We start from the raw sequence: 55,831 nt of genomic DNA, 5'->3' as shown, positions 1-55,831 counted from the left end.
AAGCGGCCTCTTTAACCGCAAAACGCTTGGCCAAGTAACGCCCTTTGAGTTTCAAACCGTGGAAAATTTCCAGCTCAGACAGCGATAGCACCCGCTCGGCAAAGGCATCACCGGAGCGAGCATAGACCTTCTCTACTCGCTCAATATCAGCAATGTCGGTGCCCAGGCCAAGGATCGCCATTAGCGGCGCGCATCCAGCATTTCAGCCTTCATATCGGCCACAGCTTTTTGCAGGCCATCGAAGGCTGCGCGGCCGATGATTGAATGGCCAATGTTCAGTTCATACAACTCAGGCAGAGCAGCAATCGGCTTCACGTTATGGTAAGTCAAGCCATGACCGGCGTTCACTTTGATACCCTGATCATCCGCGTAGCTGGCCGCAGCAGCAATTTTCTTCAGCTCGGCCTGCTGCTCTTCCTCAGTTTCGGCATCCGCATAATGGCCGGTGTGTAACTCGATATACGGCGCGCCACAGGCAACAGCTGCGTCAATCTGCTCACGGTCGGCATCAATGAACAGCGAAACTTTAATACCCGCCTTGCTCAATTCCGCGGTAGCAGCCTTGATTTTTTCCAGCTGGCCGGCAACATCCAGACCACCTTCGGTAGTCAGCTCTTCACGCTTTTCCGGAACAAGGCAGACAAATTCAGGCTGGGTTTCCAGTGCAATCTTGACCATCTCATCGGTAACGGCCATTTCCAGATTCATACGGGTCTGGATCGTTTCACGCAGAATGCGAACATCACGGTCGTTAATATGGCGACGGTCTTCACGCAGATGAACGGTGATACCGTTAGCACCTGCACGCTCGGCCACTTCGGCCGCGTGAACCGGGTCTGGGTAACGAGTACCTCGGGCGTTGCGCAGTGTTGCAATATGATCGATATTAACGCCGAGTAAGATGTTGTTCATTTTCCGGTACTCCTTCCTCTAGGGATAAACAATTCCCTGCTTTTTAGTGGTTTTCCGCCAAGATACGGTTTTAAGGCTATACGTGTAAAGCGTTTTGCAGCCCGGAGTTGATCCGGGGTTTCAAAATGCCTGGTCGCGATGGCTTTTAGCTGGCTACCAGTGAACGACAACTGCCCGGTGACCATCGACGCGATAAAGCCCCTTTGTTCACGGTAGTTGTAGGTCATGCTGTCTTCAACAGGTAAGCCGCTACCGGCACAATGGAGAAAATCAATGCCGTAGCCAAGGTGATGCAATAATGCCAGTTCAAAGCGCCGCAATGCCGGCTCTGGATTATCTGCTTGTGCCAGCTCACGCAGCACATTCAGATAATCCAGAAACAGCACTGGATAAGGTGTATTGGTTTCCAGTACCCGCGCCAGAACTTCATTAACATACATCGCGGAATACAGGATATAGCTGCGCATCGGCAGGCCAATGCTAATAGGCTCGGCGTAGGTCAATACAGGCATTGAACCACGGCCGGACCATTTCATAAACAGCGGGGTAAAAGGCTGAAGAGCACCTTTTAGGTTGGAGCGCTTGCGGCGCGCTCCTTTTGACAGGATAGTGACACGGCCTGAATCTTCACTGAATACATCAAGGATCAGGCTCGTCTCACTATAGGGACGAGTATGAAGGACAAAACAGCGCTGTAGCCCTTCCATGGTGTCCCTTACAGGTCGTCGATATAACCTAGGCTACGCAGCGCACGTTCGTCATCTGCCCAACCCGATTTCACTTTAACCCAAAGTTCCAGGTACACTTTTCGTTCGAACAGTTCTTCCATATCGATACGGGCTTCACGGCCAATGACTTTCATTTTTTCGCCATTTTTACCGATCACCATTTTCTTCTGGCCTTTACGCTCAACCAGAATCAATCCGTTGATATCAAAACCGTTGGTACGCGGGTTGAAATCAAAACGCTCGATTTCGACTGTCACCGAATAGGGTAGCTCATCACCCAGGAAGCGCATCAGCTTCTCACGGATAATCTCAGACGCCATAAAGCGCTGAGAGCGGTCCGTCACATACTCTTCTGGGAAGTAGTATTCGCCTTCAGGTAGGTGCTCACGAACGATCTTCTCTACCGCATCAACGTTGGTACCGTGCTTCGCCGATACCGGAACCACATCAACGAAGTCCATCTTCTTAGACAGCTCTTCAAGGTGCGGGAACAGCTCGTGCTTGTCTTTCACGTTGTCGACTTTGTTTAGCAACAGTACCGTCGGCAGCTCACTTTTAATTAGCTTGTTCAGTACCATTTCATCGTCGTCGGTCCACATCGTGCCGTCAACCAGGAACAGGACCAATTCAACATCGGTCAGCGAGCTGCTGGCAGCACGGTTCATCAGACGGTTGATAGTCCGCTTTTCTTCGATATGCAGACCCGGGGTGTCCACGTAGACGGCCTGGTAACCGTCACGGGTATCAACCCCCATAATACGGTGGCGCGTTGTCTGTGGCTTACGCGATGTGATTGACAGCTTCTGGCCAACCAGACGGTTCAATAGGGTCGACTTGCCAACGTTCGGTCGGCCGACAATGGCAATAAAGCCGCAATGTTGTTTATCTGTCATGATTCCAACTGCTTAAGCGCAATTTCTGCTGCTGCCTGCTCTGCCTTGCGCCGACTGCCGCCTTTACCGATGACGGGCTTATCCAGGCCTGTCACTTCACACTGTACCGTGAACTCTTGATTGTGAGCTTCACCGTGCACCTTAGTTACAGTATATGCAGGAAGCGGCAAACGACGCCCCTGCAGACACTCTTGAAGACGCGTTTTCGGATCTTTCTGGTTGATACCCGGCTTGATCGTGTCAAGACGAGACTGGTACCAGTCCAGTACGATCTTGCGTACGACCTCGATATCACTATCTAAGTAGATAGCGCCGATAATCGCTTCAACGCAGTCAGCCAGAATCGAGTCACGACGGAATCCGCCGCTTTTCAGTTCACCCGGACCAAGCAGCAAATGATCACCCAGATCAAACTCGCGGCCCAGCTCGGCCAGTGTCTTACCACGTACCAAGGTGGCACGCATACGGCTCATATCACCTTCATCCACACTCGGGAAGCGATGGTACAAGTCATCCGCAATAACGAAGCTCAGAATCGAATCGCCCAGAAACTCCAGGCGCTCGTTATGGGTTCCATTGGCACTACGGTGTGTCAGTGCCAAGGTCATTAAATCAATATTTGTAAATTGGTAGCCCAGCTTACGCTGAAGCCTATTTGCAGGAGATGTCATTTTATCCCGATCAGTTTATGCCACCGATGCGACTGAATCGCACACCGGTAGGAATCCAAGATGGAAGTGCACTATCAGCACCTCGTTCAAACTCAAAGCTGATCCAGATCCCGACCGCCTTACCAACGAGGTTGGCTTCAGGCACAAAGCCCCAGTAACGGCTATCTGCACTGTTATCGCGGTTATCACCCATTACGAAATACTGGTTCTCAGGCACAACCCACTCACTCACGCCCGGACGCGGCTGGTAAGCCAGTGTACGGTCACGCTTGAGCGGGTGAACAAGGATTTGGTGCTCTTGCTCGCCCAGCTTTTCGTTAAATTGAACTAGACGCGTCATGCCTTGGCTAAACTCGCTGTCAGTCATATCTTCCAGCGGTACCGGCTTGCACTCGGCAGAGCCCTTCGGTGCAACACAAAGTTGCTTGTGGGCACTGTAACGAACAGTATCGCCCGGCATACCTACTACGCGTTTGATGTAGTCAATTTGGGGTTGAGGCGGGAATTTAAATACCACGATGTCACCACGCTCTGGCTCCCCCGTTTCAATCATCTTGTGACGGAAAACAGGATCACGCAGGCCGTAGGCATATTTCTCAACCAGGATGAAATCCCCCACGAGTAACGTCGGCATCATCGAGCCGGATGGGATCTGGAACGGCTCATAAATAAATGAGCGAAATACCATAATTAGCGCGATCACCGGAAACATTGAACTGGCTGATTCCACCCAGCTCGGTTGCGGTGCAACGGCTTGTAGGGTTTTAGCATCGACTTGATCGCCCGCATTTGCAGCAGCCGCTTCAATTTTCAATTGACGTTTCGGCGCCCAGACAAACCGGTCCAGAGCCCAAATGATCCCGGTAACCAGCGTCGCCAGTACCAGAATTAGCGAAAAAGTATTTGCCATTTTAATCCCTAATAAATGTAACAGTGCAGCAAGTTACCCTTGCTGCACTGCTCATTGAAACTGCTTCAAAGTGCCGGCGCTATATCCAGCTATCATTGTGATTCATGAAACAATAACAATGAGTAAAGTTGTTACTTACTTGTCTTTGCCGACGTGAAGAATAGCCAAGAATGCTTCCTGAGGCAGCTCGACGTTACCGATCTGCTTCATACGCTTCTTACCTTCTTTCTGCTTCTGTAGCAGTTTCTTCTTACGGCTGATATCGCCACCGTAACACTTAGCAATAACGTTTTTACGTAACTGCTTCACGGTTGCACGAGCAATGATCATACCGCCAATCGCCGCTTGAATCGCGATATCAAACATCTGACGAGGAATGAATTCCTTCATCTTGTCGACTAAATCACGACCACGACTATTTGCATTGTCTTTATGGGTAATGATTGCCAACGCATCAACACGTTCGCCGTTGATCATTACATCAACACGTACCATGTTTGATGGCTCGTAACGCTGGAAGTTGTAATCTAGCGATGCATAACCACGCGATGTTGATTTCAAACGGTCAAAGAAGTCCAATACCACTTCAGACATCGGAATATCGTATGTCAGGGCAACTTGATTACCGTGATACACCATATCAACCTGCACACCACGTTTTTCGATACATAGCGTGATCACGTTACCTAAGTACTCAGATGGTACCAAGATATTACAACGTGCAATTGGCTCACCAATCACGTCGATATCGTTAACCGCCGGTAACTTCGATGGACTATCAACAAACACGGTTTCACCGCGCGTTGTTTCTACCTGGTAAACAACCGTTGGCGCCGTAGTAATCAGTGCAAGGTTATATTCACGCTCTAGACGCTCTTGGATAATTTCCATGTGCAGCATGCCAAGGAAACCACAACGGAAGCCAAAGCCCAGTGCAGCAGAACTTTCTGGTTCATAGAATAGCGACGCATCGTTCAGGCTAAGTTTACCCAGCGCATCACGGAAGTTCTCATAATCATCAGACGATACCGGGAACAGGCCCGCGTATACCTGTGGTTTCACTTTCTGGAAACCAGGAAGAGCTTCTTCACTACCGTGTTTGGCATGGGTCAGGGTATCACCAACCGGCGCACCAAGGATGTCCTTAATACCACACACAACCCAGCCAACTTCGCCGGTATTCAGTTCAGTGGTATCAATTTGTTTCGGCGTAAAGATACCCAAGCGATCAACACCCCATACTTGGTCGGTGCTCATCACTTTGATCTTGTCGTTTTTCTTCAACTTACCATTTTTGATACGTACAAGAGAAACAACACCTAGGTAGTTATCAAACCATGAGTCAATGATCAGTGCCTGTAGCGGCGCTTCAGGATCACCTTCAGGAGCCGGAATCGCAGTTACGATGTTCTCAAGAACATCCTCTACACCCAAACCGGTTTTCGCTGAACAACGCGTTGCTTCCAACGCATCGATACCCACAATTTCTTCAATTTCTTCGGCTACACGCTCAGGATCGGCAGCTGGCAGGTCGATTTTGTTCAAAATCGGCACTACCTCTAGGTCCATTTCCATCGCTGTATAACAGTTAGCTAGAGTCTGGGCTTCTACGCCCTGACCAGCATCGACAACCAGCAAGGCACCTTCACAGGCCGCCAGTGAACGTGATACTTCATAAGAGAAGTCAACGTGTCCTGGAGTGTCAATAAAGTTAAGCTGATAGGTTTCACCATCTTTGGCCTTATAATCGAGCGTCACGCTCTGGGCTTTGATGGTGATACCGCGTTCGCGTTCAAGATCCATGGAGTCTAGAACCTGCGCGGCCATTTCACGATCGGAAAGGCCGCCGCAGACTTGGATTAGACGGTCAGATAAGGTCGACTTACCATGGTCGATATGTGCAATAATCGAAAAGTTACGAATGTGCTTCATGAATTGGCGTGACTAACTCGTGATTAAAATGAATGGGATCTACAGATCAAGTTGACAGATTCTACCGAATTTCGCGGCTAGTCGCTATCTTTCGATGCGGCATTTATTGCCATATCATTCGATATAGGGCTGCCTAACACCCGAATCAGGGTCGGTTTATAGGCAGAGTTACCTTCCAATCGACGTGCAAGACGCCGTGCCAACACTAACCCAGCCGCCGCGCTGACGACAGCCGTTAGGATAACACCCAACTCACCGCCGCCTGCCAAATCGACAAACCACCATTGCCCCACTACTGCTCCCAGAATTAAGAATAGCAAAGGAAGCACATAAACCAGCACCGCTGAATGCAACATACTTCGTTCTGACAGGCCAATTTCAACCACATCACCAACAGCAGCATGGGTACGGGTCGCGATTTTCACCAGGTGGCTACGCCCCGGTACGGCCTTACTAACAATACCGGTTCCGCAACTGTCACGAGATGCACAGTGGCCACAACTGGTTTTCTGCTGGCAGGAAACCGAGAGAACTCCCGGCTCTACCGCGACAACCGTTGCCAATGAACGCATCATGGCTGGGTATCTCCAGCTGTATCAGGACTATCGACGGCAAACGCTACAGACTCTGCCACCCGACGAGCCGTGGCAGGCGGAATATCGCCCACAACCGTGACTTCTTTATTTTTCAGCACATGACTATGCAAAGTGCGACGCCCTTGGCGAACCAACTGCTCTCTTACGGTGAAGCTATCCACCGCCGCAACATAAATAGAAAAGCTGAACAAGCCGTCACTATACATTTTGCTTTCAACCTGGCGCTCCGTCAGCATCAGGCGGTGACGGTTACGGGAGACCGATTCAAAGCCCTGCGGCAACCAGTTGACCTGCCAGCTAAGCTCGGCCTGGGGCTGCGGCGGCAACTGTACCACGGCAGGCAACTCAACGGTTTTTAGACTTTTCAGCACATCGCCCACTTTAGGGTTGACGACATAGGACACCGCACGGTATTGCTCTAACGGCTCACCATCGCGATCCAGCAAATCTGCACGCATAACCAGGCTGCTACGGGTATCTATCCACAACAGATAGGAGTAGCGGGCGCCGTCTTTCGGCGCAATCCTAACGACATCACAAGCAACACCGGCTTCCCGGGCTCGCCCCATGGAGATAAAGTCATAGTATTTCGCCAGCTCATTGATATCAGATCGCATGATCGGCGGCAAAGGGGCTACCATCTTGTTACTGTCTATCGTGAACGGGTCAAGCCCAGGCTCAAAGTAACTCACTTCACTGCCCCGCTGAATCACTTCGCGCGGAGGGCCACTCAGATACATAAGGTGTGCATACGTTTCGCCTTCCTCGACGGCATGGCGATAACGCAGCGGTTCAATACTGTTTTTCTTAATAAGTATGTACGACAGCTCGTAGCTGAGCTCCCGGCTAGCCTCATCCATTTGATGCAACAAAGCCTCGGCCGAAGATACCGGATCTTCAGCAGAGGCTTGCAATGGCATCATCAGGCTGACCAGTGTCACTACACCGACCAGAATTTTTCTCATTTATCCGCCAGATCAGTTTGTTTCAAGCAACGTTTTATCGAGACTGCCGTCTTCGGCATTTAAACGTAGCTGCAATTCATAGTCCTGAAGCATCGCGTTAATACGGCGGCGTTGCTCCATAACTTGTGCTTCACTCGGTGCACCATGGTTATTACTGCGCACTGAATCCCGGGTCAGACTAACAGGTTCGGCAGTGCCGGCAAAAGGAATTGTCTGAAGTACCGGCATCTGTGATTCTGCAGATGTAGCAACGAGGCCCTCGTCGCCACCATTGTACTGCTGAACCCCCACAATCACAGCCAGTGACACACTGGCAGCAACCGCTACCTGGCCAAATTGAGTCAGCCAAGCTGGCATCGTACGCTTCGCTTCTCGTGGGGTAGGCTGTGACTCAACGGTCTCACGAACAGTAGCCAGTTTCACAACTGGAGCTGGCTCTACGACGGTGTCAGAGGCTCCGGTATGCGCTGGCTCATCTTCGAGTGCCAGTGCAACACTTGCAGCAATATCCCAATCCTTGTTTTGTGGAGCATCCCCTCGCATCACATCACCAATCAGGTTAAAGTTCTGCCAAGTCTGCTGGCTGTCATCATCTACAGCCAACGCATTGATAATGCTCTGATCCAGCTCTTCGCCATCTAATAGTGCCGAAATTTTTTGTTTATCAGCCATTTTTTTTCACCGTTTGGCTTAATACTTATCGCTGCATTAGAGGGCGGATACGTTTCTCGACCGCCTCTCGTGCACGGAAAATACGTGATCTTACCGTACCAACCGGACATCCCATCACTTCCGCAATCTCCTCATAGCTCAAACCTTCCAGTTCGCGCAGGGTGATTGCGGTCTTGAGATCGTCTGGTAACGCTTCAATGGTACTGAAGACTACCCGCTTCAATTCATCAGACAACATTTGGTTCTCAGGGTTCGATATTTCTTTCAAGGCATTTCCACTTTCATAGTACTCAGCCTCTTCAGCATCAACATCAGACGCCGGCGGGCGGCGTCCCTGAGCTACCAGATAATTTTTTGCCGTATTAACGGCAATTCGGTACAGCCATGTATAAAACGCACTTTCACCACGAAATGTCGGTAAAGCACGGTACGCTTTAATGAACGCTTCCTGAGCGACATCCGGCACGTCGCCGGAATTACTGACATAACGGGCGACCAAGCTACATACCTTATTCTGGTATTTGACTACCAGTAGGTTGAAAGCCTGCTTGTCACCACGCTGTACTCGCTCTATTAATACCTGATCAGTTTGCTGCTCGCTCATTCGAGCGTGTACTCCTATATCCGTCTTGCACTCGTGATTTCATACTAACCTGTCAACGGTTCGCAGCAGGGCGTCACTCCTTCATGATATATAGAGGACCACCCAGCGTTAGAACAGTTTTAAAGCTCAATCAAAACAGCGTTATATGAAAAGTATGAGCATGAGCACTATTTATGACTAGAGAATAAAGACGAAGTTCCCTGTTCAAAAGAAATAATTTCTCATTAATAGTGCGCGATTTTTTTTCCGTAATGACGCAGTATAACCATTACATTGACTAAGCATTATACCGCGTCAAAGCAATAAGTGGTTAACCCACAGTCAAAAATGAAAAATTGAGATGGAATTTGGTAACATAGAGCGATTGCCACAGGGATATGAAATCGATATGAACGAAAACCGTGAACATCTTTGCGATGTACTAGTCATCGGTAGCGGTGCTGCCGGATTATCGCTGGCATTGCGCCTGGCGCCGTTAGGGAAAGTGATGGTCTTGAGCAAAGGCCCGAGCAGCGAAGGGGCGACATATTATGCTCAAGGCGGGATTGCCGCTGTTTTTGATGAGTCAGACAGTGTTGATTCCCATGTCCAGGATACCCAGATTGCCGGGGCGCATTTATGCGATGAAGACGTGGTTCGCTTTATTGCCGAAAATGCCAAACACTGCGTACAGTGGCTGATTGACGGCGGTGTGCCGTTTGACCGCGAGGAGAGTGACAGTGATGACGCCCCTCGTTACCATCTGACCCGCGAAGGCGGCCACAGCCATCGCAGGATCCTGCATGCTGCAGACGCTACCGGTATGGCCGTACAAAACTCGCTCCAAGATAATGTTCACAACCACCCGAATATCGAAGTACTTGAGCGCCACAACGCGCTGGATCTGATCACCAATCAGAAACTCGGTATCAGCGATGAGCCGAACCGAGTTCTGGGAGCTTATATCTGGAACCGTAACCGTGAAGTGGTAGAAACCGTTCGCGCCAAGTTCGTAGTACTGGCCACCGGCGGTGCATCCAAAGTCTACCAGTACACTTCCAACCCTGATGTCTCTTCCGGTGACGGTATCGCCATGGCATGGCGTGCCGGTTGTCGGGTCGCTAACCTGGAGTTCAACCAGTTCCATCCGACCTGCCTATTTCACCCTGAAGCCCGCAACTTCCTGCTAACCGAGGCACTACGCGGCGAAGGGGCTTACCTGCGCCGCCCGGACGGCACGCGCTTTATGAAAGACTTCGACGAGCGAGCCGAACTGGCGCCGCGTGATGTGGTGGCCCGTGCCATCGACTTCGAGATGAAGCGCCTGGGTGCAGACTGTATGTTCCTGGATATCAGCCACAAACCGGCTGACTTTGTGCAGAAGCACTTCCCGACAATTTACGAGAAACTGCTGGGCTTTGGCATTGATATCACCAAGGAGCCAATCCCTATTGTCCCAGCCGCCCACTATACCTGTGGTGGTGTCATCGTCGACAAGGAAGGCCGTACCGATCTGGATGGTCTGTACGCTATCGGTGAAGTGAGCTATACCGGCCTGCACGGGGCTAACCGTATGGCATCGAACTCACTGCTGGAGTGTGTGGTTTACGCCTGGGCCGCCGCAGAAAGTATCCAGCAGAAACTGAACCTGGTCAGCCTGCCTGATAGCCTGCCATGCTGGGATGAAAGCCAAGTCAGCTGTTCGGACGAAGAAGTGGTGATCCAGCATAACTGGCATGAACTCCGCCTGTTTATGTGGGACTATGTCGGCATTGTCCGCACCACCAAGCGCCTTGAACGAGCGATGCGTCGTATTCAGCTACTCAAAGAAGAGACTAACGAGTACTACAGCAACTTCAAGGTCTCGAATAACCTGCTGGAACTGCGTAATTTGCTACAGGTTGCCGAGCTGATGGTTCGCTGTGCGCTGGAGCGCAAAGAGAGCCTCGGCCTGCATTACAACCTTGATTATCCAAAACAACTGGAAGAATCGAAACCAACGATTCTGACACCGGATCAGCCGTGTTGAGGCAGAAACTAGAAACTAGAAACTAGAAACTAGAAACTAGAAAAGATTATCGAAAACCACGTAAGCGTTTCGAGATATAGAAAAGCGAGAGGTGCAAGCCTCTCGCTTTTTTAGTTCCTGGTTCCTGCAGGCTTCAAAAGCCTCATGACTACTCAGTCAAGCTCTTGCTCTTCCTGCTTTCTCAAGAAACTAGGATCTAGGAACCCGCCCCAGCTCCTAAACCTTATACTCCGCAATCGCTTCGTCCAGAGAAATAGCCTGTGCTGCAACCGCATTGGCTGCCTGGGCATTCTCATGGGCTGCTGCCGAATTGGTCTCGGTAATATCACGAATCGAAGTGACATTCTGACCGATTTCCTCTGAAACCAGGCTTTGCTGCTCAACCGCAGCGGCGATCTGAGTACTGGTATCCATAATCAACTGCATGTCAGCCATGATCTGATTAATCTTCACTTCCGCACTATCCGCTTGCGTCACGCTCAACTCTCCCTGCTCTCGGCAGCGGCCGATATGGACGACAACCTGATCAGTTTGCTCTTGCAGCGAAGCGATAATCGTAGTGATCTCTTCCGTTGATTGGCGGGTACGCAATGCCAGCGAGCGTACCTCGTCGGCGACAACGGCAAACCCTCTGCCCTGCTCTCCTGCGCGCGCGGCTTCAATCGCGGCATTCAGCGCCAGCAAATTGGTCTGCTCGGCAATCGCCTTGATCACGTCCAGCACTGAACCAATGTTTTCCGACAGCGTCGACAGGCTCGCCACTTCGTCACTGGTTTGTGCCAGATCGTCAGACAAAGTACGGATACGCTCTTTGGTTGCACTCACTTCGCCCAACCCTTCCTGCGCACCATGATAGCTGCGGTCAGCATTTTCTGCCGCGCTTTCAGTATTCGAGGCAATTTCGCGGATGGTTACCCCCATCTCGGTGATCGCCGTGGCAACCGACTCCGTTTCACCTTGCTGCCTATCCATTGCCTGCTCAGATTCACGGCTTCGGCTTTGCAACTGCTCAGAGGCCGCCCCCAGTTCGGTGATTGCCCCTTGCACGTTCCCGACCAGCTGGCGAAGACTCAATAGCAATCCGTTGAAATTACGGGCCATATCGGCCAGCTCATCATTGCCATCTTCATCGGCAACCTGGGACAGGTCGTTACTGCCAGCAATGCTGGCCATCAAACGGCTCAGGCCTTCGATACGACGTTGAATGGACTGGCTGATCAGCCATGACATCCCCACCAACAGCGCCATCACGACCAACACGCCCACAACGGTCAGCTTGCTAATCAAGCTTTGCTCCGCCTCGACTTTAGCCTCCAGCTGCTCGACAACCTCCGCAAAGACTTTCTCGACCAGGTGTGACTGTTTGCGGATATCACCGCGCAGTCCCAAATTATGGCTCAGACCAATATTCTGTTGTTGTTGGATAACCTGGTTAACATTCTGCTCAAACCGTTCAAATACCGGCCCTAGGTCATGCAGCAATTGCTGTCGGTGTTGTTCCGAGGCAAGCTGATAATCTTTCAGGTGTTCCTCGTCGCCGGTCACCAGCAGCATCTTGGCGGTCAGCACCAAACTATATGCTTCCAGGATATCGAGATTCTGCTCACTGGCCGCAAGAATCAAGGCCTCCGAGCTGTCGAAAAACGCCAAGTGCATCCCTTCATCGGTTTTCAGACCAAGCAGCTGGTAGCCTTGGATCAAACTCATCATCCCGCTATGGTAGCTATGCATGGCTTCAGGGAGTGTTTCCAGGCTCGGGATCAAAATCGACAATGAATCAAGCTCCGTCTCCAGAGTTGTCAGCTGAGACTGAAAACGCTCATAGTTAGCTTGGAACTTACCCTGATACTTCATATCCATCCGCATCAAAAAGTCTTTCTCGTTGCGGCGTAGGTTAAGCAAGGTAACTTCCAGCTGACTGACAGCCGCCGAAGCGTCATTTATCTTCATCACCCGCTCATTTGCCACCCCGGTCATGCCGAGTCCGACCAGCAAAGCCGATACTGCCAGGGCAGTAAGTCCCAATAATTTATGTTTAATTTTCATTCCAAATATAATCCAGCCTGATTTAATACCCTAGGCGTGGGTATACCGCCGCATTTCGGTGGTGTTATTCCTACTCTTACCTATCGACTAATTGATAAATCCCTTTATATGCAAAAAGCAGCACTAGATAAGAAAAACGGAGGGTGAATTAAGATAAAAACCTTTAATTACAGCAGCTTATGACAACTCTGACTCATCTAATTAATTTCAACTTTATCCGTCGTCGGAGCAGTAGATAACCGAGCTGTAACAAAATAAGGACAAACTTCGATATGCTGCTTCATCACATGCATCACGGCACACCAGTAACCAGCGGTGCTGTTCGGGGCGGCGGAGGCGCAATAGCAGCAAGAACCGGGTGCGTATTTTCACCCTATCCACCTGCCACTTCTGCCGCTGCCAGCACACTTCACCCGATATGCTGATAATCAACCGCCCTTGTTGCGACTGACAATAGAGACGCAACTGCAGCCATTCGTGCCACAGCATATCCAGGCACACAACAATTAGCGGTAGGGGAAGAACGGTACGTAACCAGGCGAGAAGTAACAGGCATGCCGCACTGAAATAGAGAATGGTCAGCGCGGCAGCAGACAATTTGGAAGGTTTTACATCAAACTCAACGAAGTTTGCTGTTGTTGTGGGCAACAATTTTGTCCACCATTGCTGCATGAGCCGGGTTTTCACTGCGACCATGCTGCATCATCCAAGTGAACAGATCGGGATCATCACAAGTCAGCAAAGAGATAAAATCCCGCTGCTCTTGCTCTGATAGCTGCTCAAAACACTCCTCAAAGAACGGCATGATGATCACATCCAACTCCAGCATACCACGACGGCATGCCCACTTAACGCGTGCCTTTTCTTCTGCACTCAACATATACAACCTCAACCTTTACTTGGTCGTTTATACAATTCGCTCAATATTAGCAGCACGAGATCATACCGACCATGCGCAAGAACAAGCAAAACGTGAAGATGAGACCTATGATCAAAAAAGGAGTTTAGGTATATAAGCTGACAAATGCCAGCTAGCGTTTTAACATAGCAAGAACAATGATATTCACTCTATAAGCAGTAGCTTGCCGGTTCCGTTTTGCTATTAATCCCAATAGGGATAAGCAAAGCCCCCGCGAGCTACCCGACAATCATGGAACGCGCTATGAGCACCTGGTCAAACGCCCTGAATTTCAAGAAAATCCCTTTAACGTCCCAAGATGCGCTGCCAGAGCTGGCGCTGATCAACCTTACCGACTGGGGACTGGCTACCCTAATTGGTGAAGATAAAAAATCTTTCCTACAGGGCCAGGTGACCTGTGATGTCGTCACCTTAAATGCAGATCAGTCAACCCTCGGTGCCCATTGTGATGCCAAGGGAAAGATGCGCACGGTTTTCCGCCTGTTTCACCATAATGAAGGCTATGGCTTCCTGCAACGCCAGAGCATTATGGCGACCCAGCTACCGGAGCTGAAAAAATATGCCGTTTTCTCTAAAGTCGATATCGAGCAAAGCAATGATGTCTTACTCGGCCTGACCGGAAGCCAGGCAACGACCGTGATTGAGCGTGAATTCGGTGGCGAAGGTGATGTCCGCGCAATCACTGGCGGGACTGCCGTCAAGATCGACGAGCAACGCTGGCTGATTGCCATTGCAGCCGATCAGGCGGAAACCATCGCCAACAAGCTGGCCAATGAGGCCGTACTTTCAGACAGCTCGTTGTGGGATATGTACGATATCCAAAATGCTATTCCGCGCGTCGATGCCGAGACCGAACTGGAGTTTATTCCCCAGGCGATGAATCTGCAGGCTGTAGGGGCAATCAGCTTCAAAAAAGGCTGCTACACCGGCCAGGAAACGGTGGCGCGCGCCAAGTATCGCGGTATTAATAAGCGTGCCATGTATATTGTAACCGGCCCGGCAGAACACTGCCCGCAGGCTGGTGATGCGCTGGAGCGCAGTGTCGGAGAAAACTGGCGTAAAGGCGGCACCATCATCGCTGCGTACCAGTTTGCTGACAATCAGTGTATCGCCTTGGTCGGCCTGCCAAACGATCTGGATGAAGAGAGCCAGTTCCGCCTCACCGATCAGGACGCTATTTGGCAGAAGCTGCCACTGCCTTACTCGCTAGAAGAGAACGAGTAAACAATGCAAACCTCTGTAACATGTTATTTAGAAAATGAAGGGGTCGAGTATCGGCTCCTTCCTCACACCAAACCAGCAAAGACGGTTGAGGAAGCGGCGCAAGAGCGTGGTGTCAATCCAGAACAGATGGTTAAATCAATCCTGCTTCGCGACATGGGGGGATTTCATGTTCTCGCCTGTGTGCCGGGACCGGCACAAGTCGACCCGAAAAAAGTGCGCGAGATGTTTGGTTGTCGCCGTATGACCTGTGCCGATGCCAGCGATGTAGAGAAGGTTACCGGGCTGATGATCGGCACCGTTGCCCCCATTGGCCTAAAACGCCCTCTTCCGGTTATTTTTGATCACGCCATCAAAAAACATCACCTCGTGAATATCAGCAGCGGGGATCGCATGGCAGGGGTCGAGCTTGAAACCGAAGATCTCCTTTTACTCTGTGATCCGATGTTTGCCGACATCTGCCGCTAACTCAGGGAAAGGGCTCAATCAATGAAGGACATCAACTGGCGTGGTGTAGACCTCAACCTGCTCATCGCTTTTTCAGCCTTGATGGAAACTCGCAGCGTCACGAAGGCGGCGCAGAAACTCTCCCTTGGCCAGTCGGCGATGAGCCATAACCTGTCGCGGCTGCGTGCCCTCATCAATGATCCATTGTTCGAGCGCCAGGGCCATCAAATGATCGCGACGGATAAAGCCATTGAACTTGCACCGGTGATCGAGCATATTCTCCAGCTTGTCACAACCGAAATCCTCCAGCCTGGCGACTTTACACCACATGATTACCGCGGTAACTTGCGCATCGGACTGACCGATTATGCCGAGCTACTTTTTGCTCCGGCCTTGTTTGATGCCATTACGGCCCTGGCTCCCCACTGCCAACTCAGCTTTTGTAATGTCGATCGCAACAACTATCAGTCCGCGATTGAAGAGCAAAAAATTGATTTGGTCATTGGCTCGATGAAAAATCTGCCAAGAGAGCTGGATAGCCAGTACCTGTATACCGAGGATCATGTTTGTCTTTTTGACAGGCAGGCTACCGGGCTGAGTATACCTGTTGATCTTGCGCGCTATATCGCAACCCCACAAGCACTGGTGACTCCCGACGGTAAACTGGCCAGCGCGGTAGATAGCCAACTACAGCGACAAGGTTTCAGCCGTCATGTCGCAGTAGGCTCGAGCAACTTCCTGACGATCCGCCACCTGCTGACCGGACGGAATCTACTGTGCGTGGTCTCCACGCTGATGGCCAAAGTTGAAATCTTTCATGATGACCTGACTCAATGCAAGCCGCCGGTCGATATTCCAGATTTTGATATCAATATGCTTTGGCTACGCAGAAATGGCAGCCACCCTCGAATTGAGTGGCTGAAGCACATCGTCAGCCAAACCATTACCGAGCGGGTTACCGCCCTGCGCCAACGTCCCGACAGCAGGGCATAAAAAAAGCAGGGCCACCCTGCTTTTTATCAATCTTGCTTTGGATGCGGCTCCTGGATCTGATACAGCCTGTGCGTTTCACACGTCTCTTCGCAATCACATTCTTTCTCGATACCGACGTTTGCCAACCCACCACAGCTGCCCGCGATTGTTTTTTTCTTTATAATCCAACCGATGGCCATGGCGACAATCACCAGTAAGAAAATCATCACCGTGAGTAAAAATGTCATAACTTCAGTCCTCCTATCTTAGTCAGACCAGACAGCACCGGTTTTGTATTCACTACGGTACCAATTTTAGCCGGCGCCGCTTTTGTCTTACTTCCACAACCGCAGCCACAGTCGCCTTTTTCACGCTTACAGGGACGGCCTTGCTCGGCAGATAGCAGAACTTCTCTAGTAACCTCACCAGCAAGTACGGCAGATAACTCACTGCGTGCCGGTACCCTGCTCACCGTAAAACCCGCGCCAAGTAGCCTGGCCAGCGATCGTTGACCGACATTTCCCAAGATAATTTCAGTGACCCCAAGCTCACTCAGCTGGCGCTGAATACGCTTCTTATGCTTACAGCCGATCTCACGGCTTCCGCTATTTTCCAGCAGGGTAATAAACGTCCCCTGCGCATCAAATATTTGGAAGGCTGAAGCCTTACCAAAATGACCTGCAACCTGATTCCGAGGCGTAACTGCAATTGCTAGCGACATATTAATTATCCTTTTCTTCTAACAACTTATCCCGATTGGTATCTGTCATCACGTCAGAGCCCACAGGCTGTCCGGTTGACGAACGTGGCGAGGCAGAGCCAAAATCAAGGGCCATCCCTTTGACCAGTGCCTGCGCGACCTTATGCCTTGCTCGGGCAATAGTATTACCAAGTGTCTGCCGTGAAACACCAAGCTGCAACGCAGCGGCCTGATGGTTAAGGCCATCAAGATCAACCAACCGAATTGCTTCCAGTTCATCAGGTGCCAGCAAAATACTGTCTAACTGTGCCATTGGCACACCATTTGGTTTAAAGCAACTGTATGCGGGGCGGCAACCAATTCGCCGTTCTATTTTAGGTCTGGGCATCACACTCTCTTTTCTGGCATATGCCAATAATGGTCATATTATTGGCATATGCCAGAAACCAAGTATTGATCCAGGACAGAAAAGAGGAAAAAGAACGAAAAAGACACAGCTCAGACCAGCGGTGTTTTTTAGCACAAAACACCAGAAGAGCTGCAGAAGGGCAGTATCGAAGCCTAGCGATCCGTTTGAGAGAGCAAAACAATGTGTATTTATAACGCTATCAGTGGAGATGGAGAATTACATAACACCATAATAAACAAGCATAAAATTTAATGGCCAGTGGAATTACAAATCGTTTTCAATACGGCCCTGTTAATTATCCTTAAGAAAAAACAGGATATTCATCTAGTGAATAGGTAGTAGCACAAAAAAATAAACCACTCAGTTAAATTTAACATTATTATTATGCTGTAAATGTCACAATTTTTTCATGCATGTTGTTTTATAATTTCTACCGTTTGGAACCCATACAAGGTTGACTTTATATGCGCATGTTCAAACGCTACGTGCCAAAACTGATAGCAAAGCACGTAAGTCGTTTATTTAGTGGAAGGATCTATATTGATGGCCGAGGAGGCTATGAATTCAACAACGGAATGTTGCTTGTGCCCGTGAAAGCTCAGCAACGGCATTTCCAGACCGTTAATGAGGTAAACCAGGAGATAAAGCGCTTAAAAGAGTTCTCATGCTAACCCTATCTTGATGAAAGCCCACCTTGTGGGCTTTTTTGTACCAAAGAATTACCATAACGTCAGTGCTATTCAGATTCGTCTATCAAATCCTGGTAATTATCCGCATCCAGCAGATCGGCGAACTCGCTTTCATCCTCAACCTTGATCTGAAATAACCAGCCGTCACCATAAGGGTCACTATTAACCAGCTCCGGCGAATTCTCGAGCTCTTCATTAATTGCGGCCACAAAACCGGTCAGGGGAGCATAGATATCAGAGGCCGCTTTGACTGATTCTGCTACCGCGCAATCTTCACCAGCATCTGTCGCGGCATCCAGCTCGGGCAAATCCACAAAAACCATATCACCCAGCATAGACTGGGCATGATCAGTAATACCGACGGTATACACACCATCACCTTCCGGACGCACCCACTCATGGGTATTGGTAAACTTCATTTCAGAGGGAATATAGCTCATGGTGAAACTTCCTTATGAAAGCCTGCCTATCGCCCATCAAGGAATGCGATCAAAGCAGATGAGTTAAAACACAGGTACAGCTCCTCAAACTGACATTACTGTCAACAACATCCAGTACGCGTACTCAATTTCCTGTTATTTACTGTAGGAGAAAAATCAAAAAAGTGAACAAATTATCCCTAGTAATTAACCGCAAAGAAAAAACCGCCTCAAATGAGGCGGTTTATAATGTGTGATGGATACTGGAACAACGGCTAATGCTTGGCTAAATCCGGTAGCTCTCCAGACAGTCCCAATGCCCGACGCATAAATTCGTCTTTCACTCCCGGGGCTTTATTGGCAATAAACATGCCGATATCTCGCACCAGCTTTTTCGCCGGATGGCTACCATCAAACAGGTCGCGGAAAGCCTGCATCGCGGTGATCATCTTAGCCGCTTCGGCCTTGCGCCACCGTTCGTACTGACGCAGATTCACTTTCTTACCGATGTCCTGTTCTTGCAACCATAATGACTTAAGCTCCTGTGCCAAGCTGGCAGCATCCAGCAATCCCAAATTGACCCCCTGCCCTGCCAGAGGGTGAATGGTATGGGCGGCATCACCGACCAAAGCAACGCGTTCACGAACGAAATCACGGGCATAACGCATTTTTAATGGAAATGCCTGCCGTTCACCTTCAACTTTACATAAGCCCAACCGGTGATCAAAGGCGGCGGTCAGTGACTTATTGAACTCTTCATCCGACAGCGCGCAGAGCTGCTCGGCTTCCAGCGGAGAAACCGACCATACAATCGAACATAGATCACTGTCAGGCAAAGGCAAAAAGGCTAATGGCCCCTGCGGGCGAAAGATCTGACGGGCGGTGTTGTCATGCGCCTCGCTACATCGGATGTTGGCAACAATCGCACTATGACCATAGTCCCAGTGGGTTAGCGGAATATCGAGTTGGTGACGTAACCAAGAATTAGCGCCGTCGGCCCCCACAACCAATTTAGCTGTCAGGCTCTTGCCCGACTCGAGGCTAAGCCAGGCTTCGCTTTCACCAAAGGCGATATTCTGGCAACGCTCTGGAGCCAGTAAGGTGACATTCGGCAATTGTTGTACCCGCTCCAACAATGCCAGCTGGATCACCCGGTTTTCAACAATGTGGCCCAGGTTTGGCTGCGCCAAGCGCCCAGCATCAAACTCGATGTCGGCAAAACTGTCCTGCTCCCACACCTGCATCTTGCAGTACGGGCTCAGTCGACGAGCCTCTATCCCTGGCCAGGCTCCTACCCGGCGTAAAATACGCTCACTGGCTCGGCTCAGGGCTGAAACACGTAAGTCCGGTAATGGTGCCAGCTCCTGCTCCGGTAACTGACCTTCAATCACCGCCACGCGAAGCTCGGTATCAGCAAGCGCTGCCGCCAACGTCAAACCAACCATTCCACCGCCAACAATGGCAACATCAACACTTTGCATCATTATTATCTTTCTACCTGTCCCATTGCCCGCCGTACCAGCGGTGCTTTTAATGTATCAAATAGGCTCATCGTCATAAGGCCGCAGTTCCGGCCAACAACTAGCGGGAAGCTGCTGTTGGCAAACAAGCCCACCAGCCCAGCTGTCATACCGATAGTTGCTTCGCGATCCGGCGTGCGCCGCTGGCGATAATGGCTCAAGATCGTAATGCTACCAGGGTCTTCACCCTTGGCTACACCACGTACTACTTCTTCTGCCAGGGTCATGACATCACGCAAACCGAGGTTAAATCCCTGTCCGGCAATCGGGTGCAGCGTTTGTGCCGCATTACCGACCACCGCCACACGGTGGGAGGTTATTCGCTGGGCCTGCCGTAACAATAGCGGGTAGGCACAGCGTGCCCCTGTTTTAATCAGTTGCCCCAAACGCCAGCCAAAAGCCTTCTGGAGTTCAGCCAGAAACTGCTTGTCACTCCAGTCCATAACCTTGTGCTGATCTTCTGGACGAATACACCACACCAGCGAGCTCCGCCCTTCAGACATCGGTAGCAGGGCTACGGGTCCATACGGTGTAAAACGCTCGAAGGCTCGGCCTTGGTGAGGTTCGGCAGTCGTGATGTTAGCTATCACAGCAACCTGTTCAAAATCATATTCCGAGCGACCTATACCTAGCATGTCACAACAGCCCGACAATGCCCCGTCTGCCGTGACCAGTAACTTACCCGATATCGTACTACCTTGATCCAATGTCAAAGTGACGGTTTCCTGGCTTCGCGAGATCTCGGTGATCGCCGCCGGACATAGCAGATCGACCTGTTCGATTTCGCGGAGTTGCTGATGAAACAAAGTGCCAGCATCAGCCAGCTCAATCACATAGCCCAGCGCATCGACAGCCTGCTCGTCGGCATCGACATGCACAATACCGGCATGGCCTTGATCCGACACGTGAATATGGGAGATCGGTGTAGCAACTTCCGCCAATGGCGTCCAAATACCAATATCTCTCAGGATATTGGCCGATCCGAGCGATAAAGCGATACTACGGGCATCATAGCCCGGGTGCAGATCCAGCTGAGGAGCGACGGCTTCAACAACCGCAATTTTCAGCTGCCCGTTACCGAGTTTATTGAGGGCAATTGCCAATGTCGCACCCGCCATTGCGCCACCAGCAATAACAACATCATACTGCTTCACATCCAGTCCCTTCGCATTAATGATTAGTGCAGAGTCGGTTTTTCATCCTGGCCGATACCCGGAATATTCGGCTCTTCAACAGCACCGGGGCGCTGGCTCAGCTCAACCAGGCAGGTCAATACACATTCAGGTACATAGGCAACCACATTATCGAACAGCTGAGCTTGTTCAGCCATGTCCTCATCTTCATCGATGCCTAACTGGGAAATTTCTTCCAGTACCGAAACGGCTTCAGTGACTTCCGGTGATAGCTTGGCTTTTTCCAGCCCCATCAGGCCCAGACCTGAAATGAAGTTTGTCGTCCACTCGCTCAAGGCCTCGGCACGAAGCATAAGCTCAACCTCATCGGCAGGCAGCAGCAGCGAAACATTAAACTCATAATCAGCCAGTTCCGCCGCCGTCGAGGTAAATAGCGTCTTCGCCAATTCACCCAACTCGGCAGAGGCAGCATCAAATACCAGGCGTACGGCGGTTTTCGCACCATCAGTCAAAGGCGCGCCCTCGTTAGCGTAGTCGCTGACCGGGCCGACCCAGCTTTCGTCGTCAACGGCCATACCACCGCAGATCATCCCGCTCAGCAGACCGTGAAGCTCTGACGGAGTCACCGCTAAGCCGTGATCTTTTAATGCTGCGTCAACTGCGTCATATGCGGGTAATTTAACTTCGCTCATGGGCTTTTCACCTTAATCTCATTGGTGCCAATCTTAATTGTGTTATGCTACCACTTAGGCTTAGAACAGGCTAATAACCTGATAACAATTCAACGTATTCGCCGCTCCGTTATGGCAGCGCTAACTTTGATCTGTGTTACTAAGCCTTTGTTTGTACCAAGCTGACTCCAGAACGGGTTCCAGAATGGTTCCAAACTGGTTAAGATCTGATTAGTCAGTAACCATTCGCCGCAAAGCGTGATAAGCAAGCTTGCATGTTGAAAGGGCTTTTTCTATATTTAGCCACCTATCGCGTATCGCAAGCGGAATGCCATATTAACAATCTGGCACGGAGCAGATTAGAAATTATGAGTACTCAGGCAGTTGAAATTCAAGTATTAGGCCGCAACTTACGGGTAAACTGCCCTGCAGGTCAGGAAGACGCACTGCGCGAGGCGGCAAAAGATTTTGATCAGCGCCTACAGGACTTGTCCGAACGTACTAACATCAGCAATGCAGAGCAGTTGTTAATATTTACAGGTCTGAATATCTGTAATGAGCTGCATAGCGAACGTAAAGAACAATACGGCAATGACGCAAATTTATCCAATCGAATCAACGATCTAGCAGAAAGTTTGGATAAGGCATTGCAAAATCAACCAAAGCGTTGATAATGAATTGACCCTGGGGTGTACGTCAGTGAATTAACGTCCCCGAGCCGATAAGTAAAAAACCAGGATTGGCTTTTATTAGCTATTGAGCATGCTCAGCCCGTACTGAGAAGCCTACGGTTAATGTTGCTGATCCACCTTGAACTCTGGTTCAAGGGCCACTATTCGCAACGGCACCTTGGGGCATACCTTCTGCAAGTTACGAGAATCGAAACACCAAGATTCAAGGAACTCGCCTACTAGATACTCGCTTCTATAATTACCCGAACAACCTCTGTCATTGGATGACCTATGAGTTCACCTGTTCAGCCATCGTCTTCACGCCAACATATACGTCAACATATACGTGTACGCCGCCGCGCCCTGAGTCCGGAGCAGCAACGCAATGACGCACAGGAACTTCTTGTTCGCTTCCAGCAGGTGCAAAGTGTGATCGATGCCCAGCATATTGCCCTGTACTTATCCAATGACGGTGAAATCGATACCCAGCCCCTTATTGACTGGCTGTGGCAGTACGGCAAAGCAGTCTACCTACCCGTGCTACATCCGTTCAGCAAAGGCCACCTGCTATTTCTGCACTACACGCCAGAAACCCGCATGACGCTGAACAAATATCAAATTCAAGAACCTATTCTTGATATTCGCTTGGTCAAGCCAGTCAACGAGTTGGATTTAATTTGCACCCCACTGGTTGCCTTTGACGACACAGGCCAGCGCCTGGGGATGGGGGGCGGCTATTATGATCGCACACTCAACCGCTGGCACCACGAAAGACAAGGCCCTCGTCCGCTGGGACTGGCCCATGATTGCCAGCAAGTCGCCAACCTTCCGTTTGAAGCCTGGGATGTCCCACTTCCAGAAATTATTACCCCTTCCTGCCACTTTTCCTGGTAAAAAACGAATACTGGTGCCTTTTCCAGCATATATTTGCCCGACGACGCAAACGATTGGTTTTTACGTGCTACAGTCATAGCATCTAACCCTATGTTATTAATAGAGTTATGATTTCTGATTCTGAGAACAGAGATCTCAGTCAAAGAATTGGCCTGACGCATGAAGTCCAGTTAGCTATAATCAGCGCTCCGCGCAACGTCATCACTAGGAGAAAGGCATGACACAAGATGAAATGAAGAAAGCTGCTGGCTGGGCTGCTCTGGACTACGTAAAAAAAGGCAGCATTGTAGGTGTTGGCACAGGCTCAACCGTTAATCACTTCATCGATGCTCTAGAAACCCGTAAAGAAGAAATCAAAGGGGCTGTTTCAAGCTCCGTTGCTTCAACTGAACGCCTGGAAAAAATCGGCATTCCTGTTCTGGATGCAAACGAAGTTTCTAGCCTAGACATTTATGTTGATGGTGCCGACGAGATCAACGGCGAGTTTGATATGATCAAAGGCGGCGGTGCCGCACTGACCCGCGAAAAAATCGTTGCCGCTATTGCTAAACAGTTTATCTGTATTGTTGACGATACCAAGCAAGTAGAGGTACTGGGTCAATTCCCGCTGCCGGTTGAAGTGATCCCGATGGCTCGCTCATTCATCGGTCGCGAACTGGTGAAGCTAGGTGGTGATCCGGTTTACCGCGAAGGCTGTGTGACAGATAACGGCAACATCATCCTAGATGTGCACAACATGGAAATCACCAACCCCAAAGAGCTGGAAGACCAAATCAATGCTCTGCCTGGCGTAGTGACTGTTGGTCTGTTTGCCCACCGCTGCGCAGACGTATTGCTGATGGGCTCCCCGGAAGGCGTGAAAAAATTCGAGAAATAAACTGGTTAGCCTTCAAGTTGGGCTGATTTCTGTTATTTGATTACAAAACGGCATAATTTATGCCGTTTTTTCTTATCTATATTGTAATATTCTTACCCATAGTGGTTGTTTTTTGATACTTTAATATCAGCATGTAGCAATCGTTTGAGTTAACGCCTCAGGCGGCCAGCATGCAGGAAAATAACCATGCTTAGTCTTTCCTGTCAGTAATACTGGTTACCCCTGCCTGAACGCCTTGACTCATGTTTTTAAGGATGAGAACCCAATGGCTAAAGTTTCACTGGATAAAGAAAAAATTAAAATTCTATTGTTAGAGGGGGTTCATCCTTCTTCAATTGAAGTTTTACAGCAAGCCGGTTACACCAATATCGAGTACCACAAAGGCTCGCTCGCAGGCGAAGAACTGCTCGAAGCAATCCAAGATGCGCATTTTGTTGGTATCCGATCCCGTACCCAGCTGACTGAAGAGGTCTTTAATGCCGCGAACAAGCTGATTGCTGTTGGTTGTTTCTGCATCGGAACGAACCAGGTGGATCTAGACGCAGCGACCCGACGTGGTATCCCAGTCTTTAATGCCCCGTTCTCAAATACTCGAAGTGTCGCCGAGTTGGTTTTAGGTGAAATCCTATTATTACTCCGCGGAATCCCCGAGAAAAATGCCAAGGCCCACCGCGGTGAGTGGCTGAAGTCGGCAGAGCACTCTTTCGAAGCCCGTGGAAAACGCCTAGGGATCATTGGCTACGGCCATATTGGTACCCAGTTAGGAATTCTGGCTGAAAACCTTGGGATGAAAGTCTATTTCTACGATATCGAGAACAAACTCTCTCTCGGTAACGCCACCCAGGTTCGCTCAATGACCGAGCTGCTTAACAAATGTGACGTGATCAGCTTGCACGTACCGGAAACCCCGGAGACCCAGGATATGATGGGGGCAGACGAGTTTGCCCGCATGAAACCGGGGGCGATCTTCATCAACGCCGCCCGTGGAACCGTAGTTGAAATTGACTCACTCTGCAGCGCCCTGGAAAGCAAGCATATTGCCGGTGCCGCCATCGACGTATTCCCGGTTGAGCCCAAAACCAACAACGACCCATTCGAGTCGCCACTGACAAAGTTCGACAATGTCTTGCTGACACCGCATATCGGTGGCTCAACCCAGGAAGCACAAGAAAATATCGGTGTCGAAGTGGCGGGCAAACTAGCAAAATACTCAGACAACGGCTCAACTCTGTCTGCTGTCGGTTTCCCAGAAGTATCGCTGCCTGAGCACCGTGACTGTTCTCGCCTACTGCATATTCACGAAAACCGTCCGGGGATTCTAAACCAGATCACCACGATTTTTGCCTCGGAAGGGATCAACATCGCCGCCCAGTACCTGCAAACGGGCGCCGAAATTGGCTATGTGGTTATCGATGTAGAAACCGAGCGTGCAGAAGAGGCTCTCAGTAAGCTAAAAGCCATCGAAGGCACCATTCGTGCCCGTATTTTACATTAATCACACATAATTAAATCGAAATCCTAGTTTCGGATACGAAAAAGGAGAGCATCGGCTCTCCTTTTCGTTTGGGCTCCTAGTTCCTAGTTCCTACAAGAAGATTTCAACAACCTCACGATTCTGTCAAGATCTTGCTCTACCTCTAGGAACTCGGTTCCAGATTCTAGGATCTAGCTACTCCTCAAGCTTAAACACTACCTCAACCCGATCGCGGATCGTGATCTGCGTATCTTGGTAGGTCGCTGACGTTTCTGGTGCGGCATCCATCGCCATACGCATCATCATCGGACGTGGGCTAGCGGCCTGGTAGGTAATGCGCCATACCCCGTCGATCTTCTCGCCAAAGCCTTTTGCCAATGATTCGGCTTTCACCATTGCATCTTTGATCGCGGCCTGTCGTGCCTGCTCGATATACTCATCTTCATTGCTAACTTTGAGCTCGATATTGTTGATCCGGTTGATTCCGTCACCCAGTGCACTATCCAGGTAGGAGTTCAACTGCTCCAGATCCTTCACCGTCACTGTGATATGACGGTTGGCGCGATAGCCTACCAGCTCAGGCTTCTTATCTTTAGGGTAATGGTATTGCGGCTGCAGACTGATATTGGCGCTCTGGATATTAGTACGCTCGATCCCTTTTGCCTGCAAACGCTCAACAAAGGCCGTAACGGCTTTATCTACCGCCTTCTTAGCCTCTTTCGCCGTCGGACGTGTCTCTTCGACGGCCACCGAGAAGACCGCCATATCAGGCTGAGCAGTCACCTCACCACTACCGGTGGTTTCAAGATGAGGCACGGTCACATTGGCTACTGCCGCTCCGGCAAAACTCAGTGTACTGAATCCTAATACCGCTGCTAATAGTTGCTTTTTCATATGGCTATCCTAATTGGTTGTACCGTCTCGTTTATCGGTTGGTCTCTCTTCGACAACAAGGTTTCGCAAATTATCCCTAAATTAAAAAATATTTTGCACATTGTTTTATTGAGCGGGGTATCAACATCAATCGAAGCATGGGCTAGGTGATACTCAATTATTGCGGCAAGACCTTGCGGGCATGCTGAGTAAGCCGTTGCGACAACTCCGTCAGCACTCCGCTTTCCAGTGCCCAATGATGCCAGTACATCCTGCGGGTCAGGAAAATCTCCGGGGTTACATTTATCAGCTCGCCGCTGGCCAACTCATCTTGGATCTGTACCCGTGGGATCAGACAGTAAGCAATCCCTTCCATGGCAATTCGGACAAATGCCTCAGACGATCTGACCGTATGTTTCATCACGCTCCCCAGTGGCAAGTTGAAGTGCTGCTGCACAAATAGCTCGTGCATATCATCATGTTGATCGAATGCCACCCCGGGCGCCGCCAGCAGACTGTCACGTGTCACCCCGCCGGCAAAATATTTTTCGGCAAAGTCCGGGCTTGCTACACAAAGAAAATCGACCCGCCCCAAATAATCCGCCACACATCCCGGCATCGGTGTGGCATCCATACTGATAGCCCCTACCACTTCACCGCTGCGTAACTTATCTAACGTGCGGGCTTCGTCCTCTACGAGCAAGTTAAGTTCGATCCGGCGCGATTTGAGCAGCGGGCTTAATGCCGGTAATAACCAAGTGGCCAAACTATCTGCGTTGGTTGCCAATGATACCGACAACGGCTGGCTGCTGTCATCCGGGGTAATTTCCGGCAACAGCTCTTGTTCCAGCAGGCGAACCCGACGGTAGAGGCCAAGCAGCTTTTGCCCGGCTGATGTCGGCCTTGGCGGTTGCTCCCGTACCAGCATAGGCTGCGCCATCAATTTTTCCAGCTGTTTGATCCGCTGTGAAACCGCCGACTGGGTAATGCATAAATGCTCTGCGGCTCGCTCAAAACCGCGTTGTGATATCACCGCATCCAACGCTTCAATCCAACGATAATCCAACCCTCGCATACCTACTCCTGCACACAACCCAACATCATTAGAGAAACTAATAATAGATAAATTTTATTAGTTGTACTTAATCCTACCCTCGAGAGTAAGCTTGCGCCATCAGTTAAATCCATAAATTTCAAAATGATAAAGGAAAGCAGTAGCGATGAGTATTTGGGCACTCTTACAAGGGTTTGGCTTAGGGGCCAGTATGATCATTCCGATCGGTGCGCAGAATGCCTATGTATTAAATCAAGGTATTAAACGTAACCACCACCTAACCACGGCAACCATCTGTAGTATGCTCGATACCCTGTTTATCAGCCTGGGGATCTTCGGTGGCGGAGCCCTGTTATCCAGCAATGAAACCTTGCTGCTCAGTGTCACTGTCGGCGGTGTACTGTTCCTGCTTTTCTACGGCTCACTGTCACTGAGCAGCGCCCTGCGTCCGGTGCAGGAAGAAGAACAGCGAAAGCAGGTGCTCGCCCGCGGCCGTCGAGCCGTGATCCTTGGTGCCCTGGCCGTTACCGTGCTAAACCCGCATATGTATTTAGATACTGTGGTTATCCTTGGCTCTATTGGCGGCCAGTTTGAAGGGCATGACCGTGTCGCTTTTGCAATCGGTACTATTATGGCCTCCTTCGTCTGGTTCTATACCCTGTCCATCGGGGCCGCCAAGCTAGGACCGACATTGTCAAAACCGAAGGTAAAGCGTGGTATCGACCTTGCCGTTGCCGCTATGATGTTTTTCATTGCCAGCCATTTAGCAAAAGGACTATGGACTCAATATGCAGCCTGATCAGTTAGAAGCGATTTATCTTAAGAACCTTGCCCTATTTAGCCAAACAGGGGTCGAATATCAGAAGTGGCAGCACGAGCCGATCCTTGATTTCGAGACGGATGCCAGAATTGCCGAAGAGCTCGGCTGGAGCGCGGCTCCGACCAAAAGCCTGTTTATGAAAATCAAAGGCGGGGGCCACTGTCTGCTCCTGACCCACCGTGACAGCCGCTTGGACAGCAAGCTGGTCAAACAGGTATTGGGCAAACGGGTATCGGTATGCAGCCACGAAGAGATGATCACAGCCATCGGCTGTGCGCCGGGTGCTGTGTGCCCATTCGGGTTACCGGAGAACATAACCTTGCTGGTTGACCCTATCCTCTATGAACATGCCGAGCTAATGTTCACCCCCGGCAAGCCTGAGTTCACCTTTGCCTTTGCCACCAATCAGCTCGATAGCTTATTGGCAGCACTGCCCAACAAAGTGATCCCGCTGCCGACTAATACCAAACTGAACAATTATCTGAGCCAATCAGAGCGATGCCAGCCGATTGAAAGCAATCCAAATTGATGAAGATATAGTGGCTCTACATCAAAGCAATTTGGGGCAGATCTCGAGCGGCTGGCACGCTCCCAAAGGGCGAATTGCAAAGGCTCAGCTACGGTGTTGCTCGATTTTGGAGGATATGAATATACCTACAATCAAGCGCCTTGTATCTGAACCTTTTCAAGCTCGCTGATAGGCCAGATAATTATTCAGTTTGATATAAAGCCGCTGTTCAGGAATAGAGCTGGCATAAAAAATGGAGCCGATTGGCTCCATTTTGATAATTCCATATACTCAGCAGAAATCAGCTTTCCAGCTTATTCAGATGAACATCCATTTGCGGGTACGGAATCCCAATATTTTCTTTGTCCAGCTCTTCTTTGATCGCCTGCAGCAAATCAAAGTAAACGCCCCAGTAATCTTCCGTTTTCACCCATGGACGAACCACAAAATTCACCGAAGAGTCAGCCAGTGCCACAACACCAATCGTTGGCTCAGGATCTTTAAGCACACGTGACTCGGCATTGACCACACGGGTGAGTACTTCTTTGGTTTTCTTTAGATCCGCATCGTAAGACACACCGATCACGTAATCGATACGACGGGTAGCATGGCGGGAATAGTTGGTAATTGCTCCACCAATCACCGAGCCATTTGGCACCACCACCATTTTATTATCTGGTGTTTTTAGTACTGTTGAGAAAATCTGGATTGATTCTACAGAACCCGCAACACCACCAATTTCCACATAATCACCAGACTTAAATGGACGGAAGCTAACAATCAATACACCCGCAGCAAAGTTCGACAGCGAGCCCTGAAGCGCCAAACCGACAGCAAGACCAGCGGCACCGATCACTGCAACCACAGAAGCCGTCTGTACACCAAGGCGGCCCAAAGCGGCAATCAGTACGATGACAAATAGCAGGTAACGAACGAGCGAGTGAAGGAACTCGACAACCGCCTCATCCATATCTTTCTTGCGCAGCACCTTCGCGACGCCATTGGCAATGCCTTTTACGATCATGTTACCAATGAATAGGATCAATAGTGCTGAAACAAGGTTAACAGCATATTGAATTAGTAGATCTTGGTTATCTGCCACCCAAGTACTGGCATTCAATACGCCAGTGGTTAACTCATTGTCAGTAATAGTATCGACTACCTTGTCGGCTACACTCTCACTCATCTTTACTCTCTCTTTATTTATGCTAACTAGCCTAATTATTAAAATTTGTACGCCACCAGTCGGTTACTATAACAGCGATTTTATGATTTGCTGTGCATTATCAGTTAATTCGCTTCCACTTCTTCATGACGTCTCTTTCCTACAAATATAAAAAAGCCCGCTAGAAGCGGGCTTTTAATATGCTTAGCGCCTACGCGCAAGACAAACTGTCTAAATTACAGTACGTCTACTGCGTTAAGGTCAGCGAATGCTTTCTCAAGACGAGCAACCATAGAAGCTTGACCTGCACGTAGCCATACGCGTGGATCGTAGTACTTCTTGTTTGGCGCATCTTCGCCAGTTGGGTTACCGATCTGGCCCTGTAGGTAGTCGCGGTTTTCAGCTTCGTACGCACGGATACCATCCCAAGTCGCCCACTGTGTATCAGTATCGATGTTCATTTTGATAACACCGTAACCGATAGACTCTTGGATTTCAGCTTCAGTAGAACCTGAACCACCGTGGAATACGAAGTTTAGAGCGTTAGGTGCAATACCGAACTTCTCTGCACAGTATGCCTGAGAGTCACGTAGGATAGTTGGAGTCAGAACAACGTTACCTGGCTTGTAAACACCGTGTACGTTACCGAAAGAAGCAGCGATAGTGAAACGTGGGCTAACAGCGCTTAGTTTCTCGTATGCATACGCAACGTCTTCTGGAGAAGTGTAAAGCTCAGAAGCGTCCATATCAGAGTTATCAACGCCGTCTTCTTCACCACCAGTACAACCAAGTTCGATCTCGATTGTCATGTTCATTTTAGCCATGCGCTCTAGGTACTTAGCACATGTTTCGATGTTCTCTTCTAGAGACTCTTCAGAAAGGTCTAGCATGTGAGAAGAGAATAGAGGCTTACCAGTTTGCGCGAAGAACTCTTCACCAGCGTCTAGTAGACCGTCGATCCAAGGAAGAAGTTTCTTAGCAGCGTGGTCAGTATGAAGAATAACTGGAACACCGTAAGCTTCAGCAACAGCGTGTACGTATTTCGCACCCGCTACAGCACCAAGGATTTGTGCACCTTGACCTTCAAGTTTAACGCCTTTACCAGCGAAGAAAGCAGCACCACCGTTAGAGAACTGAACAACAACTGGAGATTTAACTTTAGCTGCTGCTTCAAGTACTGCGTTTACAGAGTCAGTACCTACAACGTTTACTGCAGGAAGAGCAAATTTGTTCTCTTTTGCTACTTCAAATACTTTCTGTACGTCGTCGCCAGAAATAACACCAGGTTTTACGAAATCGAAGATCTTAGACATAACAATAGTCCTATTTACCTTGTTGTCTGTATTAAATATAAATCTTTGCAAACGTTTGCTACTGGACCAGTATTCTATAAAAACTTGATCTAATTCACAATCGTTTATAGGCGGGAGCGACGCTCCCGCCCAAAATTAATTACGCTTTTGCACGCTCTTCTAGCATAGCAACGGCTGGTAGTACCTTACCTTCAACGAACTCAAGGAATGCACCGCCACCAGTAGAGATGTAAGAAACGTCAGCTTTGATACCGAACTTGTCGATAGCCGCTAGCGTGTCACCACCGCCAGCTACAGAGAAGCCTGCAGATTCAGCGATTGCTTTAGAGATGCCTGCAGTACCCGCTTCGAAGTTTTTGAATTCGAATACGCCTACTGGACCATTCCAAAGAATAGTTTTCGCGTTGCCAATGATTTCGGCAAGAGCTGCAGTTGAATCTGGACCTAGGTCGAAGATCATGTCGTCGTCTTGAACGTCAGCAACGTTCTTGATTTCAGCTTCTGCGTTTTCGTCGAATGCTTTAGCACATGCAACATCAGTTGCTACTGGGATAGAACACTCTTTCATTAGTTTTTGAGCAGTTTCAACTAGGTCTGCTTCGTACAGAGATTTACCAACATTGTGGCCTTCTGCAGCAATGAATGTGTTTGCGATACCACCACCAACAACCAGCTGGTCAGCGACTTTAGATAGCGACTCAAGTACAGTCAGTTTAGTTGAAACTTTTGAACCACCAACGATTGCAACAAGTGGACGCTCTGGGTTGTCCATTGCTTTGCCTAGTGCTTCTAGCTCAGCCGCTAGTAGAGGACCAGCACATGCGATTGGTGCGTTCATGCCAACACCGTGAGTCGATGCCTGTGCACGGTGAGCTGTACCGAATGCGTCCATCACAAAGATGTCACATAGTGCAGCGTATTTCTTAGATAGCTCTTCTTCGTTCTTCTTCTCGCCTTTGTTGAAGCGAACATTTTCAAGAACAACAAGCTCACCAGCGTTTAGCTCTAGGCCATCTAGGTAATCTTTAGCTAGCTTAACTTCGCAGTCTAGTGCGTCGTTTAGGTAGTTAACAACAGGAGCTAGAGAGAACTCTTCTGCATATTCGCCTTCAGTAGGACGACCTAGGTGAGAAGTAACCATTACTTTCGCGCCAGCTTCTAGGCAGTGCTTGATAGTTGGCAGAGATGCAAGAATACGTGCATCTGATGTTACTTTACCGTCTTTTACTGGTACGTTTAGGTCAGCACGAATGAATACGCGTTTACCTGCTAGTTCCAGGTCAGTCATCTTGATTACAGACATGGTTTGTCCTCTCAACAATAATTAATTTAAAATCAAAGTTTTGTCAGCCCAGCGTCACTGCCAAGCTCTATAATTCCTACTTTTTTTCTGCACTGGTTGCGTGCATGGCCAACGCGGTATCTAGCATCCGGTTAGCAAATCCCCATTCGTTATCACACCACACCAACAGCTTGATTAAGTGTTGGTTACTGACACGGGTCTGAGTGCCATCGACAATCGCGCTATGGGGATCGTGATTGAAGTCAATCGATACAAGTGGTGCTTCGGTGTAATCAACTATGTTAGTTAATGTACAACGAGAAGCCTCTGCCAGTGATTGATTTACGTCATTAACTTTCACATTTGTTTTAACTGTGACACTTAAATCCATCGCTGTGACGTTAATTGTCGGCACGCGCACAGATATAGCTTCAAACTTGTCAGAAAATTTCGGAAAAATACGACCGATACCTAGATGGAGTTTAGTATCTACCGGAATAATTGACTGGCTGGCTGCGCGGGTACGACGTAAATCAGGGTGGTAGGCGTCAATGACCTGCTGGTCATTCATCGCCGAGTGTATGGTGGTAATGGTGCCGGATTCGATACCAAAGGTGTCATCCAATACCTTGATCACTGGGACAATACAGTTGGTAGTACAGGAACCACTAGAGACAATGCAGTGCTCAGGTTGGAGCGAGTCGTGGTTCACACCGTAAATAATGGTATTGTCGATGTCATTGGCAGCAGGATGGGAAAATAACACTTTGCGGGCGCCCGCTTTGATATGCGCCTCGCCGTCAGCCCGAGAGCCATAGATACCGGTACAGTCGAGTACAATATCGACATCAAGATCTTGCCACGGCAGTAGGTGTATTTCAGGCTGATGCAGAATTCGGATGCTGTCCTGCTCGCCATTTTCATGGGCAATAAACAGGTGCTCCTGATCATGAGTGACAGGCTTATGAAAGCGTCCATGGCTAGTATCATACTGCAACAGGTGAGCCATTGCTTCTGGCTCAGCCAATTCGTTGACTGCCACGACCTTGATTTGGTGGTGTTTGCCGCTTTCATACAACGCGCGAAGTACGCTGCGTCCAATACGGCCGAATCCATTAATTGCGACTTTTAGTGTCATATCCGTGCTACAAATTAATTAAGCCGCGTTAGTGTATACCAAGCCAAGCTCAGAATCACCATAATTGTGACCATCATCACTCGTTGAAAACAAAACGCTTAAAATCAACACCATACACATAAAACATTGCTTTCCTCATCAATTGAGGCCAAGAAACAATCAGTGATACAGGTCGCATTTCAGACAAAAAAGGCCTCGCAAGGAGGCCTTTTTTTCATACTCCGAAATAAATCATGAATGAACAGATCGATTCCGGGTTATTGATGGTTTACCTAACAAGGCTTAAGCAAGAAGCTCTTTGGCTGTCTCAACCACGTTTTCAACCGTGAAGCCAAACATCTTAAATAGCTCGCCTGCTGGTGCAGATTCACCAAAGGTTGTCATACCGATGATACGGCCGTCGAAACCAACGTACTTGTACCAGAAATCAGCGATGCCCGCTTCAACGGCAATACGTGCAGTCACGTCTGATGGTAGTACCGCTTCACGGTACGCTGCATCTTGCTTGTCGAATACGTCTGTTGCCGGCATAGAAACAACACGAACCTTACGACCTTCAGCCGTTAGCTGGGCATAGGCTTCGGTTGCCAGTTCAACTTCAGAACCGGTTGCAATCAGGATTAGCTCTGGCTTGCCTTCACAGTCCTTCAGGATGTAGCCACCCTTGGCGATATCGGCAACCTGCGCTTCAGTACGCGCTTGCTGCGCAAGATTCTGGCGCGAGAAGATTAACGATGTTGGGCCGTCTTTGCGTTCGATAGCAAATTTCCAAGCCACTGCAGATTCAACCTGGTCACATGGGCGCCATGTGCTCATGTTTGGAGTCAGGCGTAGCGACGCGATTTGCTCTACCGGCTGGTGTGTAGGGCCATCTTCACCCAGACCAATTGAGTCGTGAGTGTAAACCTGGATGTTCTGCACTTTCATCAGCGCAGCCATGCGCATCGCGTTACGTGCGTACTCCATGAACATTAGGAATGTCGCACCGTACGGTACAAAACCACCATGAAGGGCGATACCGTTCATGATCGCCGTCATACCGAATTCACGTACGCCGTAGTGGATGTAGTTGCCCGCAAAGTCTTCAGCAGTCAGAGATTTAGAACCAGACCACATTGTCAGGTTAGACGGAGCAAGGTCAGCAGAGCCGCCCATAAACTCAGGAAGCATTGCCCCGAACGCCTCTAGCGCATTCTGTGACGCTTTACGTGATGCAATGTTGGCAGGGTTTGCCTGAAGATCAGCGATGATTGCATTGGCTTTTTCTTCCCACTGTGCAGGAAGCTCGCCGTTTACACGACGTTTGTATTCCGCAGCAAGCTCAGGGTAAGCCGCTTCATACGCTGCAAACTTCTCGTCCCATGCCGCTTCTTTTGCTGCACCCGCTTCTTTTGCATCCCATTCTGCTGCAATATCAGCAGGAATTTCGAAAGGACCGTGGTTCCAGCCAAGGAATTCACGAGCCGCTGCAATTTCTTCGGCACCTAGCGGTGCGCCGTGACAGTCGTGAGAGCCCGCTTTGTTCGGCGAACCAAAACCGATGATCGTCTTGGTACAAATCAGTGTTGGCTTGCCCGTTTCTGCCTTCGCCGCTTCGATTGCGGCATTGATCGCTTCTGGATCGTGACCGTCAACAGCAGGGATTACGTGCCAGCCGTATGCTTCGAAACGCTTCGGCGTATCGTCAGAGAACCAGCCTTCAACGTCACCGTCGATAGAGATGCCGTTGTCATCCCAGAATGCGATCAGCTTGCCCAGACCCAGAGTGCCAGCCAGGGAACATGCTTCGTGAGAGATACCTTCCATCAGACAGCCATCGCCCATGAACACGTAAGTGTTGTGGTCAACGATATCGTGGCCTTCACGGTTGAACTGAGCTGCAAGGGCTTTTTCAGCCATTGCCATACCAACACCGTTAGTGATGCCCTGGCCTAGCGGGCCAGTTGTTGTCTCAACACCCGGTGCATAACCGTACTCAGGGTGACCCGGTGTTTTTGAGTGTAGCTGGCGGAAGTTTTTCAGATCGTCGATAGACAGGTCATAACCTGTCAGATGAAGCAGAGAATAAATAAGCATTGAACCGTGGCCGTTCGACAAGACAAAACGGTCGCGATCAGCCCACTGCGGGTTTTGTGGGTTGTGGTTCATGTGGCTGCGCCACAGTACTTCAGCGATATCAGCCATACCCATAGGTGCGCCCGGGTGGCCAGAGTTAGCTTGTTGAACACCGTCCATGCTTAGGGCACGGATTGCATTTGCAAGTTCTTTACGTGAAGACATGTCTGCTCCAGAAATTCGTAGACTGTATTTATGGTGGCTATCTGCTCGCCAGGGCGTAACAAATTAACCATGATTCGGCGGGCGGGTATTGTCGCAAAGTCTGCCCCCCGACTGCAAACGTTTTCCTGAAGAAAATGACTCCAATTTCAATAAGCTGGATAGAAAGAAATGCCGCAAAAGGAGGTTAAGCCCCTGAAACGTAATCGTTTGCTTGTGCAATTAACTTATTACCATACAATTTGCAGTGTTGATTTCAAACCTATTGTGCAGGTATTATAGACGTCTAGACGGAGGTAGCTCTATACATTCAAACGTATATCCGTATGCATCAAGGTTATGTATCCCCTTGATTCAGGGCTTCCCATTATCAACTTATAACCATATTAAAGTGAGAGTACGCATGTCCAAGCACCTGTTTACTTCTGAGTCAGTATCAGAAGGCCATCCAGATAAAATTGCTGATCAAATTTCTGATGCAGTCCTGGATGCGATCCTGGAACAAGACCCGAAAGCACGTGTGGCGTGTGAGACTTACGTTAAAACCGGTATGGTTATGGTAGGCGGTGAAATCACTACCTCGGCTTGGGTTGATATTGAAGAAATCACTCGTGAAACCGTACGTGAAATCGGCTACGTTCATTCTGATATGGGCTTCGATGCCAACTCTTGTGCCGTACTGAGCGCAATTGGTAAGCAGTCTCCAGATATCAACCAGGGTGTTGACCGTGAAGACCCACGCGAACTGGGCGCTGGCGATCAGGGCATCATGTTCGGTTATGCTACTAACGAAACTGACGTGCTAATGCCGGCACCTGTGACTTATGCACACCGTCTGGTTGAGCGTCAGGCAAAAATTCGTAAGAACGGCACCCTGCCTTGGCTACGTCCGGATGCGAAAAGCCAGGTAACTTTCGCTTACGATCAAGGTAAGATTGTCGGTATCGATGCCGTCGTTCTTTCAACTCAGCACTGTGACAGCATCGAACTACCAGTACTGCAGGAAGCCGTGATGGAAGAAATCATCAAGCCGGTACTTCCTTCAGAGTGGCTAAACAAAGACACCAAATACTTCATCAACCCAACCGGCCGTTTCGTAATCGGTGGTCCAATGGGTGACTGTGGCCTGACTGGCCGTAAGATCATTGTTGATACCTACGGTGGTGCTGCTCGTCACGGCGGTGGTGCTTTCTCTGGTAAAGATCCATCAAAAGTTGACCGTTCAGCAGCTTACGCAGCTCGTTATGTTGCCAAGAACATCGTTGCTGCCGGCCTTGCTGCCCGCTGTGAAATCCAGCTGTCTTACGCAATCGGTGTTGCTGATCCAACATCTATCATGGTTGAAACTTTCGGTACTGAGAACGTACCTCATGACGTTATCGTTGAAGCGGTACGCCAGCACTTCGACCTGCGTCCATACGGCCTGATCGAAATGCTTGATCTTCTGAAGCCGATGTACCAGAAGACAGCGGCCTACGGTCACTTCGGTCGTGAAGAGTTCCCTTGGGAAGCGACTGACAAAGCTGAGCTACTACGCGACTTCGCTAACCTTAAGTAAGCGACAACGCACGAATGATAAAAAAGGAAGCCTCGGCTTCCTTTTTTGTTTACATAGGTATCTAGATCCTAGAGTCAGAAGCATTCCTCACCTTCAGCCCGCTTAGGGCTCACTTACTTACGGCAGGCTTTGCGCTTATTCCAGGAACGAGGTTCTAGGATCCAGTCCCCCGCTTCGCTATACTTCCCCTCCACCAGCAACTCGAAACTGCCTATGTCCCCACTCCAGTCCCAAGTTATCGCCAAGGTCGAACACTGTATCCGACATGCCAACCAGCGCCTCAACAAACGTCTGGTAATGCCGAATATCAGCTTTAGGCAGCGGGGGAAAATTGCCGGCAGTGCCCGCCTGCAAGGCTGGGAAGTGCGTTTTAACCCCGTACTGCTGGAGGAGAATCCACAGGCGTTCCTCGATGAGGTGGTTCCCCACGAAGTCGCCCACCTGATCACTTTCAAACTGTTTGGCAAAGTTCGCCCTCACGGACGAGAATGGCAAATCATCATGACCGAGGTGTTTGGCATCCCGGCACGCACCACCCACAGCTTTGATGTCTCATCGGTGCAGGGAAGTACCTACCGATATCGCTGCCAATGCAGCGAGCACCAGCTGACCGTTCGGCGCCATAACAAAGTTATCCGCCAGCAGGCCACCTACCACTGCAGACAATGCAAGCAGCCGTTGCAGGCGGTTTAATCATCGCTTCTGTCACCGCCGTGACTCTCCACGACAAATGTAATTAACAAGCTAAAAAACAGTGAACTGCTTCTAAAATACCAATTCAGTGATAGTCTTATCAGCATTGGCTTACAACGTAAGGTATCACATGCAGTTTTCTCTCAAATGGTTAGTGGTTGGATTAGTGTTCCCCACAGCCGCCCTGGCCGCTCCCCCCTCTTCTTTCAGCAAAGCAAAGAAAATCGCAGTCGGTATCTACCAGGATCACCCTGTCAGCTTCTATTGCGGCTGTGATATCGAATGGCACGGCAAGAAAGGCGTCCCCGATCTGGATAGCTGTGGCTACCAGATACGCAAGCAACCCAAACGCGCCAGTCGTATTGAGTGGGAACACGTCGTTCCGGCCTGGCAATTTGGTCATCAGCTTCAGTGCTGGCAAGATGGCGGGCGCAAAAACTGCGGCAAGGATCCCAAGTTCCGCAGGATGGAAGCCGATCTCCACAACCTGACACCGGCGATAGGGGAAGTGAACGGTGACCGCTCCAATTTCAACTTCCGTCCATGGAACGGTAACCAGGGAGCCTTCTACGGTCAGTGCAAAATGAAAGTCGACTTCAAGAGCCGCCGCGCCGATCCGCCGCCGGCAGCACGTGGCGCCATCGCCCGGACCTACCTGTATATGAGCGATGAATACCCGTTCCGCCTTTCACGCCAGCAGCGTCAGCTAATGGAGGCGTGGGATCGCCAGTACCCAGTGAGCGATTGGGAATGCGAACGTGACCGGAGGATTGCCGATATCCAAACCAACCATAACCCCTATGTCCTTCGTGCCTGCCAGCAACAAGGACTCTAGTTGTTCACCTCTCTCTAAGCATGCCTCCCTCCAAAGGGAGGCTTAGCTATCAACCAGACAAATGAAATACCTGCCATAGCCTTGTAATTACACCTTCCCGCATCCATCTATTACCTAACAGCACTGAATCCAGAACTGCATTCACATCCAGAGTTGATATAATGCAGGAAGATAATAACTAAGCAGGTTATTGAGATAGCCATGAGAATCCCACGTATTTACCACCCTGAGTTCCTACCTGCTCTGGGCAAAGTCATGCTCAGTGATGATGCCGCCAACCATGTTGGCCGTGTTATGCGCATGCAGGCTGGCCAGGAAGTTCTGCTGTTTGACGGCAGTGATGCTGAGTTTCCGGCAGTGATCACCAACGCCAGCAAGAAAAGCGTAGAAGTTGAAATCCAGTGCCGACGCGAGCACAGTATTGAGTCACCGCTGAATATCCACCTTGGTCAAGTGATCTCACGTGGCGAGAAAATGGAATTCACCATCCAGAAATCGGTCGAGCTGGGTGTCATGACCATCACCCCGCTGATTTCCGAGCGCTGTGGCGTAAAACTGAATCCCGAACGCTTTGAGAAAAAACTGGCGCAATGGCAGAAAATTGCCATCAGTGCCTGTGAACAGTGCGGCCGCAATACCGTACCTGAGATCCGCCCGGTCATGAAACTGGAAGACTGGTGCGCGGAAGAATACGACGGGCTAAAACTAAACCTGCACCCTCGTGCAAGCTACTCTATTAACACCCTACCGGAACCCGTTACCAAGGTTCGCTTGCTGATTGGCCCGGAAGGCGGACTGTCTGCCGAAGAGATCGGGATGACAGAGCAATATAAATTCGATGAAATATTACTCGGCCCGCGTGTACTGCGAACCGAAACCACTGCGATGACGGCAATCACTGCCCTGCAAGTCCGCTTTGGCGATTTAGGCTAACCAAGCCAACGACAGACTAGGAGAAAGAAATGATCAAACTGGGTATCGTGATGGACCCTATTGAGTCTATCAATATCAAGAAAGATTCCAGCTTTGCTATGATGATGGAAGCTCAGCGTCGTGGCTGGGAAATCCACTACATGGAAATGGACGACCTCTCGCTGGAGCAAGGTAAAGCCGTTGCTCGTACCCGCGTGGTTAGCCTGAAAGAAGATCCTAACGGCTGGTTTGAATTCCACAGCGAGCAGGAAATTGCCCTGTCCGATCTGGATGCAGTACTGATGCGTAAAGATCCACCGTTTGATACGGAATATATCTACGCGACCTACATCCTAGAGCGTGCTGAAAACGAAGGGGCACTGATCGTCAACGAACCTCGCAGCCTGCGTGACTGTAACGAAAAGCTGTTTACCGCCTGGTTCCCGGATCTGACGCCAACAACCTTGGTAACCCGCAGCGCCGAGAAAATCAAAGCCTTCCACAAAGAACACGGCGACGTGATCCTCAAGCCTCTCGACGGTATGGGTGGCTCATCTATCTTCCGCGTGATGCATGGTGATCCGAACGTATCGGTGATCATCGAGACCCTGACCAACCACGGCCAGAACTACTGCATGGCACAGACCTTCGTGCCGGATATCAGCAACGGTGATAAGCGTATTCTCGTCGTAGACGGCGAGCCTATCCCGTATTGCCTGGCTCGTATTCCGGCCAAGGGCGAAACTCGTGGCAACCTGGCGGCAGGCGGTCGAGGCGAAGCTCGCCCGATCAGCGAGACCGACCGTAAGATTGCCGAAACCGTCGCACCTGTACTGAAAGAAAAAGGCCTGATCTTTGTCGGCCTGGATGTTATTGGCGACAAACTGACGGAAATCAACGTGACCAGCCCGACCTGTATCCGTGAAATCGAAGCTGCCTTTGATGTTTCAATCACCGGTAAATTGATGGATGCTATCGAGCGTCGTGTAAACGCATAATTTACGATTAGTTTTAAACGCAGCCTTGTCAGCAGGGTTGCGTTTTTTATTGCATCTTTAATATTGAGTTTAAGCGTAATACCAATCGGGATAAGTAAGTGTTCAGATAATTGCGCAGGGAAAATCACCTAAGACAAGGAAGGGTTTACAGTAACTAGTGGTTCTAATTACAAAAAACCTAACGCAGTAATAGGTGATTTAAACCAGCAAGAATGATCAAATACTTATGCTGATTGGTATAAATACCAATTCCGGCAAATAGTCGGCATACTGTAAGTAACAGGATATGTTGTAGGTGCACACTAATGAATCTGACTAATCATTTTCTGGTTGCCATGCCCAGCATGCAGGATCCGAATTTTAAAGGTAGCGTTATTTATGTCTGCGAACATAATGACGATGGCGCAATGGGTATCGTCATCAACCTACCTATCGATATTTCTGTTGGCAACATGCTTGAACAAATTGACGTCGAGCGAGAGCTGCCGATCAACGACCCAGCCAGCCTTGAGCAACCTGTTTTTAACGGCGGGCCGGTTTCCGGAGATCGTGGCTTCGTACTCCACTTGCACCAACATGCAAGTCACTTCAGCTCGAGCATCAACATTACCGACCAGTTTTCGGTCACTACCTCCAAAGACATTTTGCCCTTGCTCGGTACCAGCGAGGCACCGGAAAAGTTTTTGGTCGCTCTTGGCTATGCCGGTTGGTCGGCAGGCCAATTGGAGCAAGAGCTGGCAGAAAACACCTGGCTAACTACCAAAGCCGATCCGGATGTAGTGTTTAACACCCCGATCAATGAGCGCTGGGACAAAGCCGTCGCTCAGCTTGGTATTAGCTCGGCTCACCTTTCTATCGACAAAGGACATGCATGAGTAACTCACGCAGTGTATTAGCATTTGATTACGGCACCAAAAGTATCGGTGTCGCAATTGGCCAGGAACTGACTGGCACCGCCACCCCGCTGGCAGCCTTAAAGGCCAAAGACGGTATTCCTAGCTGGGATGCTATCGAGAAAATTTTGAAAGAATGGCAACCGGACCTTATCGTAGTTGGCCTGCCACTGGATTTACGCGGTGGTGAACTGGAAACGATCACCCCAAGAGCCAAGAAGTTCGCCAACCGTCTCCATGGCCGCTTCGGCTGCCAGGTAGAACTGCATGACGAGCGCCTCAGTACAGCCGAAGCCCGCTCCGATCTCTTCGAACGCGGTGGCTACCGCTCGCTCAGCAAAGGTAATATCGACTCCCAGTCTGCGGTCGTGATCCTCGAGAGCTGGTTTGAGCGACAGTACGGATAACAAAGATCCTAGGTTCTAGCTCCTAGAACCTAGGTATTACTCCCTTCATGACTTCATCATCCTTTTCAAACCATATTTATGTTCTGTTTCTTTTAGGAACTAGAATCCTGTAACCTAGCACCTATCACGTACACCTTTACCCTCTTTTTCCATCAAAAAGCTGCCACCTTATTCCGCATATTCTGACTGACTAAGCTAGCCCTGCATAGCACAAGGTATGAACAGCATGTACAGCTTTTGGACACTTTGAACCCAAAAGCTCTACATGCTGCATAACAGATATCTTCGGCTTGGCTAAACCATTTAAGATCATAGATTTAAAACTAATGAGCAACAAAAAAAGCTTTAGGATCATGACAACCCCAAAGCTTTTTCATCATGGTGATCTTTTTAGTTGATCAGGACTAGCCCATATCGACAGTTACCCCGTCGAGGGTACTGCTTCCGAGCTGATCTTTGCTACCGACCTTGATCATCAGGCGCAAGTCGTTGGCTGAGTCAGCATGATGCAGGGCATCCTGTTCGGTGATCTTGTCTTCGGTAAACAACCCATACAGCGACTGATCAAAGGTCATCATTCCCGACTCGCCGGATTTCGCCATCACGTCTTTGATCTCGTGCAGTTCACCGCGGCGGATCAGATCTGCAACCCGCGGGGTATTGAGCAGTAACTCAAAGGCCGCATGACGGCCGACACCGTGGGCGTCGGGGATCAACTGCTGGGCCAAAATACATTTCAGGTTCAGCGACAAATCAAACAAAAATTGCTCCCGGCGCTCTTTCGGCACCAGGTGAAGAATTCGCTCCAGTGCCTGGTTGGCATTATTGGCATGCAGGGTTGCCATGCACAAATGTCCGGTTTCGGCGAAGTTCATCGCATACTCCATGGTTTCCGGAGTCCGGATCTCGCCGATCAGGATCATATCCGGCGCCTGGCGCAGAGAGTTCTTCAGTGCCACTTCATAGCTTTCGGTATCGAGACCCACTTCACGCTGGGTGACAATGCACCTGTCATGCTTATGGACAAACTCAATCGGATCTTCGACCGTCAGAATGTGCCCGCTACGGTTGCTATTGCGAAACCCGGTCATCGCAGCCATCGAGGTTGACTTACCCGAACCCGTTGCACCAACCACCAATACCAGACCACGCTTGGCCAGTGCCATTTTCTGCATATCCATCGGCAGGTTAAGCGAGAAAATATCGGGAATATCGGTCTCGATCCGACGAATGACCATACCCGGCAACTCACGCTGCCAAAACGCGCTGACACGAAAACGTAATTCCCCGCGAACCAGAGCAAAGTTCGCTTCCCGGGTTGTCACAAACTCCTGCTGTCGCTCACTATCCATAGCCTCTTCGAACAGAGCGTCAACAGAACGGCGATCCAGGACTTCTCCCAGCGGCTGCAGGTTACCGTCGACTCGCAGCAAACAAGGTGAATCAACCGTAATATACAGATCTGATGCCTTGCACCGCACGACCTCCTCGAGGATCGATTGTAAATTCATTGTCATTCCTATTTATGATCTTTCGAGTACTTACAGCTGCGCAAATGCACTATCGACAACACGTCGCCCTTCTTCTGCCTCAACCAATCCCTGGGCCACCAGCATCTTGACACTCTGCTCCATCGTCTGCATTCCCATTGCCGAACCGGTCTGGATCATGGAATACATCTGGGCAACCTTGTCTTCCCGGATCAGGTTACGAATCGCCGGTGTGGCCATCATCACCTCATGCGAGGCAACCCGTCCGCCGCTGATGCACTTGAGCAAGCTCTGCGATACCACCGCCCGCAGTGATTCGGAAAGCATCGAGCGCACCATAGCCTTGTCATTGCCAGGAAAAACATCAATGATACGGTCAACCGTTTTTGCTGCCGAACTGGTATGCAAAGTACCCAACACCAGGTGGCCGGTTTCTGCTGCGGTAAGGGCAAGACTGATGGTTTCTTTGTCCCGCAGTTCGCCGACCACAATGACATCGGGATCTTCACGCAGGGAAGAGCGCAGCGCATTATGGAAACTATGGGTATCACGGTGAACTTCACGCTGGTTGATCAGGCAACGCTTGCCGCTATGGATAAATTCCACCGGATCTTCAATCGTAAGAATATGCCGGTTATAGTTTTCATTAATATAATCAACCAGTGCCGCAATCGTGGTCGACTTACCCGAACCGGTAGCACCGGTCACCAATACCAGCCCACGTTGACACTGGGCGATTTTATAGAACACTTCAGGAACGTTAAGTGACTCCAGGGTCGGGATATTGATTGGAATGGTCCGAAACACTGCCGCACTCCCCCGAGACTGCTGGAAAGCATTAACACGAAAACGTCCGACATTTGGCAACTCAAAAGAGAAGTCCACTTCCATCTTCTCTTCGTACTCCCGGCGCTGGGCATCATTCATGATGTCAAACACCAATCGGTGTACTTCACCGTGCTCTAGTGCTGGTAAACTCAGTTTTCTTACGTCACCATCTACCCTGATCATTGGCGGTACACCAGCAGAAAGGTGCAGATCAGAGGCATTATGCTTTACACTAAAGTCCAGTAGTTCGGTGATATCCATAAATTTTCCCCACAGAATCAATTATGAGTAGTATCAAGCAAAATATTGAACAGGTCATCTCCCAGATAACCTCCGCGACCGAAAAATGCGGTCGAACAGCCGATTCCGTGCAACTACTGGCGGTAAGTAAAACCAAGCCAATCGCTGCAATCGACGATGCGATAGCAGCAGGGCAGTACGCGTTTGGTGAAAACTACGTCCAGGAAGGCATTGAAAAAGTACAACATTTCACAACACATGCTCAGGCTGACAAGCTGAGCTGGCATTTTATCGGGCCAATCCAGTCTAACAAAACGCGGCAGATTGCCGAGCATTTCGACTGGGTGCACTCCGTCGACCGTGCCAAGATTGCCCGCAGGCTGAGTGAACAGCGTCCGGCCGACATGCCTCCGCTAAACATCTTACTGCAAGTCAACACCAGCGGCGAGGCCAGCAAATCAGGTATCGCCTTCGACGACTTGTCTGCGCTGGCTGATGAAATTGCGGCAATGCCCAATTTAGTGCTGCGTGGCCTGATGTCAATCCCGCAAAAAGCCGATGACTATGACAACCAATATGCATCTTTCAGCGCCTTGGCCGATGCCCAAAACGCTCTGCGAGACAAACACCCGCAACTTGATACCCTATCGATGGGGATGAGTGGCGATATGGAGGCCGCTATTGCAGCGGGTAGTACCATTGTCCGGATCGGCACCGCAATCTTCGGTGCACGGAACTATAAATAGCATCGAGGAACCAGGATCGAGGATCCCACTCCCCTGTATTTTGATAAGGATTTTACATGGAACAACGCTCAATCGCTTTCATCGGCGCCGGCAACATGGCGCGCTCAATTATTGCCGGACTGGTTTGCAGCGGCTATAGCGCGGATAAAATTACCGCTACTGCCCCCGGCCCGGATCGCCGTGAGCCACTAGCCCGTGACTACGGTATCCATACCAGCGACGACAACCTGTCTGCGGCCGAGCAGGCCGATGTGATTGTACTGGCGGTCAAACCCCAGCTAATGGAGCAAGTCTGCCAGCCCCTACAGGCTATCGACTTTTCTGGCAAATTGGTGATCTCTATCGCTGCCGGCATCCCGGCCCAGCGCCTCAATGAGATGCTAGCGACAGAGTTAAACCTTGTTCGCGTCATGCCCAATACCCCTTCGCTAATTGGTAAAGGGATGAGCGGTATGTTTGCCCCGTCCACAGTCGCGGTGACAGACAAAGCCTTTGCTGAAAACTTAATGCAAGCTGTCGGCGAAGTGTGCTGGGTAGAGCAGGAATCTGGAATTAACGGTATTATAGCCGCAGCCGGCAGCGCACCGGCCTACTTCTTCCTGTTCATGGAAGCCATGCAGGCAGAAGCAATCAAGCAAGGCTTTGATCCTCAGACGGCCCGCCAACTGATTCAGCAATCAGCTGCTGGCGCTGCTGAGATGGTGGTTGCCAACCCCGATATCGACCTGGCGACCCTGCGTGAGCAGGTGACGTCGAAAGGCGGGACCACCGCCGAGGCACTGCGCACGTTTAACGAACATCAACTTAGTGATACCGTAGCCAAAGCAATGCGTGCTGCTGTTTCCCGCGCTGAAGAAATGGAAAAATTATTTTAAGGTTTAGTTATGAATTCAATTGGTTTCTTGGTCTCTACCCTGTTTGACCTCTACATCATGGTTGTATTGCTACGGATCTGGCTACAGTGGGCCCGAGCGGACTTCTACAACCCGTTCTCCCAGTTCATCGTAAAAGCGACCCAACCGGTCGTTGCACCATTACGCCGCATCATCCCATCGATTGGTTCGCTGGATCTGGCAACGCTGCTATTTGCCTATGTGCTCAGTATTGCCAAATTTGTCCTGCTGCAAATTGTTCTGACCAACGGCGGTCTGGTATTTAGCGTTGATTTCCTATGGCTAGGCGGACTGTCACTACTAAAAGCCGCGGGTGGCCTATTGTTCTGGGTACTGCTACTTCGTGCCATCCTGAGCTGGGTTAGCCAGGGACGAAGCCCGGTTGAATACGTAATGCACCAGCTGACTGAGCCGATGACGGCACCTATCCGTCGGTTTATCCCGGCAATGGGCGGCCTAGACCTGAGTGTGCTGGTACTGTTCATCGGCCTGCAATTTGCCAATATCCTGATGGGCGACATTATCGGTCCTATCTGGCATCAGCTATGAGTCTGAGTGCAATTACAAGATCTGGTGACGACTTGGTGATCCGGCTGTATATTCAGCCGAAAGCCAGCCGGGACCAGATTGTCGGCCTGCATGGCGACGAGCTAAAAATTGCCATCACCGCTCCGCCTGTGGACGGCAAGGCCAACGGCCATCTAACCAAATACCTGGCAAAACAGTTCCGGGTTGCCAAAGGTCAGGTGGTCATTGAAAAAGGGGAACTGGGTCGTCACAAGCAACTCAGGATCGAGAGCCCTCGAGAAATTCCAACCGTGATTGCCGAACTATTGTAGTTCCCCCCGCATACCAGAACACCTAGAAATAGCGGCTCAACCTTTGGGTTGGGCCGCACAGGTTGAGCCGCATTGCCAGAGCTGCTGGCTATACTATAAGGATGTAATACCCACCGAATTATTAAGGCCATCTACCCAAATGACCTGACAATTCGCTGAGTATCCAAAAGGATAAAACCATGACTCGTATCTTATGTTTATTATCAGCATTACTTTTTACCGCCCTGCCGGTTCACGCTGAACAGCTAGAAAACATCGGCAACCTGGAGGTGCACTACTCCAGTTTTCCTTCAACCTTTCTGACTCCGGAGGTGGCAAACACCTACCGAATTCAGCGCAGTCGCTACTCTGCCGTTGTCAACGTCACTGTTTTAGATAAGGCACAAGCTGGCAAGCCCGCAGTCACAGCCGTTTTAACGGGTCAGGCAAAAAACCTGCTCGGCACCATCAAGAACCTCTCTTTTCGCGAAATCCGTGAGGGCTCGGCCATCTACTACATCGCCGAGCTGAAACATGCCAACGAAGAGAGCTTCAGCTTCACCATCGATGTGTCTCAGGGCGGCACCAATGGCCAAATCGCATTCAAGCAAACTTTCTATGTCGATTAAGCAATCAATACCGGCCTGCAAAGCCTGACAAGAGGAGCCCGCGGGCTCCTCTTTCTTTTTCAAGCGGAACGATTCCCGGTTCCTGCATCATTCGGCAGAAACTCAATAGAGTGGAGGCAAAGTTCATTTGGTACTATCATAGCGCCCCACTACTATCAGTCCGCACGGACTCACCGAGGAACAGTGATGAGCAAATTAGTACTGGCCACTGGCAATCAGGGCAAGGTAAAAGAAATGGCAAGCCTGCTTGCAGACTTTGGTTTTGATGTTGTTGCACAGAGTGACTACAACGTCTCTTCGGTTGCCGAGACGGGCACCACCTTCATCGAAAATGCCATTATCAAAGCTCGTCATGCCGCCAAAGAAACCGGCCTGCCTGCGATTGCTGACGATTCCGGCCTGGAAGTCGACTACCTCAAAGGGGCGCCTGGTATCTACTCGGCCCGCTTTGCCGGAGAGGATGCCAGCGATCAGCAAAATCTTGAAAAACTACTAGAAGAAATGAAAGGCGTGCCAGCAGAGCAGCGCACCGCCCGCTTCCACTGTGTACTTGTAATGATGCGCCACGAAAACGACCCGACTCCGCTGGTTTGCCACGGTAGCTGGGAAGGCAGCATCCTGACCGAAGCCCATGGTGAGAATGGATTCGGCTACGACCCGGTATTCTGGGTACCGGAAGATCAGTGTGCCTCTGCCGAGCTGGAGCCTGCGCGCAAAAAGCAGCTGTCGCACCGTGGTAAGGCGCTGCAGAAACTGTTTGCAGCCCTGAAGGACGCCTAATGTTAGTTCCACCACCACTAAGCCTGTATGTTCACATCCCGTGGTGTGTCCAAAAATGCCCGTATTGTGATTTCAACTCGCATGCACTCAAGGCGGACATTCCCGAACTCGACTATGTCGATGCACTCATCGAGGATCTGGATGCCGATCTGGCGGCCTATCAGCTGGAAAATGGTGTCCGTCCGCTGCACTCAATCTTTATTGGTGGTGGTACGCCAAGCCTGATTTCGCCGCAAGAAATTGGCCGCCTGCTGCAAGCTGTCGAGGCGCGTATTCCGTTCAGCAAAGATATTGAAATTACGATGGAAGCTAACCCAGGCACGGTCGAGGCAGGTCGATTCACCGCCTACCGTGAGGTCGGGGTAAACCGAATCTCCATCGGAGTTCAAAGTTTTCAGGATGAGAAGCTAAAGCGCCTCGGCCGGATCCACGGCTGCGATGAGGCCATCAACGCGGCCAAACTGGCCACCGAGGCCGGACTGAACAGCTTCAACCTTGACTTGATGCACGGCCTGCCGGATCAGTCGATTGAGGACGCGCTTTCCGATCTCAAGCAAGCCATTGCACTCAACCCACCGCACCTGTCGTGGTACCAGCTGACGATTGAGCCCAATACCCTGTTCTACTCCAAGCCTCCAACACTGCCGGATGACGATGACTTGTGGGATATTTTCGAACAAGGCCACCGGCTGCTGGCGGAAGCCGGTTACGTCCAATATGAGATCTCCGGCTACAGCAAACCGGGACTGCAGTGCCGCCATAATCTCAACTACTGGCGCTTCGGCGACTACCTCGGGATTGGCTGTGGTGCACACGGCAAGATCAGCTTTGCTGACGGCACGATCACCCGCACGGTCAAGGTTAAGCACCCGCGTGGTTACCTGAACCCACAGAAGCCGTATCTGGATCAGCAAACCCAGGTAGAAGACAGCGAAAGACCATTTGAGTTTTTCATGAACCGCTTCCGCCTGCTGGAGTCCTGCCCGAAGCAGGATTTCGTCGAGCGTACCGGCCTGCCGCCAAGTACCATCCAACCTTCAATTGACTGGGCACTGGCGCAAAACTACCTGGCCGACAACGGCGAGGAGTGGCAAATCACCGAACACGGTAAGCTATTCCTCAATGACCTGCTGGCGGCCTTTGTCGACGAAGACGAGTAAAAGCGAAAAGAAACGCATATAAAAACAAAAAGCGAGAATCAGAGTTCTCGCTTTTTGTTTTAAACCTGCTTTTCCTAGGACCATAGAACCGCTCTTCCCATATCACTTAAAACTCACACTCCGCCAGTTCTTGAGCGCCGGGATCAATGATTGAATTTCATGCTCTTTCATCTGCCGCTTGGCAACCCGCTCACACAACTCCTGATCAATAAACTGAGAATGAGAAAGCACATAGGGTAAATCTTCTATCATGATACTGTGATAGTCGGCCAGCACAGCCAGTTGTTGTTCATTCAGCTTGACCTTGTGAACGCCATAATACAGCTGTCCGCTAGGCTTGATCAGAAAGGTATCGGCCCCCTTTTCCAGGGTGATCGCCCCGTCTTGCATCGTTATTGCATTGTGCCATTGCGGCTGACAAAACGATGCCAGAACACTGCCTGAAGTCAAAGACAGTGCGAGACCTATCATCGACAGGATCATCTTCCGGTTGTTGCACTTGAACATACATATCCCCTCAGAATCGGGTCTATGCTGATCTTCAGTGAACAGTCACAACCCGTTAGAAAATAGAGCGTCCGATTCTCTCTGCAAGTAGCTCCAATGCAGCAGTTCCTGCCAGTGAATTACCGGAAGGATCCAACTCAGGCGACCATACCGCTATCGACATTTCTCCCGGTACGATAGCAACAATACCACCACCAACACCGGATTTGCCCGGCATACCCACCCGATAAGCAAACTCGCCCGCGCCATCGTATAACCCGCAGGTCGCAAGCAATGCATTCATTTGCTTACTCTGAGTCTGGCTGATAATTGTTTTTTTCGCGCCCAAAGGAAGCCCTTTATTGGCCAGATAGCTAAATGTTCTCGCCAAATCAACACAACTCATCTTCAAAGCGCAATAGCTGAAGTAGTTTGTCAGTACCGGCATCACTTCGTTTTCAAAGTTGCCAAACGAGCGCATCAGGTACGCAATAGAGGCATTGCGATCACTGTGCTGCATCTCTGAGGCCGCAACGACCTTGTCGTATACAATATGGGGATTGCAGGCCAGTTCACGCACCTGCTCCAGCATCCGGTATTGCGGCGCTGACAGGCGGCTGTGCAGCAGATCGGAAACCACCAATGCCCCGGCATTGATAAACGGGTTACGCGGAATACCGTTTTCCAGCTCAAGCTGGATCATCGAGTTAAATGCATGGCCTGACGGCTCTTTCCCTACCCGCTTCCAAATTTCATCAGGTTCATAGAGGGTCATCGCCAGCGTCAGGCTAAGTACCTTGGAGATCGACTGGATAGAGAAACACTCCTCGCTATCGCCAGCCTGAATAATTTCACCATCGTTATAACAGACAGCAATGCCCAGTTTATCTGCAGGCACTTCGGCCAACGCGGGGATATAGTTAGCCACTTTTCCCTGGCCAATTAATGGCCTGACTTCATCCAAAATCTCACTGAGCAACTGTTCTGTTGGCTTCATTCTTTGTTCTCCAAGGGCAAAAAAGCCAACACGAGGTTGGCTTTTACAAAGTCGTTCTCGCCATAGGGATGGCGTTAACTCTAGGTGATATGACTTGAGGGCAGAGGGTTACTCTGTACGCTCGTATTTCATATCCCATACGCCGTGCCCCAAACGGTGGCCACGGGCTTCGAATTTTGTAAGCGGACGGTCTTCAGGGCGCGGAATGTAGTCACCATCCGTCGCCGTGTTGCGGTAGCCAGGTGCCGCATTCATTACTTCCACCATGTGCTCTGCATAGTTTTCCCAGTCAGTCGCCATATGGAAGATACCACCAATTTTCAGCTTCTTACGTAGCATCTGAGCGAATTCAGGCTGAACAATACGACGCTTGTGGTGGCGCGCCTTGTGCCATGGGTCTGGGAAGAACAGCTGAACCATATCCAGGCTGCCATCCGGGATCATGTGGTCAAAAACTTCCACGCCATCATGACACATTACACGCAGGTTGGTTAAACCCGCTTCCTCAGCCGCCATCAGACATGCACCAACACCAGGGCTATGTACTTCGATACCGATAAAGTTCTTCTCAGGTGCGTTTTTGGCCATTTCAACCAATGACGCGCCCATGCCAAAACCAATTTCCAGTACTACCGGCGCTTCACGGTTATACACTTCTTTCCAGTCAATCAGTTCCTGAGCGAAGTCGATACCCATAGTCGGCCAGTTATTTTCCATAGCCAGTTCCTGGCCCTTGGTTAAACGGCCTTCACGACGAACAAAGCTACGAACTTTTCGTACCAGTTTGCCGTCTTCGGTAAATTCAGTCATGGTCACTTCACCAGACTTTTTTGCAACTTCGCTCATGCTTACTATCCAAACAAAAAAGAAACGGAACGGCATTATCCAAAGTTATAGACTAAGTTCAAGTCTATCGATTGCGACAATACCCAGATTGTGGTGCAATCTCGCTCAATAATACCCAATATAAACTTTCACCGCTGTGCGATCCGCACGGTGCTAGGAAGTATAAGTGATTGCCATTGCCAACTACAACTTTGACTAAAAGACACCCAGAGAGACCGTACATCCAGCGGAACACTCTCGCTACGTCAGTCATCACCAAGGCAAACACACAACAAGTAAAGTGAGCGAGTTTTTGTGACTAATACCTTCTCTGAGGCCATTTTGACGTGGTACGACAAATTCGGCCGCAAAACACTGCCCTGGCAGCTCAATAAGACTCCCTATAAGGTCTGGCTGTCGGAGATCATGCTGCAGCAAACCCAGGTTGCCACGGTGATCCCGTACTTTGAACGCTTTATCGAGCGCTTCCCGACAGTACAGGATCTGGCAAAGGCCGAGCAGGATGAAGTGCTGCACCTATGGACAGGACTCGGCTATTACGCCCGGGCCCGCAACCTGCACAAAGCAGCACAGCTGATCGTATCTGAGCATGGCGGCAACTTTCCTGAGGATATCGAACAGGTCATCGCCCTGCCGGGAGTTGGCCGCTCTACGGCTGGCGCGGTATTGTCGCTGTCGCTCAAGCAGCACCACCCGATCCTTGATGGCAATGTGAAGCGTACCCTGGCCCGTTGCTATACCGTCGAAGGCTGGCCGGGCAAAAAGCCAGTAGAAAATGCCCTGTGGGAAATTGCCGAACAAAACACCCCGGCGCACGGCGTCGAGCGCTATAACCAGGCCATGATGGACATGGGAGCGATGATCTGCACCCGCAGCAAGCCCAAGTGCGAGCTCTGTCCGGTCGCCGAACTCTGTCAGGCAAAAGCCCAGCAACGCCAGATGGATTTTCCCGGCAAAAAGCCGAAAAAAACACTGCCGGAAAAACAGGCGTGGTTTGCTATATTCCAGCACGGCGAGGAAGTCTGGCTAGAGCAGCGTCCGCCCGCCGGGATCTGGGGCGGCTTGTGGTGCTTCCCGCAAAATGATGACGCAGACCTCGACACAATTATCGAACAGCGACTTGGAAACTCGTCCGATATCATCCGCAATACCGAGCAGCTGAATGCTTTCCGCCATACATTCAGCCATTATCATCTTGATATCGTACCAATCCTGATCCGCCTCAACGCAGCACCGAATGTGGTCAATGAATCCGGCAAAGGGCAATGGTACAACCTCAACCAGCCGCCAAAAATCGGCCTGGCCGCACCGGTACAACAAATTCTCGAAGGTCTGCATTACGAGCTGAAAAACCTGTAACCACCAGACGAAAGGGGCAGAAAGATAAACAGGCTTAAAGGTCGAGCTGGCTGTTTTGGCGTGAAATCTAGAAGCATTCGCTGCACTCTGGTATAACTAGCAGCGTACTCATGAAGGTTAAGATTAAGGAGCCACTCGATGAGCCGTACTGTATTCTGTGCCCGTCTGAAAAAAGAAGCGGAAGGTTTGGATTTCCAACTTTACCCGGGAGAGCTGGGTAAACGTATTTTCGACAATATCTCGAAAGAAGCCTGGGCAGAGTGGCAAGGTAAACAAACGATGCTGATCAACGAGAAAAAGCTGAACATGATGGATCCAGAGCACCGTAAGCTACTGGAAACAGAAATGGTTAACTTCTTGTTTGAAGGTCAGGATGTGATCATCGACGGTTACACGCCACCAAGCGAGTAACGAAACACCCGACTTCACGATTTATCCCCCCTCCTGAGCAAAAAAGCTTACCCGGAGTGACAGAAAATGACATCATTTGTCGCCAAACAAGTGATGTCATTTTTTTTTGCCGGGTATTATGAAAAAACGCGCTCTTCTATTATCTCTTCTTCTGCTTGGTGGTTGCAGCCGGGAATTTGTCGAAAAGTTTTACGACGTCGACTACACCGCAACCAATCGCTTTGCCAAAAACCTCGCTCCGTTGCCCGGGCAATTTACCAAAGATGCCGCAGCACTTGACCGCCTGATGAATAACTTCAGCGGGCAGGTTAAGCGTTACTGGGGTGACAAGGATTCTCTTGTGGCCAGCAAGCGTCAGTACGTCAAATATACCGATGGCTATCAGAGCCGCGCCCATGTCGACTTCGTGCGCGGGGTGGTTATTGTCGAGACTGTGGCAACGACCGAGCCGGAAAAGCATTTAAAAGAAGCCATCACTACCACCCTGCTAACCCCGGACAATCCAGGCGGGGTCGACCTTTACTCGGATTCGGGCATCGAGCTGCAAGGCAAGCCGTTTCTCTACGGTCAGGTACTGGATCAGGAAGGCAAACCGATCGAGTGGTCCTGGCGGGCAAACAAATTTGCCGACTACCTGATCAACCGCGATCTGAAAAAGCGCAAGATCCGCTACCAGCAAGCCTATTATGTCGAGATCCCGATGGTTGCCGATCATGCCAACAAGCGGGGATACAAATATGCCAGCATTGTGCGCGATGCCTCTCGTCGTTACGGTATTCCGGAAGATCTGATCTATGCCATCATCAAAACCGAGAGCAGTTTCAACCCTTACGCTGTTAGCCATGCCAATGCTTACGGGTTAATGCAGGTAGTGCCGAATACCGCCGGCGCCGATGTCTTCAAGCTGGTAAAGAACAAATCAGGCAAGCCAACGCCGGAGTACCTGTTTGACCCGGCCAAGAATATCGATACCGGCACGGCTTATTTCTATATTTTGCGAAATCGCTATCTCAAGGATGTCCAGGATCCGCTCTCGCTGCATTACAGTATGATTTCGGCCTATAACGGCGGTACCGGCGGCGTATTGAAGACCTTTCATAACGATCGCAAACGGGCAATGAATGATCTCAACAGCTTGCAACCGAACCAGGTTTACTGGGCACTGACCAACAAGCACCCCAAAGCGGAAGCACGTCGCTATTTACAGAAAGTCACCAATTTCCAGAAAGAGTTTAATCAGGGAAAAATCTAGAGTGACGACAAATAAATAGCCACAAAAGCCGCTAGCGTATAAAAAGCAAGCAGGCGAGCATTTTTCAGTAATTTTTATTGAAAAAGTAGTTGACGAAATGGCTGAAAACCCGTTTAATAGCGCTCCGTTGCCTCGATAGCTCAGTCGGTAGAGCAGAGGATTGAAAATCCTCGTGTCGGTGGTTCGATTCCGCCTCGAGGCACCATTTCTTCTTTTT

Annotated in this window: 60 protein-coding genes, 1 tRNA gene, 1 other RNA gene and 1 pseudogene (1 of these 63 cut by a window edge); 30 read left to right on the top strand and 33 right to left on the bottom strand. The window is 50.2% G+C overall.

The window, feature by feature from the left end; all coding sequences use genetic code 11:
* The 11 genes from acpS to rpoE all read right to left on the bottom strand — a co-directional run.
* Nucleotides 1-181, bottom strand: partial view of a holo-ACP synthase gene (gene acpS / locus MD588_RS17510; RefSeq protein WP_265698829.1) — the 5' end (the start) only. It extends 200 nt beyond the left edge of the window; only the first 181 of its 381 coding nucleotides appear in the window; its start codon is at nucleotides 179-181; the stop codon falls past the left edge of the window.
* On the bottom strand, nucleotides 181-912 hold the full coding sequence (gene pdxJ / locus MD588_RS17505; RefSeq protein ID WP_265698828.1) for a pyridoxine 5'-phosphate synthase: 732 nt from the start codon (nucleotides 910-912) through the stop codon (nucleotides 181-183). Before pdxJ ends, acpS begins: the two co-directional genes overlap by 1 nt.
* Nucleotides 909-1,619 (bottom strand): DNA repair protein RecO, encoded by a 711-nt coding sequence (gene recO / locus MD588_RS17500; protein WP_265698827.1) that lies wholly within the window; start codon nucleotides 1,617-1,619, stop codon nucleotides 909-911. Before recO ends, pdxJ begins: the two co-directional genes overlap by 4 nt.
* A gap of 8 nt (nucleotides 1,620-1,627) precedes the next feature.
* A complete protein-coding gene (era, locus tag MD588_RS17495) occupies nucleotides 1,628-2,533 on the bottom strand; it encodes a GTPase Era (RefSeq protein ID WP_265698826.1) in 906 nt (301 codons plus the stop codon).
* Nucleotides 2,530-3,204 carry a ribonuclease III gene (gene rnc / locus MD588_RS17490; RefSeq protein WP_265698825.1) on the bottom strand — a complete coding sequence of 225 codons (675 nt, stop codon included), beginning with the start codon at nucleotides 3,202-3,204 and terminating at the stop codon, nucleotides 2,530-2,532. The genes era and rnc overlap by 4 nt, the downstream gene beginning before the upstream one ends.
* Nucleotides 3,205-3,214: 10 nt before the next feature.
* Nucleotides 3,215-4,114: a signal peptidase I gene (gene lepB / locus MD588_RS17485; protein WP_265698824.1), complete on the bottom strand. Its 900-nt coding sequence runs from the start codon at nucleotides 4,112-4,114 to the stop codon at nucleotides 3,215-3,217.
* A gap of 135 nt (nucleotides 4,115-4,249) precedes the next feature.
* The gene (gene lepA / locus MD588_RS17480; protein WP_265698823.1) at nucleotides 4,250-6,046 is read right to left on the bottom strand and encodes a translation elongation factor 4; all 1,797 of its coding nucleotides are present in this window, start codon (nucleotides 6,044-6,046) and stop codon (nucleotides 4,250-4,252) included.
* 77 nt (nucleotides 6,047-6,123) lie between these two features.
* Nucleotides 6,124-6,621, bottom strand: a complete 498-nt coding sequence (locus tag MD588_RS17475; protein ID WP_265698822.1) for a SoxR reducing system RseC family protein — start codon at nucleotides 6,619-6,621, stop codon at nucleotides 6,124-6,126.
* Nucleotides 6,618-7,607 carry a sigma-E factor regulatory protein RseB gene (gene rseB, locus MD588_RS17470; protein ID WP_265698820.1) on the bottom strand — a complete coding sequence of 330 codons (990 nt, stop codon included), beginning with the start codon at nucleotides 7,605-7,607 and terminating at the stop codon, nucleotides 6,618-6,620. Before rseB ends, MD588_RS17475 begins: the two co-directional genes overlap by 4 nt.
* Before the next feature lie 12 nt (nucleotides 7,608-7,619).
* Nucleotides 7,620-8,279, bottom strand: a complete 660-nt coding sequence (locus MD588_RS17465; RefSeq protein ID WP_265698819.1) for an RseA family anti-sigma factor — start codon at nucleotides 8,277-8,279, stop codon at nucleotides 7,620-7,622.
* A gap of 25 nt (nucleotides 8,280-8,304) precedes the next feature.
* Nucleotides 8,305-8,883, bottom strand: coding sequence for an RNA polymerase sigma factor RpoE (rpoE, locus tag MD588_RS17460; RefSeq protein ID WP_075763110.1), 579 nt, complete (start codon nucleotides 8,881-8,883; stop codon nucleotides 8,305-8,307).
* A gap of 388 nt (nucleotides 8,884-9,271) precedes the next feature.
* Between rpoE and nadB the strand changes: the two genes are divergently transcribed.
* The gene (nadB, locus tag MD588_RS17455) at nucleotides 9,272-10,891 is read left to right on the top strand and encodes an L-aspartate oxidase (protein ID WP_265698889.1); all 1,620 of its coding nucleotides are present in this window, start codon (nucleotides 9,272-9,274) and stop codon (nucleotides 10,889-10,891) included.
* 216 nt (nucleotides 10,892-11,107) lie between these two features.
* Here the strand turns inward: nadB and MD588_RS17450 are convergent, their stop codons facing one another.
* From MD588_RS17450 to MD588_RS17440, 3 genes are all read right to left on the bottom strand, one after another.
* Complete coding sequence (locus MD588_RS17450; protein WP_265698818.1) at nucleotides 11,108-12,937, bottom strand: methyl-accepting chemotaxis protein; 1,830 nt, start codon at nucleotides 12,935-12,937, stop codon at nucleotides 11,108-11,110.
* Between the two features lie 213 nt (nucleotides 12,938-13,150).
* Nucleotides 13,151-13,609, bottom strand: coding sequence for a protein YgfX (locus MD588_RS17445; RefSeq protein WP_265698816.1), 459 nt, complete (start codon nucleotides 13,607-13,609; stop codon nucleotides 13,151-13,153).
* On the bottom strand, nucleotides 13,557-13,817 hold the full coding sequence (locus tag MD588_RS17440) for an FAD assembly factor SdhE (RefSeq protein WP_265698814.1): 261 nt from the start codon (nucleotides 13,815-13,817) through the stop codon (nucleotides 13,557-13,559). The genes MD588_RS17445 and MD588_RS17440 overlap by 53 nt, the downstream gene beginning before the upstream one ends.
* Before the next feature lie 282 nt (nucleotides 13,818-14,099).
* On the opposite strand from MD588_RS17440, the gene ygfZ reads away from it, so the two are divergent.
* From ygfZ to MD588_RS17425, 3 genes are read left to right on the top strand one after another with little or no spacing between them, the layout of a single operon-like run.
* Nucleotides 14,100-15,080 (top strand): tRNA-modifying protein YgfZ, encoded by a 981-nt coding sequence (ygfZ, locus tag MD588_RS17435; RefSeq protein WP_265698813.1) that lies wholly within the window; start codon nucleotides 14,100-14,102, stop codon nucleotides 15,078-15,080.
* A 3-nt stretch (nucleotides 15,081-15,083) separates the two neighbouring features.
* Nucleotides 15,084-15,545: an aminoacyl-tRNA deacylase gene (locus tag MD588_RS17430; RefSeq protein WP_265698811.1), complete on the top strand. Its 462-nt coding sequence runs from the start codon at nucleotides 15,084-15,086 to the stop codon at nucleotides 15,543-15,545.
* Between the two features lie 21 nt (nucleotides 15,546-15,566).
* Nucleotides 15,567-16,517, top strand: coding sequence for a LysR substrate-binding domain-containing protein (locus MD588_RS17425; RefSeq protein WP_265698810.1), 951 nt, complete (start codon nucleotides 15,567-15,569; stop codon nucleotides 16,515-16,517).
* Between the two features lie 26 nt (nucleotides 16,518-16,543).
* Here MD588_RS17425 and nqrM read toward each other — a convergent pair whose 3' ends face one another.
* The 3 genes and pseudogenes from nqrM to MD588_RS17410 all read right to left on the bottom strand — a co-directional run.
* Entirely contained in the window at nucleotides 16,544-16,744 is a 201-nt protein-coding gene (gene nqrM / locus MD588_RS17420; protein ID WP_265698809.1) for a (Na+)-NQR maturation NqrM, read from the bottom strand.
* Nucleotides 16,741-17,217 (bottom strand): NifB/NifX family molybdenum-iron cluster-binding protein, encoded by a 477-nt coding sequence (locus MD588_RS17415; protein WP_265698807.1) that lies wholly within the window; start codon nucleotides 17,215-17,217, stop codon nucleotides 16,741-16,743. Before MD588_RS17415 ends, nqrM begins: the two co-directional genes overlap by 4 nt.
* Before the next feature lie 100 nt (nucleotides 17,218-17,317).
* A pseudogene (locus MD588_RS17410) lies at nucleotides 17,318-17,584 on the bottom strand (DUF134 domain-containing protein); the annotation flags it as partial.
* A 485-nt stretch (nucleotides 17,585-18,069) separates the two neighbouring features.
* Between MD588_RS17410 and MD588_RS17405 the strand changes: the two are divergent.
* Complete coding sequence (locus MD588_RS17405; RefSeq protein ID WP_265698806.1) at nucleotides 18,070-18,276, top strand: DUF1107 domain-containing protein; 207 nt, start codon at nucleotides 18,070-18,072, stop codon at nucleotides 18,274-18,276.
* 65 nt (nucleotides 18,277-18,341) lie between these two features.
* Here MD588_RS17405 and gcvH read toward each other — a convergent pair whose 3' ends face one another.
* The 4 genes from gcvH to MD588_RS17385 all read right to left on the bottom strand — a co-directional run bounded on the left by gcvH (nucleotide 18,342) and on the right by MD588_RS17385 (nucleotide 22,058).
* Nucleotides 18,342-18,725 (bottom strand): glycine cleavage system protein GcvH, encoded by a 384-nt coding sequence (gene gcvH / locus MD588_RS17400; RefSeq protein ID WP_322784259.1) that lies wholly within the window; start codon nucleotides 18,723-18,725, stop codon nucleotides 18,342-18,344.
* A gap of 263 nt (nucleotides 18,726-18,988) precedes the next feature.
* Entirely contained in the window at nucleotides 18,989-20,197 is a 1,209-nt protein-coding gene (locus tag MD588_RS17395; protein ID WP_265698803.1) for an FAD-dependent 2-octaprenylphenol hydroxylase, read from the bottom strand.
* A 2-nt stretch (nucleotides 20,198-20,199) separates the two neighbouring features.
* Nucleotides 20,200-21,387, bottom strand: a complete 1,188-nt coding sequence (ubiH, locus tag MD588_RS17390; RefSeq protein WP_265698802.1) for a 2-octaprenyl-6-methoxyphenyl hydroxylase — start codon at nucleotides 21,385-21,387, stop codon at nucleotides 20,200-20,202.
* Nucleotides 21,388-21,410: 23 nt separating this feature from the next.
* Nucleotides 21,411-22,058 carry a UPF0149 family protein gene (locus tag MD588_RS17385; protein ID WP_265698799.1) on the bottom strand — a complete coding sequence of 216 codons (648 nt, stop codon included), beginning with the start codon at nucleotides 22,056-22,058 and terminating at the stop codon, nucleotides 21,411-21,413.
* A gap of 347 nt (nucleotides 22,059-22,405) precedes the next feature.
* Between MD588_RS17385 and zapA the strand changes: the two genes are divergently transcribed.
* From zapA to serA, 5 genes are all read left to right on the top strand, one after another.
* Nucleotides 22,406-22,708 carry a cell division protein ZapA gene (zapA, locus tag MD588_RS17380; protein WP_265698798.1) on the top strand — a complete coding sequence of 101 codons (303 nt, stop codon included), beginning with the start codon at nucleotides 22,406-22,408 and terminating at the stop codon, nucleotides 22,706-22,708.
* A gap of 7 nt (nucleotides 22,709-22,715) precedes the next feature.
* Nucleotides 22,716-22,897: non-coding RNA, 6S RNA (ssrS, locus tag MD588_RS17375), on the top strand.
* Between the two features lie 102 nt (nucleotides 22,898-22,999).
* The gene (locus tag MD588_RS17370) at nucleotides 23,000-23,602 is read left to right on the top strand and encodes a 5-formyltetrahydrofolate cyclo-ligase (protein WP_265698796.1); all 603 of its coding nucleotides are present in this window, start codon (nucleotides 23,000-23,002) and stop codon (nucleotides 23,600-23,602) included.
* Nucleotides 23,603-23,819: 217 nt separating this feature from the next.
* Nucleotides 23,820-24,479, top strand: coding sequence for a ribose-5-phosphate isomerase RpiA (gene rpiA, locus MD588_RS17365; RefSeq protein WP_265698795.1), 660 nt, complete (start codon nucleotides 23,820-23,822; stop codon nucleotides 24,477-24,479).
* A gap of 265 nt (nucleotides 24,480-24,744) precedes the next feature.
* Complete coding sequence (serA, locus tag MD588_RS17360) at nucleotides 24,745-25,974, top strand: phosphoglycerate dehydrogenase (RefSeq protein ID WP_265698794.1); 1,230 nt, start codon at nucleotides 24,745-24,747, stop codon at nucleotides 25,972-25,974.
* Nucleotides 25,975-26,148: 174 nt separating this feature from the next.
* Here the strand turns inward: serA and MD588_RS17355 are convergent, their stop codons facing one another.
* Entirely contained in the window at nucleotides 26,149-26,847 is a 699-nt protein-coding gene (locus tag MD588_RS17355) for an oxidative stress defense protein (protein ID WP_265698793.1), read from the bottom strand.
* A 157-nt stretch (nucleotides 26,848-27,004) separates the two neighbouring features.
* Nucleotides 27,005-27,901, bottom strand: coding sequence for a LysR family transcriptional regulator ArgP (locus MD588_RS17350; RefSeq protein ID WP_265698792.1), 897 nt, complete (start codon nucleotides 27,899-27,901; stop codon nucleotides 27,005-27,007).
* A gap of 145 nt (nucleotides 27,902-28,046) precedes the next feature.
* On the opposite strand from MD588_RS17350, the gene MD588_RS17345 reads away from it, so the two are divergent.
* Together MD588_RS17345 and MD588_RS17340 are read left to right on the top strand one after the other, a co-directional pair.
* Nucleotides 28,047-28,679 carry a LysE/ArgO family amino acid transporter gene (locus tag MD588_RS17345; protein ID WP_265698791.1) on the top strand — a complete coding sequence of 211 codons (633 nt, stop codon included), beginning with the start codon at nucleotides 28,047-28,049 and terminating at the stop codon, nucleotides 28,677-28,679.
* A complete protein-coding gene (locus MD588_RS17340) occupies nucleotides 28,669-29,229 on the top strand; it encodes a YbaK/EbsC family protein (RefSeq protein WP_265698790.1) in 561 nt (186 codons plus the stop codon). The genes MD588_RS17345 and MD588_RS17340 overlap by 11 nt, the downstream gene beginning before the upstream one ends.
* Before the next feature lie 280 nt (nucleotides 29,230-29,509).
* On the opposite strand, the gene mscS is transcribed toward MD588_RS17340, so the two are convergent.
* From mscS to tkt, 5 genes are all read right to left on the bottom strand, one after another.
* Nucleotides 29,510-30,394, bottom strand: a complete 885-nt coding sequence (gene mscS, locus MD588_RS17335; RefSeq protein WP_265698789.1) for a small-conductance mechanosensitive channel MscS — start codon at nucleotides 30,392-30,394, stop codon at nucleotides 29,510-29,512.
* Between the two features lie 215 nt (nucleotides 30,395-30,609).
* The gene (gene fbaA, locus MD588_RS17330) at nucleotides 30,610-31,686 is read right to left on the bottom strand and encodes a class II fructose-bisphosphate aldolase (protein ID WP_049845540.1); all 1,077 of its coding nucleotides are present in this window, start codon (nucleotides 31,684-31,686) and stop codon (nucleotides 30,610-30,612) included.
* A 139-nt stretch (nucleotides 31,687-31,825) separates the two neighbouring features.
* Nucleotides 31,826-32,989 (bottom strand): phosphoglycerate kinase, encoded by a 1,164-nt coding sequence (locus tag MD588_RS17325; RefSeq protein ID WP_265698788.1) that lies wholly within the window; start codon nucleotides 32,987-32,989, stop codon nucleotides 31,826-31,828.
* A gap of 76 nt (nucleotides 32,990-33,065) precedes the next feature.
* Nucleotides 33,066-34,106 (bottom strand): erythrose-4-phosphate dehydrogenase, encoded by a 1,041-nt coding sequence (gene epd / locus MD588_RS17320; RefSeq protein ID WP_265698787.1) that lies wholly within the window; start codon nucleotides 34,104-34,106, stop codon nucleotides 33,066-33,068.
* Between the two features lie 282 nt (nucleotides 34,107-34,388).
* Nucleotides 34,389-36,386 carry a transketolase gene (tkt, locus tag MD588_RS17315; RefSeq protein WP_265698786.1) on the bottom strand — a complete coding sequence of 666 codons (1,998 nt, stop codon included), beginning with the start codon at nucleotides 36,384-36,386 and terminating at the stop codon, nucleotides 34,389-34,391.
* A 400-nt stretch (nucleotides 36,387-36,786) separates the two neighbouring features.
* On the opposite strand from tkt, the gene metK reads away from it, so the two are divergent.
* The 7 genes from metK to ruvX all read left to right on the top strand — a co-directional run bounded on the left by metK (nucleotide 36,787) and on the right by ruvX (nucleotide 42,679).
* Entirely contained in the window at nucleotides 36,787-37,941 is a 1,155-nt protein-coding gene (gene metK, locus MD588_RS17310; protein WP_265698785.1) for a methionine adenosyltransferase, read from the top strand.
* Between the two features lie 213 nt (nucleotides 37,942-38,154).
* The gene (locus MD588_RS17305; protein WP_265698783.1) at nucleotides 38,155-38,634 is read left to right on the top strand and encodes a SprT family zinc-dependent metalloprotease; all 480 of its coding nucleotides are present in this window, start codon (nucleotides 38,155-38,157) and stop codon (nucleotides 38,632-38,634) included.
* Between the two features lie 130 nt (nucleotides 38,635-38,764).
* Complete coding sequence (gene endA, locus MD588_RS17300; protein ID WP_265698781.1) at nucleotides 38,765-39,469, top strand: deoxyribonuclease I; 705 nt, start codon at nucleotides 38,765-38,767, stop codon at nucleotides 39,467-39,469.
* 201 nt (nucleotides 39,470-39,670) lie between these two features.
* Nucleotides 39,671-40,402, top strand: coding sequence for a 16S rRNA (uracil(1498)-N(3))-methyltransferase (rsmE, locus tag MD588_RS17295; protein WP_265698778.1), 732 nt, complete (start codon nucleotides 39,671-39,673; stop codon nucleotides 40,400-40,402).
* 29 nt (nucleotides 40,403-40,431) lie between these two features.
* A complete protein-coding gene (gene gshB, locus MD588_RS17290; RefSeq protein WP_265698777.1) occupies nucleotides 40,432-41,379 on the top strand; it encodes a glutathione synthase in 948 nt (315 codons plus the stop codon).
* Between the two features lie 305 nt (nucleotides 41,380-41,684).
* Nucleotides 41,685-42,254, top strand: coding sequence for a YqgE/AlgH family protein (locus MD588_RS17285; protein ID WP_265698776.1), 570 nt, complete (start codon nucleotides 41,685-41,687; stop codon nucleotides 42,252-42,254).
* The gene (gene ruvX / locus MD588_RS17280; RefSeq protein WP_265698774.1) at nucleotides 42,251-42,679 is read left to right on the top strand and encodes a Holliday junction resolvase RuvX; all 429 of its coding nucleotides are present in this window, start codon (nucleotides 42,251-42,253) and stop codon (nucleotides 42,677-42,679) included. Before MD588_RS17285 ends, ruvX begins: the two co-directional genes overlap by 4 nt.
* Before the next feature lie 404 nt (nucleotides 42,680-43,083).
* Here the strand turns inward: ruvX and MD588_RS17275 are convergent, their stop codons facing one another.
* Both MD588_RS17275 and MD588_RS17270 read right to left on the bottom strand, forming a co-directional pair.
* Nucleotides 43,084-44,190, bottom strand: coding sequence for a PilT/PilU family type 4a pilus ATPase (locus MD588_RS17275; RefSeq protein WP_265698772.1), 1,107 nt, complete (start codon nucleotides 44,188-44,190; stop codon nucleotides 43,084-43,086).
* Nucleotides 44,191-44,220: 30 nt separating this feature from the next.
* On the bottom strand, nucleotides 44,221-45,258 hold the full coding sequence (locus MD588_RS17270; RefSeq protein ID WP_265698770.1) for a type IV pilus twitching motility protein PilT: 1,038 nt from the start codon (nucleotides 45,256-45,258) through the stop codon (nucleotides 44,221-44,223).
* A gap of 23 nt (nucleotides 45,259-45,281) precedes the next feature.
* Here MD588_RS17270 and MD588_RS17265 point away from each other — a divergent pair, with 23 nt between their 5' ends.
* From MD588_RS17265 to hemW, 7 genes are all read left to right on the top strand, one after another.
* Nucleotides 45,282-45,983, top strand: a complete 702-nt coding sequence (locus MD588_RS17265; RefSeq protein WP_265698769.1) for a YggS family pyridoxal phosphate-dependent enzyme — start codon at nucleotides 45,282-45,284, stop codon at nucleotides 45,981-45,983.
* Between the two features lie 56 nt (nucleotides 45,984-46,039).
* The gene (gene proC / locus MD588_RS17260; protein ID WP_265698768.1) at nucleotides 46,040-46,858 is read left to right on the top strand and encodes a pyrroline-5-carboxylate reductase; all 819 of its coding nucleotides are present in this window, start codon (nucleotides 46,040-46,042) and stop codon (nucleotides 46,856-46,858) included.
* Nucleotides 46,859-46,867: 9 nt separating this feature from the next.
* Nucleotides 46,868-47,425 carry a YggT family protein gene (locus MD588_RS17255; protein ID WP_265698766.1) on the top strand — a complete coding sequence of 186 codons (558 nt, stop codon included), beginning with the start codon at nucleotides 46,868-46,870 and terminating at the stop codon, nucleotides 47,423-47,425.
* Entirely contained in the window at nucleotides 47,422-47,715 is a 294-nt protein-coding gene (yggU, locus tag MD588_RS17250; protein ID WP_265698765.1) for a DUF167 family protein YggU, read from the top strand. The genes MD588_RS17255 and yggU overlap by 4 nt, the downstream gene beginning before the upstream one ends.
* Before the next feature lie 179 nt (nucleotides 47,716-47,894).
* On the top strand, nucleotides 47,895-48,323 hold the full coding sequence (locus MD588_RS17245) for a DUF4426 domain-containing protein (RefSeq protein WP_265698764.1): 429 nt from the start codon (nucleotides 47,895-47,897) through the stop codon (nucleotides 48,321-48,323).
* Nucleotides 48,324-48,509: 186 nt separating this feature from the next.
* The gene (locus MD588_RS17240; protein ID WP_265698762.1) at nucleotides 48,510-49,103 is read left to right on the top strand and encodes an XTP/dITP diphosphatase; all 594 of its coding nucleotides are present in this window, start codon (nucleotides 48,510-48,512) and stop codon (nucleotides 49,101-49,103) included.
* Entirely contained in the window at nucleotides 49,103-50,263 is a 1,161-nt protein-coding gene (gene hemW, locus MD588_RS17235; protein WP_265698761.1) for a radical SAM family heme chaperone HemW, read from the top strand. The genes MD588_RS17240 and hemW overlap by 1 nt, the downstream gene beginning before the upstream one ends.
* 102 nt (nucleotides 50,264-50,365) lie before the next feature.
* On the opposite strand, the gene MD588_RS17230 is transcribed toward hemW, so the two are convergent.
* The 3 genes from MD588_RS17230 to trmB all read right to left on the bottom strand — a co-directional run bounded on the left by MD588_RS17230 (nucleotide 50,366) and on the right by trmB (nucleotide 52,592).
* Nucleotides 50,366-50,770: a YggN family protein gene (locus MD588_RS17230; RefSeq protein ID WP_265698760.1), complete on the bottom strand. Its 405-nt coding sequence runs from the start codon at nucleotides 50,768-50,770 to the stop codon at nucleotides 50,366-50,368.
* Nucleotides 50,771-50,825: 55 nt separating this feature from the next.
* Entirely contained in the window at nucleotides 50,826-51,746 is a 921-nt protein-coding gene (glsB, locus tag MD588_RS17225; protein WP_265698759.1) for a glutaminase B, read from the bottom strand.
* A 108-nt stretch (nucleotides 51,747-51,854) separates the two neighbouring features.
* Nucleotides 51,855-52,592, bottom strand: coding sequence for a tRNA (guanosine(46)-N7)-methyltransferase TrmB (trmB, locus tag MD588_RS17220; RefSeq protein ID WP_265698758.1), 738 nt, complete (start codon nucleotides 52,590-52,592; stop codon nucleotides 51,855-51,857).
* Between the two features lie 294 nt (nucleotides 52,593-52,886).
* On the opposite strand from trmB, the gene mutY reads away from it, so the two are divergent.
* The 4 genes from mutY (at nucleotide 52,887) to MD588_RS17200 (ending at nucleotide 55,819) form a co-directional block, all read left to right on the top strand.
* Nucleotides 52,887-53,951, top strand: a complete 1,065-nt coding sequence (gene mutY / locus MD588_RS17215) for an A/G-specific adenine glycosylase (protein ID WP_265698756.1) — start codon at nucleotides 52,887-52,889, stop codon at nucleotides 53,949-53,951.
* A gap of 138 nt (nucleotides 53,952-54,089) precedes the next feature.
* Nucleotides 54,090-54,362: an oxidative damage protection protein gene (locus MD588_RS17210; RefSeq protein ID WP_075763156.1), complete on the top strand. Its 273-nt coding sequence runs from the start codon at nucleotides 54,090-54,092 to the stop codon at nucleotides 54,360-54,362.
* A 118-nt stretch (nucleotides 54,363-54,480) separates the two neighbouring features.
* Nucleotides 54,481-55,614 (top strand): membrane-bound lytic murein transglycosylase MltC, encoded by a 1,134-nt coding sequence (gene mltC / locus MD588_RS17205; protein ID WP_265698755.1) that lies wholly within the window; start codon nucleotides 54,481-54,483, stop codon nucleotides 55,612-55,614.
* Between the two features lie 129 nt (nucleotides 55,615-55,743).
* Nucleotides 55,744-55,819 (top strand) — tRNA-Phe (locus tag MD588_RS17200).
* The last annotated feature ends 12 nt before the right edge of the window (nucleotides 55,820-55,831 follow it).

The sequence above is a fragment of the Photobacterium obscurum genome, from assembly GCF_026191635.1.
GTDB lineage: Bacteria > Pseudomonadota > Gammaproteobacteria > Enterobacterales > Vibrionaceae > Photobacterium > Photobacterium obscurum.
Note: the sequence above shows the minus strand (reverse complement) of the source record. Positions and strands in the feature narration are given on the sequence as shown.

Excerpts from the sequence above, each read along its gene's own strand:
- mscS (WP_265698789.1), bottom strand. The coding sequence starts at position 30,394 with ATGAGTGAGAGTGTAGCCGACAAGGTAGTCGATACTATTACTGACAAT.
- mltC (WP_265698755.1), top strand. The coding sequence starts at position 54,481 with ATGAAAAAACGCGCTCTTCTATTATCTCTTCTTCTGCTTGGTGGTTGC.
- rseB (WP_265698820.1), bottom strand. The coding sequence starts at position 7,607 with ATGAGAAAAATTCTGGTCGGTGTAGTGACACTGGTCAGCCTGATGATG.
- MD588_RS17370 (WP_265698796.1), top strand. The coding sequence starts at position 23,000 with ATGAGTTCACCTGTTCAGCCATCGTCTTCACGCCAACATATACGTCAA.
- yggU (WP_265698765.1), top strand. The coding sequence starts at position 47,422 with ATGAGTCTGAGTGCAATTACAAGATCTGGTGACGACTTGGTGATCCGG.
- lepB (WP_265698824.1), bottom strand. The coding sequence starts at position 4,114 with ATGGCAAATACTTTTTCGCTAATTCTGGTACTGGCGACGCTGGTTACC.
- MD588_RS17430 (WP_265698811.1), top strand. The coding sequence starts at position 15,084 with ATGCAAACCTCTGTAACATGTTATTTAGAAAATGAAGGGGTCGAGTAT.
- hemW (WP_265698761.1), top strand. The coding sequence starts at position 49,103 with ATGTTAGTTCCACCACCACTAAGCCTGTATGTTCACATCCCGTGGTGT.
- proC (WP_265698768.1), top strand. The coding sequence starts at position 46,040 with ATGGAACAACGCTCAATCGCTTTCATCGGCGCCGGCAACATGGCGCGC.
- ruvX (WP_265698774.1), top strand. The coding sequence starts at position 42,251 with ATGAGTAACTCACGCAGTGTATTAGCATTTGATTACGGCACCAAAAGT.
- MD588_RS17285 (WP_265698776.1), top strand. The coding sequence starts at position 41,685 with ATGAATCTGACTAATCATTTTCTGGTTGCCATGCCCAGCATGCAGGAT.
- MD588_RS17355 (WP_265698793.1), bottom strand. The coding sequence starts at position 26,847 with ATGAAAAAGCAACTATTAGCAGCGGTATTAGGATTCAGTACACTGAGT.
- MD588_RS17450 (WP_265698818.1), bottom strand. The coding sequence starts at position 12,937 with ATGAAAATTAAACATAAATTATTGGGACTTACTGCCCTGGCAGTATCG.
- glsB (WP_265698759.1), bottom strand. The coding sequence starts at position 51,746 with ATGAAGCCAACAGAACAGTTGCTCAGTGAGATTTTGGATGAAGTCAGG.
- epd (WP_265698787.1), bottom strand. The coding sequence starts at position 34,106 with ATGACACTAAAAGTCGCAATTAATGGATTCGGCCGTATTGGACGCAGC.
- MD588_RS17240 (WP_265698762.1), top strand. The coding sequence starts at position 48,510 with ATGAGCAAATTAGTACTGGCCACTGGCAATCAGGGCAAGGTAAAAGAA.
- MD588_RS17305 (WP_265698783.1), top strand. The coding sequence starts at position 38,155 with ATGTCCCCACTCCAGTCCCAAGTTATCGCCAAGGTCGAACACTGTATC.
- MD588_RS17340 (WP_265698790.1), top strand. The coding sequence starts at position 28,669 with ATGCAGCCTGATCAGTTAGAAGCGATTTATCTTAAGAACCTTGCCCTA.
- rpiA (WP_265698795.1), top strand. The coding sequence starts at position 23,820 with ATGACACAAGATGAAATGAAGAAAGCTGCTGGCTGGGCTGCTCTGGAC.
- metK (WP_265698785.1), top strand. The coding sequence starts at position 36,787 with ATGTCCAAGCACCTGTTTACTTCTGAGTCAGTATCAGAAGGCCATCCA.
- rnc (WP_265698825.1), bottom strand. The coding sequence starts at position 3,204 with ATGACATCTCCTGCAAATAGGCTTCAGCGTAAGCTGGGCTACCAATTT.
- MD588_RS17210 (WP_075763156.1), top strand. The coding sequence starts at position 54,090 with ATGAGCCGTACTGTATTCTGTGCCCGTCTGAAAAAAGAAGCGGAAGGT.
- era (WP_265698826.1), bottom strand. The coding sequence starts at position 2,533 with ATGACAGATAAACAACATTGCGGCTTTATTGCCATTGTCGGCCGACCG.
- endA (WP_265698781.1), top strand. The coding sequence starts at position 38,765 with ATGCAGTTTTCTCTCAAATGGTTAGTGGTTGGATTAGTGTTCCCCACA.
- MD588_RS17245 (WP_265698764.1), top strand. The coding sequence starts at position 47,895 with ATGACTCGTATCTTATGTTTATTATCAGCATTACTTTTTACCGCCCTG.
- MD588_RS17350 (WP_265698792.1), bottom strand. The coding sequence starts at position 27,901 with ATGCGAGGGTTGGATTATCGTTGGATTGAAGCGTTGGATGCGGTGATA.
- MD588_RS17325 (WP_265698788.1), bottom strand. The coding sequence starts at position 32,989 with ATGTCTGTAATCAAGATGACTGACCTGGAACTAGCAGGTAAACGCGTA.
- serA (WP_265698794.1), top strand. The coding sequence starts at position 24,745 with ATGGCTAAAGTTTCACTGGATAAAGAAAAAATTAAAATTCTATTGTTA.
- tkt (WP_265698786.1), bottom strand. The coding sequence starts at position 36,386 with ATGTCTTCACGTAAAGAACTTGCAAATGCAATCCGTGCCCTAAGCATG.
- MD588_RS17395 (WP_265698803.1), bottom strand. The coding sequence starts at position 20,197 with ATGATGCAAAGTGTTGATGTTGCCATTGTTGGCGGTGGAATGGTTGGT.
- MD588_RS17230 (WP_265698760.1), bottom strand. The coding sequence starts at position 50,770 with ATGTTCAAGTGCAACAACCGGAAGATGATCCTGTCGATGATAGGTCTC.
- rpoE (WP_075763110.1), bottom strand. The coding sequence starts at position 8,883 with ATGAGCGAGCAGCAAACTGATCAGGTATTAATAGAGCGAGTACAGCGT.
- MD588_RS17275 (WP_265698772.1), bottom strand. The coding sequence starts at position 44,190 with ATGAATTTACAATCGATCCTCGAGGAGGTCGTGCGGTGCAAGGCATCA.
- rsmE (WP_265698778.1), top strand. The coding sequence starts at position 39,671 with ATGAGAATCCCACGTATTTACCACCCTGAGTTCCTACCTGCTCTGGGC.
- fbaA (WP_049845540.1), bottom strand. The coding sequence starts at position 31,686 with ATGTCTAAGATCTTCGATTTCGTAAAACCTGGTGTTATTTCTGGCGAC.
- recO (WP_265698827.1), bottom strand. The coding sequence starts at position 1,619 with ATGGAAGGGCTACAGCGCTGTTTTGTCCTTCATACTCGTCCCTATAGT.
- nqrM (WP_265698809.1), bottom strand. The coding sequence starts at position 16,744 with ATGACATTTTTACTCACGGTGATGATTTTCTTACTGGTGATTGTCGCC.
- MD588_RS17465 (WP_265698819.1), bottom strand. The coding sequence starts at position 8,279 with ATGGCTGATAAACAAAAAATTTCGGCACTATTAGATGGCGAAGAGCTG.
- zapA (WP_265698798.1), top strand. The coding sequence starts at position 22,406 with ATGAGTACTCAGGCAGTTGAAATTCAAGTATTAGGCCGCAACTTACGG.
- MD588_RS17385 (WP_265698799.1), bottom strand. The coding sequence starts at position 22,058 with ATGAGCGAAGTTAAATTACCCGCATATGACGCAGTTGACGCAGCATTA.
- MD588_RS17265 (WP_265698769.1), top strand. The coding sequence starts at position 45,282 with ATGAGTAGTATCAAGCAAAATATTGAACAGGTCATCTCCCAGATAACC.
- MD588_RS17270 (WP_265698770.1), bottom strand. The coding sequence starts at position 45,258 with ATGGATATCACCGAACTACTGGACTTTAGTGTAAAGCATAATGCCTCT.
- MD588_RS17405 (WP_265698806.1), top strand. The coding sequence starts at position 18,070 with ATGCGCATGTTCAAACGCTACGTGCCAAAACTGATAGCAAAGCACGTA.
- trmB (WP_265698758.1), bottom strand. The coding sequence starts at position 52,592 with ATGAGCGAAGTTGCAAAAAAGTCTGGTGAAGTGACCATGACTGAATTT.
- MD588_RS17345 (WP_265698791.1), top strand. The coding sequence starts at position 28,047 with ATGAGTATTTGGGCACTCTTACAAGGGTTTGGCTTAGGGGCCAGTATG.
- MD588_RS17445 (WP_265698816.1), bottom strand. The coding sequence starts at position 13,609 with ATGCAGCAATGGTGGACAAAATTGTTGCCCACAACAACAGCAAACTTC.
- MD588_RS17475 (WP_265698822.1), bottom strand. The coding sequence starts at position 6,621 with ATGATGCGTTCATTGGCAACGGTTGTCGCGGTAGAGCCGGGAGTTCTC.
- MD588_RS17415 (WP_265698807.1), bottom strand. The coding sequence starts at position 17,217 with ATGTCGCTAGCAATTGCAGTTACGCCTCGGAATCAGGTTGCAGGTCAT.
- MD588_RS17425 (WP_265698810.1), top strand. The coding sequence starts at position 15,567 with ATGAAGGACATCAACTGGCGTGGTGTAGACCTCAACCTGCTCATCGCT.
- pdxJ (WP_265698828.1), bottom strand. The coding sequence starts at position 912 with ATGAACAACATCTTACTCGGCGTTAATATCGATCATATTGCAACACTG.
- MD588_RS17440 (WP_265698814.1), bottom strand. The coding sequence starts at position 13,817 with ATGTTGAGTGCAGAAGAAAAGGCACGCGTTAAGTGGGCATGCCGTCGT.
- ygfZ (WP_265698813.1), top strand. The coding sequence starts at position 14,100 with ATGAGCACCTGGTCAAACGCCCTGAATTTCAAGAAAATCCCTTTAACG.
- gshB (WP_265698777.1), top strand. The coding sequence starts at position 40,432 with ATGATCAAACTGGGTATCGTGATGGACCCTATTGAGTCTATCAATATC.
- MD588_RS17255 (WP_265698766.1), top strand. The coding sequence starts at position 46,868 with ATGAATTCAATTGGTTTCTTGGTCTCTACCCTGTTTGACCTCTACATC.
- nadB (WP_265698889.1), top strand. The coding sequence starts at position 9,272 with ATGAACGAAAACCGTGAACATCTTTGCGATGTACTAGTCATCGGTAGC.
- lepA (WP_265698823.1), bottom strand. The coding sequence starts at position 6,046 with ATGAAGCACATTCGTAACTTTTCGATTATTGCACATATCGACCATGGT.